Here is a 53649-nt window from a genome sequence, read left to right on the forward strand (position 1 = left end):
AAACCCAGGTAACGTAAACCCCCCGTTTAGCCCAACCTCCCCCCCCCCCAAACTTGGCCCGATGGCACCTCTTGAACCCTCTCCCCTCGCGGGAGAGGGCAGGGTGAGGGGGTTCTCACAACCAGTCCGCTCTCGCCACCCCCTCACCCCAACCCTCTCCCGCGAGGGAGAGGGGGATGAGATAGGTCGGCAATAGCCTTCTCTACTTCTTTTCCTCTTCCGCCTTCGCCCGGCGATCCGCTTTGGCGGTCTCATCCTTGGGTGCCACGACTTTCTTCTCCGGAGGGAACAGGGTCACGTTGACCTTGTTCATGAACTTGTTTTCGCCTTCGGCAAACAGGATCGGCAGATTGTCGGCGCAGGCCGCGTTGATCTCGTCGACGAATTTGCGCTCTTCCTTGCCGAAATCCATCAGCACGAAATTCTTGACCATCGCCTTGATGCCAGGATGACCGACACCCAAACGGATGCGCCAGTAATCGGGGCCGATATGGGCGTCGATCGAGCGGATGCCGTTATGGCCGCCGGCACCGCCGCCGCGCTTTACCTTCACTTTGCCCAGCGGCAGGTCGATCTCGTCATGAATGACGGTGATGTCGCCAGGCTCCAGCTTGTAGAACTGCTGTGCTGCCTGCACGGCGCGGCCGGATTCGTTCATGAAGGTGGTGGGGCAGAGGCAGATCGTCTTTTCGCCGCCGATCGTGCCTTCGGCGATGGCGCCGTGGAACTTCGCCCTGATCGGGCCGAAAGAATAGCGGCGGACGATCTCGTCCACCGCCAGAAAGCCGATATTGTGCCGGTTGTCGGCGTAGCGGGGCCCAGGATTGCCCAATCCAACGATAAGGCGCATCGAGGGCCCCGCTTAAGCCGAGAAACGGTCGGCTGCTTGCTTCTTCTACCTTACTTCTTCTTCGGGGCCGGAGCCGCCTTGGCCGGAGCCGCGGCAGCCGCACCCTTGGCGGGCGCCGCCGCAGCAGCGCCCTTGGCCGGGGCCGCCGCACCGGCAGCCGGAGCCGCCGCGGCGGCAGCCGGAGCCGCTTCCGCTTCGGCCTTCATGCCCGACGGCGCACCGATGGTGACGAGCGTGAAGTCACGCTCGCGCACATTCGGCGTGGCCCCTTCCGGCAGCTTGACGGAGCTGATGTGGATCGAGCCACCGATGTCGAGGCCGGTGAGATCGACTTCGACCATCTGCGGGATGTGATCGGGCGAGCAGATGAATTCGATTTCGTGACGGACCAGGTTCAAGACGCCGCCGCGCTTGATGCCCGGGGCGGCCGCTTCGTTGCGGACCACGACCGGCACGTTGACGTGGATCTTGGTGTCCTTGCTGACGCGCTGGAAATCGACATGCAGGGTGCGGTCGGTGACCACATCGAACTGCACGTCGCGCGGCAGGACGCGATGCTTCTTGCCTGAAATCTCGACATCCAGAAGGGTGGCGAAGAAACCCTTTTTGTGGATATGCCGGTCGATCTCCTTGGGGTCGAGCGAGATCAGGGTCGCTTCCTTCTTGTCACCATAGATAACGGCGGGCACTCGACCGGCACGACGCGTGGCACGGGCGGCCCCCTTCCCGGCGCGGTCGCGAGCTTCCGCGCTGACGGACTGAACTGCGGACATTGCTGTCTCCTATCGTTTCGCAGTTACCGAAAACCCGGACCATCCGGGCTTCGACCGACCGGCCTCCAGGGGTGCCGATCGGATTGCGGTCGCGTAACCCTGTTCAGTCGAACAGGGACGAGACCGATTTCTCCTCACTGATGCGCGCCATGGCTTCGGCAAGAAGCGGCGCGATCGAGAGCTGGCGCACCGTCTGCGACACGCGCACGGCTTCGGTGGCCTGAATTGAATCGGTGATGACGAGGCTCTCCAAGGGCGAGGCGGAAACGCGCGCCACGGCACCGCCGGAGAGAACGCCATGCGTCACATAGGCGGCGACCGACAGGGCGCCCTGTTCCTTCAACGCCACGGCGGCATTGCACAAGGTGCCCGCCGAATCGACGATGTCGTCGACCAGGATGCAGCGCTTGCCCTCGACCTCGCCGATGATGTTCATGACTTCGGAGACGCCGGCGCGCTCGCGGCGCTTGTCGACGATGGCCAGTTCAGCGTCCAGGCGCTTGGCAAAAGCGCGGGCGCGCACCACGCCGCCCACGTCGGGGCTGACGATGCACAGATTATTGCCCGTGCCGAAGCGCTCCTTGATGTCCTTGGTGAGGACGGGGGCGGCAAAAAGATTGTCGGTCGGGATGTCGAAGAAGCCCTGGATCTGGCCGGCATGGAGATCGACCGTGAGAACACGGTCGGCGCCGGCGGTGGTGATGAGGTTGGCCACCAGCTTGGCCGAGATCGGCGTGCGCGGACCGGATTTGCGGTCCTGGCGGGCATAGCCGTAATAGGGAATGACGGCGGTGATGCGGCGCGCGGAACCGCGCTTCAACGCATCGACGGTCACCAGCAGTTCCATCAGATTGTCGTTGGTCGGGAAGGATGTCGGCTGGATGATGAAGACATCCTCGCCGCGGACATTCTCGTTGATTTCGACGAACACTTCCATGTCCGAAAAGCGCCGCACGCTGGCATTGACCAGCGGCAGGTTGAGATAGGCTGAAATCGCTTCCGCCAGGGGCCGGTTGCTGTTGCCGGTAAGGATCTTCATCTTGTGCCCGTCTCTCACGTCCCGAATCTGACCCTTGCCGGACACTTGCACAGGCCGGCTGGCCTACCCATATTCCCTTTCGCTTCAGAGCGTTCCGTCCCGGCCGGCTCGATGGTCGCCTAAGACAAAAAATCCCCTCCCCTAGGCCGCAGGATCGATCGATGCGGGGGGTCGAAAGGCGGGCGGAATGTATCAGCGGGGTACGCCCGGAGTAAAGCGCGGTTTGGACCCTGTGAATAATTTATTATCTATCTGATAAATATGCATTTTATACCAAAATGTTGCGCTGCAGCAGCAGCGCCCGGCCGGGACTCCGCCTAAAGCATCCCGAAAAACATCACCAGAGCCAGGAAGAAGCCCTCCCACCTTCAGGGGGGAGGGTTGGGAGGGGGGCGGTCTCAGTCTCATATCACCGTTGTTTCAATTTTACGCCCGCCAGAACGGCTTCGTCCCCTCCGCCGCGACATCGCTGCGCGAGAGGCCGATGTCACGCAGCTGATCTTCGCTGAGGGCCGCCAAGGCGCGGCGCTGGCGGCTGCGTTCGCGGGCGCCGGCGAGCCAGTCGACGATCCGGGTCAACAGATCCTGCCGGGGTTGGCGGTGCGCGCTGCGTGAGCGCTGCGTCAAGAATGCCATCATTCGATCCCTCCATTGGCAGAAAGGATGCCGTCGCGGGCCACGCCTGTCTTGGGCGATCGCTTCGCTCGCGGCCAAAGCATCTCCTGTTGGCGGCCGACCAACCGGCTCCTATGATTGCGTCATGACACTGGGATCGAACTTGGCAGAAGTTGCTTCCCTGGTCGGCGATCCGGCGCGGGCCAATATGCTGGCGGCGCTGATGGACGGACGCGCATTGACCGCGACGGAGCTTGCCTATGTCGCGGGCATCGGTGCCTCGACCGCCAGCGCCCATCTGGCCAAGCTCGAAACGGCGCATCTCCTTTCCATGGTGAAGCAGGGACGGCATCGCTATTTCCGCCTGGCTTCGCCCTCGGTCAGCCGCATGCTGGAAGGCATCATGACGTTTGCCGCGATCGACGCGCCGCAACGCTATCAGCCGCGCACCACCAACGACATGGCGATGCGACTGGCGCGTACCTGCTACGACCATCTTGCCGGCAGGCTCGGCGTGGCCCTGGCCGATGCGCTGGTGGCGCGCGGACATGTGATCCTTGGCGAGGATGCCGGCGAGCTGACACCCAAGGGGCGGAAGGTGCTGGCCGGGCTCGGCATCGCGGTGGAGGCCGCCAAGCACAGCCGCGTCTTTTGCAGGCCCTGCCTCGATTGGAGCGAAAGGCGACCGCATCTTGCCGGCGCCATCGGCGCGGCACTGGCCAGCCACTGCTTCGGAAAGCACTGGATCGAACATATCCGCGACAGCCGCGCGGTGCGCATCACCCCTGCCGGGGTGCAAGGTCTCCGGGCCGGATTCGGCATCGACCTGTCGTGACATCGCGGGCTTTGTGACCGTTCCGCGCGGGCGCCCGGCCTGAACTTGTGAGCCCGCCTTATCCGCGCTAGAAAGAGGCCCCATTTCGCGGAGGCTGTTTCATGCGCCGATTCCTCGCGGCTCTCGCCCTTATCGTCTCGCTCAATGCCCCGGCGGCGGCGACGGAATATCTCTCCGGCATCAGCGATCTTCCCTTGCCCGACGGGCTGGTCGAGGCGAAGGACAAATCGACCGTGTTCGATTCCGCGGTCGGCAAGGTTGTCACCGCCTATGCCAGCGGTCCCGGGACCGCCGACGCCGTCCACGATTTCTACGAATCCACCTTGCCGCAATTGGGCTGGACCGAGACCGACGAGGGCAATTGGCGCCGCGAGAACGAAACCCTCAAGATCGACGTGCTGGGCCCCGAGGCCGGCCCGGTCACCGCGACCTTCACGCTTTCTTCCGACAATTGAGCGAGACATTGCATCATGGCTACCCCCACGTCGTTTGGCACCATCGAGCTTGAAAAGAAGGGCCGCGTCGGCCTCATCCGCCTCAACCGCCCGCAGGCGCTGAACGCGCTGTGCGACGAACTGGTGCGCGAGCTGGGTGCTGCCTTAGACGAACTCGAAGCCGATGCCGGTATCGGCGCCATCATCCTTACCGGGTCGGAAAAGGCCTTCGCCGCCGGCGCCGACATCAAGGAGATGAAGGATCGCGGCTTCGTCGATGTGCTGGTCAGCGATTTCATCAGCAAGGGCTGGGAACGCGTGGCCCAGTGCCGCAAGCCCGTTATCGCCGCGGTTGCCGGCTTCGCCCTGGGCGGGGGCTGCGAAGTGGCCATGATGTGCGATTTCATCATCGCCGCCGAGAATGCGAAGTTCGGCCAGCCCGAAATCACGCTGGGCATCATTCCAGGCGCCGGCGGCACGCAGCGCCTGACGCGCGCCATCGGCAAGGCCAAGGCGATGGACCTCGTTCTCACAGGCCGCATGATGGATGCGGCCGAAGCCGAGCGCAGCGGCCTGGTGGCGCGCGTGGTAGCACCTGAGAAGCTGCTCGAGGAGGCGTTCGCCGCCGCCGAGAAGATCGCCGGTTTCTCGCTGCCCATTGTCCTGATGGCCAAGGAGAGCGTGGGCCGCGCCTTCGAGACGAGCCTTGCCGAAGGCATCAAGTTCGAGCGCCGCCTGTTCCACGCCGCCTTCGCGACCGAGGATCAGAAGGAAGGCATGAGCGCCTTTGCCGAGAAGCGGAAGCCCAGCTTCAAGCATCGCTGAAGATCAGATCGCTTCGGTGATACCCTCGATCGCCGGCGGCATTCGCCGAAGCCCGTAACGACCCGCCGCTGCTATCGCGGCGGCCATGAAATCGACCTGCGTATCAACGGCCGAATTCGCGCCAAGCCCGTGTTCGACCTCCTTCCCGATGCCGGAACGGAGGAAATACCTCCCGCCAAGGAATATTCCGGCCACCACCGCGGATAATAAATTCAATGAATACAATCAATTAACTTCTTCAGCGCGACCGGATGTCGCCTTTCTTCTTGCGTCTTTCCTTAGATTTTCTATCTTAGCGCGGTCATTCTGCTTCGTACTGCCGACCTGCTACGCCCTCCGGGTGCCCAGATCGCGTCATATCGAGACACAGTCTGATGCGTTGCCCATCGGGGGTGGCGCCACCCAACTATGTTTACGGAGGACAGAAATGCCCGTCGGCACTGTCAAATGGTTCAACAGCACCAAGGGTTACGGTTTCATTCAGCCGGAAGCCGGCGGCCCGGACGTGTTCGTCCACATCTCGGCCGTGGAGCGTGCTGGTCTCGGCACCCTCAACGATGGCCAGAAGGTCTCGTACGAAGAGCAGCGCGATCCCAAGCGCGGCAAGACTTCGGCTGAGAACCTCAAGGCCGTCTAAGCATCTATGAGCGCCGCTTCCGCGCGGCGCTGATGGAGATGGGGCACCAGGCAACTGGTGCCCCATTGCTTTTTGCAGGAAATTCCTTCGCGAGTAAGCCAGGCCGCCTCGGGCCCCGCACGCGCGCTCGATCAGATATTTTGGAGTTCACCATGGCGCGCAAGAAACCCGTCGTCGATGCCGGCTTCGTCCTATTCGACGTGATCTACGAAGACGGCCGCTTGACCTCGAACCGCAAGGTGCCCGCTGCCGACCTCGGTGGCCTCGACGGCGACGAACCGGCCAAGACGTTCATTGAGCAGCAGGACCGCAAGATTGCCGAAATGTCCGGCCAATCGCGCGGCAAGATCAAAACCATCAAGCGCTCGCCGGGGCAGTAAGGCGGCGGCGGGTAGCCCTTCCTACCTCCCCCCTGACGGGGCTATCGCATGTGGCGTTCTTTTTTGGTCGTCATCCCCGGGCCCCGCCGGGGAGGTCGGGAGGGAGCGCAAGTGACGGCTCTACCCGCCCACCACCTGCTCGATCGCCCCGAAGATCGACGCGCCTTTTTCATCCAGCATCTCGATGCGCACGCGGTCGCCTTTCTTCAGGAAGGCCGTTACCGCCTGGCCGCCGGTGATCTGTTCCACCATGCGCCGTTCGGCGATGCAGGAATAGCCGCGCCCGCCCTGCGCTGTCCAGGTGCCGGGTCCGCCATCGGGTCCGCGATTGGAAACCGTGCCGGAACCGACGATCGTGCCGGCCCCGAGCGCCCGGGTCTTCGCGGCATGGGCGATGAGGGTGGGAAAGTCGAACGTCATGTCGATACCCGCATCCGGGCAACCGAACAATTCGTCGTTCAAGCTCGTGCGCAAAGCCCCCGACAGCTTGCACCCGTTCCACGCGGTGCCCAGTTCGTCCGGCGTCACGGCGATTGGGGAGAAGCTCGAGGCCGGTTTCGACTGGAAGAAGCCGAAGCCCTTGGCAAGTTCGTCCGGGATGAGTCCGCGCAAGGAAATGTCGTTCACCAGCATGACGAGGCGGATGCGTGTCGCCGCCGTGGCGGCATCCGTCCCCAGGGCCACATCGTCCGTCACCACGGCGATCTCGGCTTCGAAATCGCAGCCCCATTCCGGATCCTTGAGCGGGATCGGGTCATGCGGGGCCAGGAACGAATCCGACCCGCCCTGATACATCAGCGGATCGGTCCAGAAACTGGCCGGCAGTTCGGCGCCGCGCGCTTTTCGCACCAGGGCGACATGATTGACATAGGCAGACCCGTCCGCCCATTGATAGGCGCGCGGCAAGGGCGACAGGCAATCCCTGGGATCGAACGCGATCCCCGGCGACTGCCCCGCATTCAACTTCGCCGAAATGTCGGAGAGGACCGGTTCCGCCCGCGCCCAATCGTCGAGAGCGGCTTGCAGGGTGGGGAATCGTGGGACCGGCACCGCACGGCCGAGGGTGCCGTCGACCACATGCAGCGCGCCGTCGCGGCGCCCGTTCTTCAGGCTGGCGAGTTTCATTTCGCCGAACTGCCGTCATGCAGCCATTGGGCATGTTTGGGCGCGCGCTTTGTCTTCGACCATTCCTCCAGCATCGGCCATTTCACCGCATCGAGCCGGCGCTTCATCTCCGTCGTCTGCGTCTCGTAAGCAAGCTCGATGCGGTGGCCGTTGGGATCGAAGAAATAGATCGAGTGGAACAAGGTATGATCGACCGGGCCGATCACCTTGATGCCGGCCGCGGCAAGGCTCTCCTTGGCAGCCAGGAGTTCCGCTTCGCTGCCGACCTTCAGCGCCAGGTGCTGCACCCAGGCGGGCGTGCTGCGGTCGCGGTCCATTTCCGCCTTGGTAGGCAGTTCGAAGAAAGCGAGGACATTGCCGCCGCCGGCATCGAGGAAAACATGCATATAGGGGTCAGGTTCCTTGGTCGACGGCACCTCGTCCTCGGCAATGGCCAGGATGAAATCCATCCCCAGATGCTTGCCGTACCATTCCACCGTTTCCCTGGCGTCGCGACAGCGATAGGCGACATGGTGGACGCCACCCAGTTTGAATCCGGTCATGCCATTCACCTCAATTCCGCCCAACGACTTTACGTTCGATCTGCTCGCGTTCGATCGAGCGGAAGAGGGCGGCGAAATTGCCTTCGCCGAAGCCCTCCTCGCGCTTTCGCTGGATGATCTCGAAGAAGACCGGGCCCAGCAGCGTGGTGGTGAAAATCTGGATGAGGATGCGCGGGGCCTCGTTGCCGGTACTGCCGTCGATGAGCAGGCCACGCGCCTTCAGGGCCGCGACATCCTCGCCATGCCCGGGCAGGCGTTCTTCCAGCATGTCGTAATAGGCACCCGGCGGCGCCTTCATGAAGGGCACTCCGTTGGCGCGCAGCCGGTCGACGGTGGCATAGATGTCGTCGGTCGAGAGCGCTATGTGCTGGATGCCTTCGCCGTTGAAGCGCATCAGGAATTCCTCGATCTGGCCGGTCTCTTTCGAGGCTTCCTCGTTGAGCGGGATGCGGATGCGGCCGTCGGGCGCCGCCATCGCCTTGGAATGAAGGCCGGTATATTCGCCCTTGATGTCGAAATAGCGCGCCTCGCGGAAATTGAAGAGGCGCTCGTAATAGCCGGCCCAGAAGGCCATGCGGCCCTTATAGACATTGTGGGTGAGATGATCGATCTCGGTGAGGCCGAGGCCCACCGGCTGGCGCTCCTCCGTCACATAGCGGAAGTCGATGTCGTAGATGCTGGCGCCAGGCTGATAGCGGTCGATGAGATAGATCGGCGCCCCGCCGATGCCCTTGATGGCCGGCAGCTTCAACTCCATCGGCCCCGGCTCGATATCGATCGGCTGCGCGCCGCGCGTCAGCAGTTCGGCATAGGCCTGATGCGCATCGGTGACGCGGAAGGCCATGCCGCAGGCGGATGGGCCGTGCTCCTCGGCGAAGTAATGCGCCAGGCTGGTCTTTTCCTGGTTGAGGATGAAGTTGATCCGGCCCTGGCGATAGAGCTGCACATCCTTCGAGCGATGCTGCGCCACCGGGGCGAACCCTAAGCTGCGGAAGACCCGGTCGAGCGAGGCGGGGTCGGGGGCGGCGAATTCGACGAACTCGAAACCGTCGAGACCGATCGGGTTGGCGGCATCCAGGGTCATGACCGAAAAGCTCCAGGCAAGGTATCATTGCTGGAATGCTAATGCGTCGCTTTGGCGCGGGCCTAGACAAGTGTCTCACTTGGTGAAACACTTTGCCCATGCAGAAGACGAATCGGAGCCTGGAACGCGGCCTTGCCTTACTGCACCAGCTGACGGCGCGAGGGCCCGCCAGCCTCTCGGCCGTGGCGCGGGCGGCCGGGCTGCCGAAGGCCACCGCCAGCCGCCTGCTGCTGACGCTCGGCGCCGAGGGGTGGATCTATCGCCGCCACAATGACGGGCGCTATGTGGCGACAGTCCCGCAGACGGGCGCCGGAACGACGCCGGACTTGGGTGCGGTCGCCAGGCTGGCGCTGCCGTACCTGCTTTCGCTCAGCCAGGAAACGGGCCTTGCCGCCGATCTCACCTGGCTGGTGGAAGTCGGTGTGCTGGAGGTGATCGAATCGACCCGCGCCCCGCAGGTGGGCGGCGTGGACCCGCAAGTGGCCGGCTTCCGGCCATCGCTGGTCTTCTCCGCGCCCGGCCGCGCCCTGCTGGCGGCCAGCGATGCGGAATCGCGTGCCCGGCATTTGCGGCACGTGGCGCGGATGGATTCGCCGGCCGAACGCCTCGCGGTGACCGGCGGCCAGCTGATGGCCGAACTCGCCGCCACCGCCCGGCGCGGCTATGGCCAGCGCGCGGCGGGCTATTGGCCGCATTCCTCGGACTATGGGCGCGAGCCGATGGATATCGCCATCGTCATCGCCCCGAAGGACCGGCCCCTGGGTTGCCTCAGCCTGGTGTGGCCGGCCGAAGCGCACGATGCCGGCGAAATCGCGGCGGCCCATCTGGGCACAATGCGCGCGGCCGCCCGGAGGATCGGCGCCGCAGTCGCTGGGGCGCGGCGCGCCTCGGCCGCGCAGCTTTAAGCGGCGTAGAGCTTGATCGGTTCGGCGAAACCCTTCAGCGGATAATCCCGGGCGTGGGCACCGGCCAGCTCCGAAGCGGCGCGTTCATAGACGGCTTCGGTCAGCAGAATCTCTCCGGCGGCGGCAGCCGATTGCGCCCGCGAGGCGGTGTTGACGACCGTGCCGATGGCGGTGAGATCGCGGTGCGATCGGCCGAATTCGCCGAAGCTGAGTTCGCCGCAATGAATGCCCACGCCGATCCCAAGCTCGCCACCGGTGAGGCCCAGCGACTCCATCAGGACCGGCCGGCGCGCGGTCCAGCGATCCTGAATGATGCGGGCGGCATGGATCGCCTGTTTCACATGATCGGCGCATTTGATGGGAAAATTGAAGACCGCCATGACGGCGTCGCCGATGGTCTTGTTGAGCAGTCCGTCGCACTCCCAGATCGCGTCGGCGCATTCGTCGTAAAAGGCGTCCAGCAGCCGCGACATACCGTCCGCAGATTGAGATTGCGACAGGTTGGTATAGCCCCTGAGATCGGCGAACAGGATGGTGGCGTCGATGCTGATCTGGCGTTTGCGCATCACCTTCGTGAACATCAGTTCGCAGATCGTGCAGGTGTTGGGGTTCATCCGGCTGGGGCGGATGCCGAAGGCGCGAAACGGCAATGAAAGCATGCCGTGCAGGGGAACCGGCACATGCATCTGCTGCCAGCAGCCTTTGCAGATCTTCGACCGGCTCGACATCCTTGTGCCCCCTCCGGGTCGCCCGAAACGATCATTTCCGGAAACATATTCCAGTCCTGCGCCGGTGGCGAGCAGCTAGACCAAGCGCCGACTCAGCCGCCAGTCCTCTTATCCGCGTCGCGGGCAAGGTCTACCAGCCAGCGCCGCACGATCCGTTCTTCCGCCGGCTTCAGATCCTGTTTCAGCCATTGCTCGTCGCGCTGCACGGGTTTGCGGCAGCGCGCCAGCATATCGCGCCCGGCATCCGTTACGTCGATATGCTGGATGCGGCCATGGACTGCGTGCCTGCGCCGTGTCGCCAGCCCCGCCTTGATGAGGTTGCCGACGATGACGGAGACCGTCTGCGGCGTCAGCAGCGAGAGCCTGGCGAGATCGGCATTCGAGATGCCGGGATAGTTCGCCAGCATGGTCAGCACGACGAATTGCGGATTGGTGATCCCGGCCTCGGCCAGTTCCTGCTCGAAACGGTGGCGATGGGCGACGCCGGCCTGGCGCAGCAGATAGCCGAGATAGCCCCCTTCGCCGCGCTTGCCCTCGCCGGCGTTGGGGACATGCAGCTGGGGCATGGCGGGATCGTCCGGCCGGCGCTTGCGCATGATATCAGGGCTCTTATATGTTGTTCGTGTTCTGATAATATCAGCTTGACCTGAAAGGACCAGCCATGTCGGTCACCCCGCGCCTCAAGCAGGAGGATTTCTACAGGATCGCACCGGCAGCCCGCGACGCGCTGATCGCATTGGGCAAGGCGGTCGATGCCTCGGGCCTGGAAAAGGAGCTCACCGAACTTCTCAAGCTGCGCATTTCGCAGATCAACGGCTGCGCCTTCTGCGTCAACATGCATCTTGGCGTCGCGCGTAAGCTGGGCGTGCCCGGAGCCAAGCTCGACCTGGTCGCGGCCTGGGCGGATGCCGATATCTACACACCGCGCGAGCGGGCGGCGCTGGCCTGGGGCGAGGCGCTGACCGAATTCGCGCATGGCGGCGAGATGGACCGGGCGTTTTTGGCCCTGCAACAGGAATTCAGTCAAGACGAGATTGCATTCCTGACGGCCGCCATTGCCAATATCAATGCCTGGAACCGGATCTCGGTAGGCCTCCGTTTTGCGCCGATTCTCGGCGGTTGAGCGGCCATGCCGACGACCTGAATTTACAATAAACCATTTCCTAACCATCTTGCGTCAGTCTGGCTGCGATCGAGAGCCCGGCCAGCGCGCTGGGGCTCAGGAAAGGTATTGGAATGCAGGCGCAGAACACCCAGCCGCTGCCGCGACTGACACTCAAGAACATGCATGTGATGATCGATCGCAAGACGCATCCGATCGTCAACATGAACATCCAGGACGTGCTCATCGGCGGCATGCCCGATTGGATGGCCGTGGGCCAGCGCGTCGAATTCTCCTTCGTCATCACCCTCAAGGAATGGGAACGCAGCCTGCCGACCTATGGCGTCGTCATCAGGAACGATGCCGCCGGACTCGACATCCGCTACACGCCGCCCACACCCAGCTGGCGCAACATCCTGATGAAGCTGGTATCGGAAGAAGCACGCGGGAACGGCAAGAAATAGCCGGCCGAAACAGGTAATCAGCGCGGCGGCGTTGCCGTCCAGCGCGCGGCGGCGGCGTCATCGCTGTCCTTGGCCTCGACCCAGTTCCTGGTCCTGCCATCGTCTTCCAGCTTCCAGAACGGCGCCTTGGTCTTCAGCCAGTCGATGAGAAAGGCGCAGGCGGCCAGAGCCGCTTCGCGATGCGCCGAGGCTGTCGCCACCAGCACGATACGATCGCCCGGCAGCAATCTGCCGAAGCGGTGGATGACGAGACAGGCATCGAGCGGCCAGCGCCGCGCCGCCTCCTGCGCGATGGCGGTCAGCTGCTTTTCGGTCATGCCCGGATAATGCTCCAGCGTCATGCTGGAATCCGGCCCGCCCATGTCGCGTACCAGGCCGGTAAAACTGGCAACGCCGCCAACCTGTGTGTTGCCGGCACTCAAGGCGGCGAGTTCGGCGCCGATATCGAAATCCTCGCGCTGGATTTTGACCGTGATCATCTCAGCCGCCGGTGACGGGCGGGAAAAGGGCCACCTCATCGCCCGCCTTCACCGGATGATCGGGACCCACATATTCCTGGTTGACCGCGACCTTCACGACTTTCCGTTCCTTGAGTGCCGCGGCGTAATTCCCACCGCGCGACGCCAGCCAGTCGAGCAGGTCGGAAACCGTGGCGACATGCGCCGGCACGGTCACTTGTTCTTCACCGACGCCGATCTTGGCGCGGATCCAGGCGAAATAAAGCAGCTTCATGGCCTTTCATTTAGGCCGCGACAGGCCCCGCGTCCAGCCACAATTCCGCTGTCGCTCAAGACTGGCAAGGGAGCGGTCCAACCGCTAGGCTGGAGGAATTCACGGCCTTGCTCCACGATAATTCGCAAGAGATACGCCCACATGCCCACCGCCAAGCCCATCACCATCTATCACAACCCCAACTGCAGCACCTCGCGCAAGGTGCTGGGCTGGCTCAGGGAAATAGGCCATGCGCCGAAGGTGGTCGAGTATCTGGAAACGCCGCCCGACGCCCCCGCCCTGAAGAGGATACTTGGCGCAATGGGTGCGGAACCCGCCGACATCCTGCGCCGCAAGGGCGACGCCTACGAAGCACTGGGCGATGTCGCCGCGATGAAACCGGATGCGTTGCTGGCAAGGATGGTGGCCGAACCGGTGCTGATCGAACGGCCTATCGTCGTCAACGGCAAGCGTGCCGTCCTGTGCCGGCCTGCCGAGCGCGTCTGGGAGATCGTCGACTAGGCGGCAGCGTAGCTGGTCCCCGGGCAACTGGTTTGCGGCGCGCGGTCCGGGAGCAGGAAGACGCGCCGCGCCAGCGGATCTTCCAGGCGTTCGCGCGAGTAGAAGCGGCAAAGAATGTCGCCGGCAAAGAGATCGCCGTTTCGTGCGGCAAAAGCCGGCCAATCGGAAAGGGATGGATCGGCCGCCATCCGCTCGTTGATCAGCGTCATGAAGGCGACGGTGATCGTCTCGTGATAAAGGCCCTCCTTGCCGATGGAAGCGGCAAAGGTCTTGATCGCGCGGCGCATCGCGCCCAGCGCTTCGGCAAAATCCCCGTGCCGCAGATAGAGAAAGCCCGCGCGGATATGGGCGGCGTGGCTGAAATCGGCCGGCGGCAGCGTGCAATCCTCAAGTGCTGCCAGAAAGTCCTGGTCGTTCATCAGGCGTCTCCTTGTTCCTTGAGGTGGTGGCTCGCCTCTGCCGTCAGGTTCAGGCCGTAGACCTTCTTCAATTCGGCGATCTGCCGGACGGTTTCGGGGTCGAACGGGCATTTTCCCTCGAACACATGCAGCGCCATCCCCTCGATGAGGTCGCCGAGGGTGATGTCTTTCAACTCGGCCACGGCTTTGAGTACCTTCAGCAGCCGCTTTTCCAGCCGCACGCCTGTCTGCACGCGCTCGATGGTCTCCATTATCCTGCCTTTAGTGATTTATATTGGTACTTATGTACCAATATGTTATTTCTGGCAATAACGTTCTTAATAGTTGCACAGCGCAACTAGATATGTAGCATCGAGGTGCGTGGAACAAACAGGGAATTTGATCATGGAGCGCGTGCTTGGCTGCCTGCTATTCGTCGTTGCGATACTCGCCGCATCTATCGGAGGCGTCGTGACGGCCCGTGCCGATCTCCTCGACAAGCATTACGAAGGTGTCTGGCTGATTGAGGCCTTTACGTTCGATGACAACACGGCGTTCAGCCATTGCACGATGAGTGCGAGCTATGACGACGGCGTATCGCTGATCTTCTATCTCGACAACGAGTTCTATTGGGCCATCCGGCTTGTCGGCAAAGGCTGGCGGCTCAAATCGGGCGATGAATACGATGTTCAGGTGACCGTCGATGACGCGAAGCCAACGCGCCTTGTCGCGGAAGTATCCGATACGCGGTGGGTTCATATCGCCGTAGAGGGCAACGACCGCTTGTTCGATCAGCTGCGCGCTGGCCGCATGCTCTATATCGATACCTCTGCCGAGCTTATGTCATTCAATCTCCAGGGGACATCGCGTGGCTTGCTCGCCTTGTTCGATTGCGTCGATCGGCGCGTCCGGACGGCCTCCCAAACCAATCCGTTCGAGCCGTCATCGGCCAGCAAGGATTCGCTCGGTGAAAATTCAGCCAGCACAAGTGAGAATCCCTTCGCACAGGACCATGCGGGGAAGGTCGGCGGTCAGGCGGAGGCCAATGACATCACGGCCAGGCTGCTGCAACGGGCGGGGATCGCCAATTACCAGGTCAAGGATGGGTCGCCGGATCCGCTGGGATATTCGACGATATGGCGCAACGGCAAAGGCGTGGTCGGGGCTTTGCTCGTCGTGACGGAAGGCGGGCGGGAAGACGCCGAAGAATCGATCGGTGCCATGATGAACGGCACGCGTGAGGAGTGCGCGGGAAAATTCGTCAGCAACCTGGATGCCTCTGTGCGGATGCACGGCGCCTATATGCCGCACGCCTATGCCGGCTGCAGCGATGGCGGCAAATCGGTCATGATGTATCTGTCGGCCTTTCAAAGGCGCCAAGGCGGCTACTATGTCTTCTTTACGGCGACGGTGCCCGGTGGGCCGGCCGGCATGGCTGCCGAATTGGACGAGCGGATCCGTGAAGCCGCCTATGCGCTGCAGTGACCGCTAGCGAATGACCAAGCCGCCATCGACATGGATAAGCGGCTGGTGCTTCGGCAAGGGCCGGAAGCGGATCAGGCCGGCATGTTCACCTTGGGCAAGGTCAGCGTCACGATGGTGCCGACATTGGGCGTCGACTGGATGTAGAGCTTGCCGCCATGGAGCTTCACCAGCGATTCGACGATGGGCAGGCCCAGGCCCGTGCCGACCTGCGCGTAAGGACTGCTGGTCGCGACCTGGCCGAAGGGCTGCAGCGCCACCTTGATCTGGTCCGGCGTCATGCCGATGCCCGAATCGGCGACGTCGATGACGATATTGCCCTGCTCCTGATGCGCCGTGATCATCACGGTTCCGCCGGCCAGGGTGAACTTGATCGCGTTGCTGACCAGGTTCATCACCATCTGGCGCAGTCGGCGGCGGTCGGCCACCAGCGACAAGGGTGAACGGCCGAGATCGACCACCAACTGCACGCCGCGCTTTTCCGCCATCGGCGCCATCAGCTGGACCGAGCCCTTGATCAGTTCCTTGAGTTCGATCGGCTCAAGGGTGAGCTGCAATTCGCCCGCTTCGACCTTGGAGAGGTCGAGAATGTCGTTGATGAGTTCCAGGAGATGCCCGCCCGCCTCATGGATGTTGCGTGCATATTCCTGGTAGCGCGTGACTCCATCCGGGCCGAAGACCCGGTCGGCGATCACTTCGGAAAAGCCGAGGATGGCATTGAGGGGCGAGCGCAATTCGTGGCTCATGCGCGCCAGGAAGTCGCTTTTGGCGCGGCTGGCGGTAATCGCCACCTGGCGCTGGCTCTTGAGTTCGCGGTTGAGCTGTGCGGTCGCGGCCGCCTGGATGCGCAGCTGGTCGGTGGCCTGGGCCAACTGGACTTCGCGCTCCTTCTGCACCGAAATGTCGACGATCGAGGCGACCAGGGCGGGCTCGCCGTCGAAAGTGGTGACGCGCCCCGACAGCAGCCCCCAGAAGTGCCGGCCGCCGAAGGTCCTGAACTCGATCTCGTAATTGCCGATGACGCCGTCCTGGCGCAGCCGCTGCATCAGGCCGGCCCGCGCTTCGGGCTTGGCGTAAAGCGATTCGGCGTGCAGTTCCTCGGCAAGGTCGGCCGGGCGTTCGAACAGCTCCCGGGCCGCCTGGTTGGCGTAAAGAATGTCGGTGGTGCCAAGATGCGTGATGACGATCGGCGTCGCCACGACCTCAAGCAGGCTCACCTCGTCCCGCGAAACAGGCTTATTGGGCTGCGACGCACCATGCTGCATACGCAAATCTCGATTGGTGGATCCGGTCAATCGCTTCCATCCCATGGGAGCGGAATCTATGCCGCCACCCACATCAACTTTCCAAACGTTTAACAATACAGGGAATGAGATTGCCAGATCGTAAATAACGGGAGGTAAACAACGCGATCCCATGCGCATACGATAGTGTAACAATCTGAAATAATTATCGTCAGGCTACTTCTCCCTTTCCGTCTGGCCAAGGCGCCCGGCATTCGCTAGGTTGCCGCCGGACCGCGATGAGGGAAGCCGGTCAGCCGCGACAAGCGGCAAATCCGGCGCTGCCCCCGCAACTGTAGGACTGTTGCCCTGACATCTCGTTGGGGTGCCGTGGAGTCGAAAAGGCCACTGGCCGCAAGGCTGGGAAGGTGACTCGCGCGAACCGGTCGAGCCAGGAAACCTTGGCGGTCACATATTTTCGGCAACGACCTCGGTGGGAGGTTTCGCGCCATCATGGCTCGATCCTTGACGATAGGCACCGGCCTAACCGGTCTGATTACCCCGCTTCCCGCCACCACCCTGGTGCTGGGCGGCGCCCGTTCGGGCAAAAGCCGCTATGCCGAGGAAGTGCTGGACCGGCACACGGGGGCCCGCACCTATATCGCCACCGCCGAAATCCGGGATGCCGAAATGGCCGAGCGGGTGAAGCTGCACCAGGCGCGGCGCGATCCCGACTGGCGGCTGGTCGAGGAGCCGCTGGAGCTCCCCAAGGCGATCGTGGCGGAAACAGAGAAGGGCGCGGCGGTTCTGGTCGATTGTCTGACGCTCTGGCTCACCAATGTAATGCTGGCGGAACGCGATGTGGCGGCCGAAAGCGATGCCCTCGAAGCGGCGCTCGGCCAATGCGGCGGTCCGCTCATCCTGGTTGCCAACGAGGTCGGCCTCGGCATTGTGCCGGACAACAAGCTGGCACGCGATTTCCGCGACGCAGCCGGGCGGCTCAACCAGCGCATCGCCGCCCGCGCCGATCATGTGCTGTTCGTCGCGGCGGGCCTGCCGCTGATACTGAAATAACGACGCCGATCCGACGTCCGCCGATTAAGGAACACGCAATGCCCCCCATCGCAGCCAATACCAATGGCAAGCTCGCCGGCAAGATCCCGGCCACCATCGTCACGGGCTTCCTGGGGGCGGGCAAGACCAGCCTCATCCAGCATCTCCTGAAGAATGCCGGCGGCAAGCGCCTCGCCCTCATCATCAACGAATTCGGCGAACTCGGCGTCGATGGCGAAATCGTCAAGGGCTGCAAGATCGAAGGCTGCCCGGACGAGAATATCGTGGAACTCGCCAATGGCTGCATCTGCTGCACCGTGGCCGACGATTTCCTGCCCACCATCAAGGCGCTGCTCGACCGGGCCAACCCGCCCGACCATATCGTCATCGAAACCTCGGGCCTCGCTCTCCCCAAACCGCTGGTGAAGGCGTTCAACTGGCCGGAAATCCGCACCCGCGTCACGGTCGACGGTGTCGTCGCGGTGGTCGACGGTCCGGCGGTCGCCGCCGGCCGCTTTGCCGACAATCCGGACGCGGTCGATGCGCAGCGCAAGATGGATGACGGGCTCGACCATGACAGCCCCTTGGCCGAGCTTTTCGAGGATCAGATCAATTGCGCCGACCTCATCATCGTCAACAAGGCCGACCAGATGTCGGGGGCCGAGCATGAGGCGGCGCAGGGCCATATCATCAAGGAATTGCAGCGCCCCGCAAAGATGATCACGGCGCGCTTCGGCGAGGTCGACCCGCGCGTGCTCTTAGGGTTGGATGCCTCGGCCGAAAGCGATCTCGCCGCCCGTCCCTCGCATCACGAATTGGAGGGCGAGGATCACAATCACGACGATTTCGAAAGCTTCCACATCGATATCGAGGAACTCGCCGCACCCCAGGATCTGCTCGGCAAACTGGCACCCGCGATCGAACGCCATGACATCCTGCGTGTGAAGGGTTTCCTCGCGGTGGCGGGGAAAGACATGCGCCTGGTGCTGCAGGGTGTGGGCAACCGGCTGCAGCATTATTACGACCGGCCCTGGGATGCGGCCGAAGGTCGTCGCGGCCAGATCGTCATCATCGGCCTCAAAGGCCTCGACCGCGCCGCCATCGCTGCGGCGCTGCGTGCATAATGCTTGAATCCGCGTTCTGTCTCGACGACCCCCTCACCCTGACCCTCTCCCGCGAGGGGAGAGGGAACGAGGCGCCGATTGCAAGAACGATCGGTGGCGAAGACTATTGCCGACGTCGCGCCAAGCCCCTCTCCCCTCGCGGGAGAGGGGTTGGGGTGAGGGGGTTGGCGGCAAATCCGGTGAGTGGCTGATGCATCTCCTTGCCGCCAAACCAGGGACGATCAGCGACGGCAATGAGGCCGTCGACCTTGGCCAGACACCGGCCGAGATCGTGGTGCTGAGTGCCGCGGATACAGAGCTTGCCGCATTGGCGGCGGCCCATGCCGCCTTGCCGGAGCCCAAACCCAGTCTGCGCCTCGCCAATCTGCTGCAATTGCAGCATCACATGTCGGTGGACCTCTATCTCGATCAAGTGGTGGCGGGGGCGAAGCTGGTCGTGCTGCGGCTCATCGGCGGCGAGCGTTATTGGCCCTATGGCGTCGAACAGATCGCGGCCGTCACGGTGGCGCGGGGCATCAAATTCGCCTGCCTTTCCGGCGACGACCAGCCGGACACCGAACTTGCCCGCCGTTCGACCTTGCCCGAGGCCGATGCTCATCGCCTGTGGCAGTATCAAGTCCATGGCGGACAGTTGAATGCCGAGGGCTTTCTCAATTTCGCCGCCAGCCTCATCGGCTACGCGACCGTGTGGCAGGAACCGCGCCCGCTCCTGCGCGCCGGCCTCTATTGGCCGGGCGCCCAGATTCTGGGTGTTGGCGATCTGGTGCCGCATTGGCGGGCGGGTGCCCCGGTCGCCGGCATCGTCTTCTACCGCGCGCTGCTGCAGGCGGGCACGCTGGCGCCGATCGACGCGTTGATCCAGGCGCTCGTTGCACGCGGCCTCAATCCGCTGCCTATCTTCGTCAACTCGCTGAAGGAGGCGGTCGCCGCCGACCTCATCCGCACGCTTTATGCCGAGGTGACGCCGGATATCACGCTCAACTGCACCGGCTTTGCCATCTCGCAGCCGGGTGCGGCGGAATTCGCGACACCCTTCGACGGCGCCGATCATCCGGTCCTGCAGGTGGTGCTGTCATCGGAATCGCAAACGCAATGGCAGGCGAGCCTGCGGGGCCTCAGCCCTCGCGATCTTGCCATGCAAGTGGCGCTGCCGGAACTCGACGGCCGTATTCTGGCGCGGGCCATCTCCTGGAAATCGGCGGCGCGCTATGACGAAGCGACGCAATGCACCATCGTGGCGCCTCAGCCGCTTGCCGACCGCGTCGATTTCACCGCCGACCTCGCCGCCAACTGGGTGAAACTGCGCCGCGCGCCGCCGGCGGAACGTCGCGTGGCGCTGGTGCTCGCCAACTATCCCAACCGCGACGGCCGCATCGGCAACGGCGTCGGCCTCGACACGCCGGCCGGGACCATCGAAGTGCTGCGCGCGATGCAGGGCGCCGGCTATGGCATCGACGATATCCCGGCGGACGGCGATGCGCTGATGGCGCGGCTGCTGGCGCGCGACAAAAGTGCGTTCCGCCTGACGCGGCGCGACTATGAAGCCTTCTTCGCGCAGCTGCCCCATTCCATGCAGCAGGCGGTGACCGCGCGCTGGGGCACACCGGCGCGGGATCCGCGGTTCGACGGCGGCGGGTTCGACATTCCCCTGATCTCGCTCGGCAATGTGCTGATCGGCATCCAGCCGGCGCGTGGGTGGAATGTCGATCCGACCAGCTCCTATCACGATCCGGACCTCGTCCCGCCGCATTACTATTTCGCTTTCTATGCATATCTGCGCCGGCAATTCGGCGCACATGTGCTGGTGCATATGGGCAAGCACGGCAATCTTGAATGGCTGCCGGGAAAATCGCTGGCGCTGTCGGCCGACTGCTATCCGGAAGCGATCTTCGGCGCCCTGCCGCATCTCTATCCCTTCATCGTCAACGACCCGGGCGAAGGGGCGCAGGCCAAGCGCCGGGCGCAGGCCGTCATCGTCGATCATATGACGCCGCCGCTGACGCGGGCTGAAAGCTATGGGCCGACACGCGATCTCGAGCGCCTGGTCGATGAATATTTCGAAGCGAGCCAGGTCGATCCCAGGCGCTGCGCCGATCTCAAGCGGCAGATTCTGGATCTTGCCCTGTCGTCGGGCCTCGCCGCCGATTGCGGCGTGCTTGCGCAGGACGATACCGATACCGCCCTGGCCAAGCTCGACAATCATCTCTGTGAACTCAAGGAAGCGCAGATTCGCGACGGCCTCCATATTTTCGGGCGGGCACCCGAAGGGGCCATGCTGGACGAACTGCTGGTGGCGCTGACGCGCCTCCCGCGCGGCAAGGGCGAGGGGCGCGGCGCCTCGCTCATCCGCGCACTCAGCGCCGATCTGGCATTGGGCCTAGATTTCGATCCGCTCAACACCCGGCTCGGAGATGGCTGGACCGGTCCGCGGCCTTTGGCCCTGCAGCAGATCGGCACCGACGCATGGCGCCTCGCCGGCGACACGGTCGAGCGATTGGAGATGCTGGCTCTCGCCTTGGTATCGAAGGTGCGGCAGCCGGATGCCGCCTGGACCCGCACGCGCGACGTGCTGGCCTTCATCGACGAGGATCTGCGCCCGCGCGTCGCCGGCTGCGGTGCCGCGGAAATCGCCGCCATTCTGACGGGTCTCGACGGCCGCTTCGTGAAGCCCGGCCCCTCGGGTGCGCCCACGCGCGGGCGCCTCGATGTGCTGCCCACGGGGCGCAACTTCTTCTCGGTCGATACGCGTTCCGTGCCGACGCCGACCGCGTGGAGCCTGGGCTGGCAATCGGCTTTGCTGGTGCTCGAGCGTCACCGCCAGGAACATGGCGCCTGGCCCAAGGCCATCGTGCTGTCCGCCTGGGGCACGGCCAATATGCGCACCGGCGGCGACGATATTGCCCAGGCGCTGGCCCTGATGGGCGTGAAGCCCGCCTGGGATCCCGGCGGATCCGGCCGCGTCGCCGGCTTCGAGATCATGCCGCTCTCCGTGCTGGGGCGTCCGCGCGTCGATGTCACCTTGCGCGTCTCCGGCTTCTTCCGCGACGCCTTCCCGGCGCAGATCGACCTCTTCGATTCCGCCGCGCGCGATGTGGCGGCGCTCGATGAACCGGACGAATTCAATCCGCTGGCCGCCCGCTTCCGCGGCGATCGTCGGGCGCTGATGGCGGATGGCGTATCGGAGACGGATGCCGTCCGCCGCGCCGGCTACCGCGTCTTCGGCTCCAAGCCCGGCGCCTATGGCGCGGGGCTGCAGGCGCTCATCGACGAAAAAGGCTGGACCGAAACCGGCGATCTCGCGCGCGCCTATCTGGCCTGGGGCGGCTATGCCTATGGGCAAGGCTCGGTGGGCGAGGCGCAGCAGCAGCTTTTTGCCAATCGCCTCTCAAACGTCGAAGCCGTCCTCCACAACCAGGACAATGCCGAACACGACCTCCTCGACAGCGACAATTACTATCAGTTCGAAGGCGGCCTTGCCGCCACCGTCCAGCACTTGACCGGCAAGCGCGCCGTGGTGTGGCACAACGATCATTCGCGCCCCGAAGCGCCCAAGGTGCGGGCGCTGGACGAGGAGATTGCCCGCATCGTCCGCGCCCGCGTGGTCAACCCGAAATGGATCGGCGGCATCATGCGCCATGGCTATAAGGGCGGCTTCGAGATCGCGGCCACGGTCGATTATCTCTTCGCCTTCGCCGCCACCGCCGATTGCGTGGCCGATCATCATTTCGACGCCGTCTTCGCCGCCTATCTCGAAGACGATGCGGTGCGCGATTTTCTCGAACGGCACAATCCGGCGGCCTTGAAGGACATCGCCGACCGGCTGCTGGAAGCACAGACACGCGGCCTGTGGCGGGCCAAATCGAACTCGGCCGGCATGCGCCTCCATGCCTGGGCCAATGGGAGCAAAGCAGCATGACCGATCCTACAGTCCCCGAAGACCTCAACCAGAAAGCCAACGAGAAAGCGGCGCGGCGCAAGGAAGCGCGCGACCGCATGATGGCGGAAAAGACCCGCGAGAAGGGCCTCATCATCGTCCACACCGGCAAGGGCAAAGGCAAATCGACCGCCGCCTTCGGCATGGTCATGCGCTGCATCGGCCACGGAATGAAGGTGGGCGTCGTCCAGTTCATCAAGGGAAAATGGGAAACCGGCGAGCGCACGGTGCTGGAGCGCTTCCCCGACCAGATCGAAATCAAGGCGCTGGGCGAAGGCTTCACCTGGGAGACCCAGGACCGCGCCCGCGACATCGCCTTTGCCCGCGCCGCCTGGGAAGAAGGCAAGCGCATGATGAACGACCCCGGCTTCCAGTTCGTGCTGCTCGACGAGATCAACATTGCGCTGCGCTACGACTATCTGCCGGTCGACGAAGTGCTGGATTTCCTGAAATCGAAGCGCCCCGACCTCCATGTCTGCCTCACCGGCCGCAATGCCAAGGAGGAACTCATCGCCATCGCCGATCTGGTGACCGAGATGGAAATGGTGAAGCACCCCTTCCGCGACGGCGTCAAGGCGCAGGCGGGGATCGAGTTCTGAGCGTGGGGACCCGTCACTTGCAGCCCCCCACCCGCCTCCCCCCTGAAGGTGGGCGGAAAAGAAAGAAAGCCCTCCCACCTTCAGGGGGGAGGGTTGGGTGGGGGGCGTCCGGGTCATGATCCCCGCTCTCATGTTCCAGGGCACCGGTTCCGATGTCGGCAAGTCGCTGATCGTGGCGGGCCTCGCGCGCGCCTTTGCCAATCGGGGCCTCAAGGTGCGCCCGTTCAAGCCGCAGAACATGTCGAACAATGCCGCGGTGACGGCCGATGGCGGCGAGATCGGCCGCGCGCAGGCGCTGCAGGCGCGCGCCGCCCGGGTGCCGCTTTCGGTGCATATGAACCCGGTGCTCCTCAAGCCGCAAAGCGATGTGGGCTCCCAGGTGATCGTCCAGGGGCGGATCTTCGGCAATGCCAAGGCGCAGGACTATCATCGCTTGAAGCCGCAATTGATGGCTTCCGTGCTCGACAGCTATCGCCGCCTGGCGGCGGAGGCCGATCTGGTTCTGGTCGAGGGCGCCGGCTCGCCGGCCGAGATAAATCTGCGCGAAGGCGATATCGCCAATATGGGCTTTGCCGAGGCGGCGGACGTGCCGGTGGTGCTGGTGGGCGACATCGACCGGGGCGGCGTCATCGCCAGCATCTATGGCACGGTGCAATTGCTGCGGCCCGATGAAGCCGCGCGCATCAAGGGCTTTCTCATCAACAAGTTCCGTGGCGACCCGGCGCTCTTCGCGGGCGGCATGCAGCTCATCGCCGGGAAGACGGGGCTGGCACCCTTGGGCCTCGTGCCCTGGTTCGCCGGCGCCGATCGCCTGCCGCCGGAAGATGCGGTGGCCCTCTCCGGTTACAAGGCGAAGGATGCGTCGATCAGGATCGTCGTGCCGCAACTGCCGCGCATCTCCAATTTCGACGATCTCGACCCGCTGCGGGCGGAACCGGACGCGAGTGTCGAGCTCATCCGCCCTGGAACGGCGCTTCCGGGCGATGCCGATCTCGTCCTGCTGCCGGGCTCGAAGGCCACCATCGCCGATCTCAGGGCGCTCTACGAGACCGGCTGGGATATCGACATTCGTGCCCATCGTCGGCGCGGCGGCGCTGTCTTTGGCCTCTGCGGCGGCTATCAGATGCTGGGCAGGCGCGTCGAGGATCCCAGCGGAATCGAAGGACCGGCGGGGGGCATCGACGGTTTGGGATTGCTCGATCTCGTCACGACGCTCACCGACGACAAGGCGCTTGTCGAGGTGAAGGCGCGAGCGCTGGGGCATGACATTGCCGGCTACGAGATGCATGTCGGCATGACGGAAGGTGCCGATTGCGCGCGGCCTTTTCTTGCCATCGGCAACCGGCCCGATGGCGCCATCTCGGCCGACGGGCGGGTCATGGGCTGCTATGTGCACGGCCTCTTTGCAGCCGATTCCTTCCGCCATGCCTTTCTCAACGGTTTGCGTGTGCGCAATGAAAGCGGCGTCGCCTACGAGCAAGGCGTCGAGCAGGCGCTGGATGAACTGGCAGCGCATTTGGAGCGGCATGCGGCCCTGGACCGGATGCTGGAAATCGCCGGGCTATAGCGCGGCAATCGCCAGGACAATCAATCCCAGCACCACGCAGGCGCGCCAATAGAGGCTGAGTGCCGCGCGGATGTCGGCGGCGTTCAATTGCCAGCGCCCGCCATCGTTCATCCAGGGATCGGTGACACGTACGCCGTGATAGCGCCTTGGCCCGGCGATGGCGAAACCCAGGGCTCCCGCCATGGCCGCTTCCGGCCAGCCGGCATTGGGCGATTTGTGGCGGTGCGCATCGCGCCGCACGGCGCGCCAGGCGGCCACCGCATGGGCACCGCGCTGCGCGATGCTGCCGAGGATCAGCAGCAGGGCCGAGAGGCGTGACGCCGGCAGATTGACGAGATCGTCGAATCTCGCGGCGGCGCGGCCGAAATCCAGGTGTCGCGGCGTCTTGTGGCCGATCATGCTGTCCATCGTGTTGACCGCCTTATAGGCCAGCATGCCGGGCAGGCCCAGGGCTAGTCCCCAGAAGATCGGCGCCACGATGCCGTCGGAGAAATTCTCGGCAAGGCTCTCGATCGCGGCGCGCGAAATGCCGGCCGCGTCCAGAACCTCCGGATCGCGTCCGACGATGCGCGCCACCGCAATGCGCCCGCCTTCGGCACCGGACAGTTCCATCGCCTTGGCGACATCGGCGACATGGAGATAGAGACTTTTCTGGGCGATCAAGGCCGACATGAGGAGGCCCAGCCAGAGCGGCCCGTCGGGCAGGCCGAGCAGCAGCGCCTGGATCGCCCAGCCGGACAGGAAGGCCCCCAGCGTGACGCAGAGGCAGACGGCAAGGCCCGCCTGCCGCCGCTTTCCGCCGGTGTCGCTCTCGCGGTTGAACCGGCGGTCGGCCCATGCGATGACAGTACCGATCAGTTGGACCGGATGCGCCACGCGCCGGTAAAGCCAGGCCGGCTCGCCCAGGGCGGCGTCGGCCAGGATGGCGATGGCGAGGGCCGCGGGTTGCAGAAGGTCGGTCATGATCCGGCGATCCTGCGCATTGCACGGATGCCGTCAAGTGCGCTTGCGTCATGAAGGGCCGCATTCGCGCCAGGGTGAAACCGGGAAGAGGCCAGAATGAGCGAGGAGCATTATGGACCAGCATGAAGGTGGCTGCCTGTGCGGTGCGGTTCGCTTCAGCGTCGACGGACCGCCGCGTTCGGTCTTTCACTGCCATTGCTTCTCCTGCCGCCGCCAGACCGGCGGCGCGATCGCCAGCTTCGCGGCCTTTCCCGTGGCGGGCGTCCTGCGCTGGACCAGGGAGCAGCCGGCGAGCTTTGCTTCCTCCCCCGGGGTTACGCGCCGCTTCTGCCCGCATTGCGGCACGCCGCTTTCCTACCAGGCCGAGAAGTACCCGGACGAAATCCATCTCCATATCGGCGTCTTCGACAATGCCGGCGATCTGGTGCCGCAGGCGCATTGGCACACCGGCGAGCAGCTTTCCTGGTTCGATACCAAGGACGATCTGCCGCGCCACCCGGGCGATTGAACGATGACGGCGCGGCATTTCCTGGGAATCGGCCATGAGAGCCGCGCGCAATTCGCCGACCTCCTCGCCTTGATCGAACTGGGCCTGGCGCAGGCCGGCCTGCAGGCCGGCGACATCGCTGGTATCGCCAGCCTCGCGGGCAAGGAACCGGGCGGGCTGGTCGCGGAACTGGGGCGGCACTTCGCCGCACCGGTGCGATATTTCAGCGCCGCCGCCCTGGAAGTGGAAACGCCCCGTCTCAAGAACCCGTCCGAGGCGATCTTTCGGCAGATGGGTTGCCACGGCGTTGCCGAAGCCGCGGCCCTGGCGGCGGCGGGGCCGGCCGCCCACCTCATCCTGCCCAAGATGGCTGGCCGGGGCGGCACCTGCGCCATTGCCCGGCGGGGGCCGTTCGGGAGATAAGGATGTCATGAGCATCGTTCATTTCATCGGCGCCGGTCCCGGCGATCCCGACCTCATCACCGTCAAGGGCAGGCGCCTCATCGAACAGGCGCCGGTCGTCCTCTATGCCGGCTCCCTGGTGCCGAGCGCCATCGTCGAACTGGCGCGGCCGGACGCGCGCGTGATCGATACCGCGCCGTTGCATCTCGACGCGATCGTGGCGGAGATGCAGGCGGCTCATGCCAAGGGCCAGGATGTGGCGCGCGTCCATTCCGGCGACCCTTCCATCTACGGTGCCATTGGCGAGCAGATGCGCAGACTCGATGCGCTGGACATTCCCTACGACATCGTTCCCGGTGTTCCGGCCTTCGCCGCCGCCGCGGCCCTTCTCAAGACCGAGCTGACCCTTCCCGGCATCAGCCAGAGCATCATCCTCACGCGCGTGCAGGGTTCTTCCTCGCCCATGCCGCCGCGCGAGGATCTGGCGACCTTGGGCAAGGCCGGCGCCACCTTGGCCCTGCATCTTTCGGTCAAGAGCATTGCCAGGGTGGTCGCGGAGCTGACGCCGCATTACGGCACCGACTGTCCGGTCGTCGTCGTCTATCGCGCCTCCTGGCCCGACCAGTCGGTCGTCAGCGGGTGCCTCGAGGATATCGAGGGCAAACTTGCCGGCACCGACATCGCGCGCACCGCACTCATCTTCGTCGGGCGCGTCTTCGGCGATTGCCGTTTCAACGACAGCCAGCTCTACAGCGCCAGCCACCAGCATTTCTATCGCCATGAATGAAGGGATGGCGCCTTCCATCTGGCGCCATACCGATTTCCGCCGCCTCATGGCGGCGCTTGCCGTCTCGCAGCTGGGATCGAAACTCGCGCGCGAAGCCCTGCCGCTGACGGCGGTACTGGTGCTGGGTGCCGGGCCCATGGGCATGACCTATCTCGGCATCGCAGCGGCCCTGCCGGCCTTGCTGATGGCGCTCCATGCCGGTGCGTTCCTCGACCGCGTGCGGCGGCGGCCCAGCATGATCGCCGCCGATTTTGCGCGCTTCCTGCTGCTGCTCTCGGTGCCGGTCGCGGCGCTCGCCGGCCATCTCGGCATGGTGCAACTCTGCCTCATCGCCTTCATCGTCTCCAGCCTCACCCTGGCCTTCGACATTGCCGACCAGGCCTATCTGCCGGGGCTGGTCGGGCGTGACGAAATCCTGAAAGCCAACGCCGCCAAGGAAGCGAGCCTCGCCACGACCGAGATTGCGGGCCCGCCCCTGGGCGGCCTGATGGTGCAGGCGTTCGGCGGCCCGCTCACCATCCTCATCGACGCGGTGAGCTATCTTTTCTCAGGCATCTTCCTGCTGCGCATCAAATCGCCCGAACCGCCGCCGGCACCGCGCGCGCAGGTCGGCATCCTCCTTGAAATCCGCGCCGGCCTGCGTCTGATGGCACGCGACGACATTCTGCGGCCGCTATTATGGTCGCGCTTCGCCCGGGCCTTCTTCAGCGGCATGATCGGCCCCTTCTACGTGCTCTATCTGGTGGGCGAACTCAAGCTTTCGCCCGGCATGCTGGGCCTGATCGTCGCGACCGGCGGTGCCGCCAGCCTCGCCGGTGCCGCATTGGCGCCGGCGCTGGCCGCCCGCTTTCCGATCGGTCCGGGATTGATCCTGGCCTTTGCGCTGAAAACATCGGGCCTTGCCTGCGTGCCGCTGGCCGGTCTCTTTTCCGGCGCGTCGCCCATGCTGATGATCGGCCTGCTGATCGCGCAACAGATTCTGGGCGACGGCAGCACCGGCTATTTCGCCGTGGTCGAGCGCACGCTGCGCCAGCGCCGCGTGCCGCCGGAATATCTTGCGCGTACCGGCGCCACCATCCGCCTCATCAATGACGGGTCGATGCCCTTTGCCATTGTCCTTGCCGGTGTGCTCGCGCAGACGCTGGGCCTCAATATCATTCTGTGGATCGCCGTCACCGGCTATGCCTTGGCACCCGTCATTGCTTTCTTCTCCGACGTGCGGAAATTACGCAGCCTTTGATACGGCACCGCCAGCGGCGCGCCGGAATAGCGTCCTGATCGCCGACGAAATGCCTGCCGGCAGGCCGTCGCCGTCATCGGTCCCGTCGATAGTGGAAATCTGCCGCATGGATGATGGAGATCGCGCGGCATGGCGTAATATTCCGATCGCGCCCCATCGCCTCTCCGTCCCGCACCGAACAATCCTTGGGCAACAAGGATTTGCTGGATGACAAGCGTGCTTGGGTCGCGTGGACGATGCGCTGCTATAGCACAGTGCGGCCTGACGATTTGCAAAATACGATGGCGGCCATGCGCGGTGCGGACATGGAAATCGGTCCGGTCGCTTGCCAGTTGCCGATCGTGTCGCGACATCGGTGACAGATCGCAGATGAAAGGAAACGCGAATGAAATATTCATATCTTGTGGGCGCCGGGCTGGCGCTGATGCTATCCGCCTGCGCTGGAACCGCACCGATGGCGCCGACCGCGGCAGATTCCGCAACGAGTGGCCAGCAAAGCGCCGGTCCGCGGGATCCGGTGCTAGCCGCCTTCGAAGAAAACCTGCCGCAAGGCGCCACGGTTGGGTCGGCCTCGGTCCGGCAGTTGAACTCCGCCATCAAACGGACGCTCATCGTTCATCCGGAAATGTCGGGCGATCTTGCAGCGTCTCTCGTCGAAGCGGCGCCGGGCCGCAGGAAGATGATCAAGAAGGCGGTCGCCGCCGCACGCGCCGCCTATGTGCGGCCGACCGGCCGCAGCGGCAAGCGCTGATATCGCAGCTAACCTTGCGTGAATCCGTCTTCGCCGACCAGATTGCCCTTGCGGTCGAAGACCAGCAATTCGATATCGATGCGATTGTCGGATTCACGCAACGCGACCGCGCGCGCCGATTGTGCGATATCGCGGCCGATCGGAATGCCGGCCTTGCCGCACAGTTCCAGCGCTTCCATCGCCGTATTTCCGGCACGGATCGCCTCGGCCAGTTCCGCATCGCCGCCCAAGGCGGTGGCGCGCTCGGCGAGGCGCGCCAGGTCGACCTGGCTGCGGCCGGAATGAAGATCGAGATGGCCTTCCGCAAGCTTGGCCATCTTGGCAAAGCCGCCCGCCAGGGTAAGGCGCGGCAGCGGGTGATGGCGCAGATATTTCAGCACGCCGCCGGCGAAGTCGCCCATGTCGATGAAGGCGAATTCGGGCAGGCCATGGCGCTTCCCGACGGCGGCCTCGGTGGTCGAGCCGGTGCAGGCTGCGGCATGGGAAAGGCCCGCGGCGCGGATGACATCGATGCCGCGATGGATCGAGGCAATCCAGGCGGAGCAGGAAAAGGGATGCACGATGCCGGTCGTGCCCAGGATCGAAATGCCGCCCACGATGCCAAGGCGCGGGTTCCAGGTCGCGCGCGCGATCTCGGCCCCGCCGATGACGCTGATGGTGACCTCGGCATCGGCATGCGTGCCGTGCGCGGCGGCCACTTCCGCCAGAACGCCCTGCATCATGGCGCGGGGGGCGGGGTTGATCGCGGGCTCGCCGGGGGGGATGGGGAGGCCCGCCTTGGTCACCATTCCGACGCCCTCGCCCGCCTTGAAGATCGTCCCGCTGCCGGGCGGCAGGCGGCGGACTCGGGCCCTGATATGGGCGCCATGGGTCACATCCGGGTCGTCACCGGCGTCTTTCACGATGCCAACCTCGGCAAAATCACGCCCGATGGCCGGTTCCAGCAGTGGGAAGACCGGTTTTTCGCCCTTTGGCAGCGTGATGGTGACTGAATCAGCGAATTTACCACCCAAGAGCGCCGAAAAGGCTGCTTTCGTAGCCGCCGTGGCGCAGCAGCCGGTCGTCCAGCCGCGCCTCAGGGGGCCGCTTTCTGTCGTTTTTTTATCGCTCATGACGCTATTTTATGGGCCGATGTCTTTTGCTGGCTAGTGCCGGGCCGATCCTGCGCTAATTTAACGCTCATGAATAAGCTGTTTGCGACATTGCCGGATCTGGAACCGGGCTGGGTCTGGTTGACGGGTGCCGGTCCCGGCGATCCCGGGCTGCTGACCATGCTCGCGGTCAAAGGCCTCGGTTCGGCCGATGTCATCGTCTATGACGCGCTGGTGGACAAGTCGATCCTGGATCTGGCTGGTCCCGGCGCCGTGCTCGAATATGCCGGAAAGCGCGGTGGCAAGCCTTCGGCCAGGCAGCCGGACATTTCGCTGCGCCTGGTGCAGCTGGCGCGTGAAGGCAAGCGCGTGCTGCGTCTCAAGGGCGGCGATCCCTTCGTCTTTGGCCGCGGTGGCGAGGAAGCGCTGACCCTGGTCGATTCCGGCATTCCCTTTCGTATCGTCCCCGGTATCTCCGCCGGCATCGGCGGCCTGGCTTATGCCGGCATCCCGGTCACGCATCGCGACTGCAACTCGGCGGTGGCCTTCGTCACCGGCCACGATGCAACGGGCGAGGTGCCGGATTCCGTCGACTGGGCATCGCTGGCCAAGGGTGCTCCCGTCATCGTCCTCTATATGGCGCTGAAACATATCGAACGCATCGCGCTCCGGCTCGTCGCCGGCGGACGCGGGCCACAGGAGCCGGTCGCGGTCATCGCCAAGGCGACCACATCCGAACAGCGCGTGCTGGAAACGACTTTGTCGCGTGTGGGTCGCGATGTGGCCGAAGCCGGCATCGAGCCGCCGGCCATGGTGGTCATCGGCGAAGTCGTCAAACTGCGCGCGGCGATGGATTGGCTTGGCGCCATCGGCGGCAAGCGCCTGACGCCCGATCCCCTCGGCCAGCGCCAGCGCGGCCAGGTCGGCTGAGACCGCCTTGGCGCGCGGTCTCGTCATCGCCGCCCCCTCCTCGGGCAGCGGCAAGACTCTTGCCACGCTGAGCCTCCTTTCCCTGCTGAAGGCCAAGGGCGTTGCGGTCGCCGGCTGCAAGGCCGGCCCCGATTACATCGATCCGGAATTCCACGCCGCCGCCACCGGGAAGCCTTGCTTCAACCTCGACATCTGGGGCATGCGCGATGCGTCGCTGGGTGCATTGCTGGCGCGCCAGGCATCGCGGGCAGATCTCATCGTCGTCGAAGGTGCGATGGGCCTCTTCGACGGCATCCCCGGCGTCGATGCGCATCGTAACGGTTCCTGCGCCGAGCTGGCCCGGCGCCTCGATCTTCCCATCCTGCTGATTGTCAATGCCAAGGGGCAGGGAGCCACAGCGGGGGCGATCCTCGAAGGCCTTGTTCGGCACGATCCCAAGCTCAAATTCGCCGGCGTGATCTTCAATCAGGTCGGCAGCGCGGTGCACCGCGAGATTCTGGGTGCCGCCGCGCGCAAGGCCGGCATCGCGGTGCTGGGCTATCTGCCGCGCGTCGAGGCGCTCAAAGTGCCGGAGCGGCATCTCGGCCTCGTCCAGGCGCGCGAGCATAAGAGCCTGGAGCGTTTCCTGGCGACGGCGCGCACGAACCTGGCTGGTGCCTTCGATCTCGACGGAATCCTGGCGGCCGCGGGCGAAATTTCCGTGCCTTCGCGCCCGCTGCTGCCATTGCTGCCACCCTTGGGCCAGCGCATTGCCATCGCCGACGACGCGGCCTTCGCCTTCGCCTATCCGTTCCATCTCGAGGCCTGGGCCGAAGCCGGTGCCGAGATCCTGCCTTTCTCGCCGCTGGCCGACGAAGCGCCGCGTGCCGATGCCGATGCCGTCTACCTGCCCGGCGGCTATCCGGAGCTGCATGCCGGAAAGCTCGCCGCCAACACCCAATTCATGGCGGGGCTACGCGATGCCGCGGCTGGCGGTGCCCTCGTCTATGGCGAATGCGGCGGCTATATGACGCTGGGCGCCGGGATTGCCGATGCGGCGGGCACGCGCCACCGGATGGCCGGGCTCCTGCCGGTCGAAACCAGCTTCGCCCAGCGCAAGCTGCATCTGGGCTATCGGCAGGCGAAGCTGCTGGCGGACGCACCTTTCGGCGCCCGGGACGCTGTCTTCCGCGGTCATGAATTTCACTATGCGACGATCCTGGACGAAGGCGATGCGCCGGCCCTCTTTGCCGCCGGCGACGCACGCGGCCGCGACCTGGGGAAGGTGGGCCGGCGCCAGGGCAATGTGATGGGGTCGTTCATGCATCTCATCGACCGCGCCGCCATGGTTAGCGGCGGGTAAACTTTTTCGCATCGCGCAGCGGCTGGCCGTCCTTGGACGGATGGCCGCTATGCAAAGGCGTGCATCGCGCGCCGGCGGGCAATCGCTATGATTGGCGCGGTCGAAGATCCGCACCGAAGCCATCGCCCCTCCCCATGAGCATCGCCCTTCCCGCCGATCGTCCCTGGCACGTGTCCGTCACGCGGCCCGGCCCGGTTCTTTTTGCGCTTCTCTTCACGCTCGATTCCGTCGCGCGGGCGATCATTGCGCCGGTCATTCCGCTGGAAGCGCTGCGCCTTCTGGGCTCGGCGCGCAATGTCAGCGTCGCCGTGACGGTGGTGGGCATTGCCGGCGTCTGCATGGCGCTCATTCTGCCGGGCATCATCCATCGCTGGCGCCCGCGTGCCAGCTACCTGCTGGCGATCGGCATGCTGGGCGTCGCCTCGCTGCTGATGGCCTCGCAAACCATCGCCGGCTTCGGGCTGGGCTGGATGCTGCGCGCCATGGCGGCGGCCGGGCTCCTGGGGCTGCTCAACATCTACATCGCCGGGTTCATCGAAAAACGCGATCTTGCGAAATCCGAACCGCTGCGCACTTTTTTCTCGGCGACCGCCTGGGTCGGCGGCCCCTTTCTCGGCATCCGCTTCTATGAAATATCGCCGCTCCTGCCCTTTGCGGTATCGATCGCGGCGGCGGCAATCCTGTTCGTCTATTTCCGCGCCCTCAACCTGCAGGCGCCCTCGCCGGCCGTAGCCCGGGGCGGCTTCGCGCCCTTGCGCAACATCCGGCGCTATTTCGCGCAGAAGCGCCTGGTCCTCGCCTGGGTACTCAATTTCGGGCGCGAAATGTGGTGGGTGACGCTCTTCACCTACGCGCCGATCTACCTCGTCCAGGCCGGCAAACCCAAGGTCGAGGCCGGCGACCTCATCGCCTCCTGCACGGCGCTGCTGTTCGTCAGCTTGTTTCTAGGCTGGGTCGGCCGGCGGGTCGGCCTGCGGCGCTTCATCAGCATCGGCTTCTTCTGGGTCTCGGCGGCGACTTTCTCCGTGGTCTGGTTCAGCGGCGATCCGGACTTGGCCAGCTGGATGCTGATCGCCTCGGCCGTCGGTGCCGTGTCGCTGGATTCGGTTTGCGTCGTCACTTTCCTGCGTGCCGTGCGCGGCTGGGAACGGCCGCAGATGACCATGGTCTTCAGCATCTACCGCGATGCCGCGGCCCTCATTCCGCCCGCGATCTTCGCTCTATTGCTCAGCTTCTTTCCCTTGCCGGTGGTGTTCCTGGTCAATGCGGCCTTCGCCTTTGGCTGCGGATTGCTGGCGCTGAAGCTGCCGCGCAGCCTGTAGTGCTTTTCAGTCAATTTGGGCAGGTGGCCCGCCGCCTGGATCGTGTATCCTGGCCAAAACGGGCGAAAAAGGGTTGCGTCGTGGGGCAGGGCGAGAACTGGCGGAAGGCAATAAGGAATGGCTGAGACCTTCCCCGATTTCGCACCGACCGACCGGATGATCACGTCGGACCGCATCCGGCGGCTCGTCGCCTATTGGCAGGCCAAATGCGACGGCCGGCCGATACCTCTGCGCGCCGATATCGATCCGTCGGAGATTCGCGACCTGCTGCCCAATCTCCTGCTGGCCGAAATCGAAGAGCCCTTCCGCGTGCGCTATCGCCTGGTCGGCACCAGGGTGGTGGAGTTCAACCGCATCGATTTCACCGGCACCTATCTCGACGACAATCGCTGGGATGCCGCCAGCCGCTATTCGCGGGCCTACCGCGCGGTGGCGGAAACCCGCCTGCCGCATTACGGGCTGGACGCCTGGCCCCTCGCCGGCGCCATGAACGGGCGCAGCGAGATCGTCATGCTGCCTCTGTCGACCGACGGCGTCCGCGTCGATCGCTGCCTGGCGATGGAGGATTTCCTCTTTTCGGCGCACGACCTGCCACGGGACAAGGCACGCTAGAGCTGGTCGATGGCCTTGGCCAGCTTGACGTCCCGGGCGCTGAGACCCTTGCAATCATGTGTCGTCAGGGTGATTTCGACCCGGTTATAGACGTTGGACCATTCCGGATGATGGTCCTGGCTTTCCGCCAGCAAGGCGACGCGGGCCATGAAGCCCCACGCCTCGACGAAATCCTTGAAGCGGAAGGCGCGGCGGATGGCGTCCTTGCCGTCCACCGTCTGCCATTGCGGTAGTTCCGCGAGGGCGGCGTCGCGTTCGGCATCCGTGAGCCTGGCGATCATGACGGTCACTCCTTACCGCACCAGCGGGCCCAGATATTGCGGGATGCTGGCTTCGAGCCGCGCATTGAGATCCTTCATCGCGGCATCCAGCATGTTGAACAGCACGACCTCGCGCTGGTTGAGCGTCATATTCTCCGGCACGGTCTGCGAACGGGTGACGGTCTCGGTGACGGCACCCGATTTTCCCGAAATCGGATTGCCGGCCTCGAGCTTCACCGTGATCGAGAGATCGTAGCGGTCAGATTGTTCGGTCTTCAGCGCCGCATCGATGCCCGACGAGCGCGGCAGCGGCACCCGCACGGCGCGCGCCTCGATGACGGTATAGGTGGCCTGCCCGCGCGTGCCCGCCGCCTTCAGCCGGTCGCGGGCCCAGTTGGCGGCCAGCGTCTCCGGCGGCGCCGGATATTCCGCCGCATTGTCGTCCGGATGATCGGCGGCGCGGTAGGCGCTCTCGATCTCGATCCGCGCCACGTCGAGTCCGATGGGGCTGAGATGCTGGAAGGTGATCTGCGGGAAGGTCTGCCGGTCGGGCGGCGTGTCGCAGGCGGCCAGGAACAGAAGGGCAAGGCAGGCGGCGTAAAAGGGGCGGCGGGCGATCATCGCGCAGTGAACTCGCTTTCAGCTATTCATCTCATCGGAGCGACCCTGACAGGCCCGAAAAAGCCCCGCAAGGGGCGATTCCGGGTCGTGCAATTGCAAATCATTTGCAATTGGAACTGAGCCCAGCTAATCTTCGCTTCACCATTCAAGAAACAAGGATTCCCGCATGGCAGCCAACGACAATCACTGTACCGACCATGCCGAGCCTGCCGCCATCCAGATCGAACAGCTGCCCTTCGCCGCCCAATTCGCCATCTGGGCGGCGCGCGCCTGGGTGACGGCCCTGAAACTCGATCAGCCCTTCAGCGCGGTCAGCCACGGCACGTTCGAGCGCTTCGACCTCGACGAGGCGGAAAACGATCTCGACGCGCTTTTCTCCATCGTCGCCCATTCGGCCAGCCGGCAGATCGATATACGCTGCCTGAAATGCAGCCATGTCAGTCCGGATGAAATGCTGTTCCAGCAGGCCGTGGCGGCGGTGCAGGGGGAGGATTCCCTTGCCGCCTATGAAGCGCTGCGAGCCTGGCTGCCGCCGGCGGCGGCGCGAACCGGCCTGCGCGCGCTCACCAGCTTTGCCAACCGCCTGTCGCAGCGGGAATTGCGCCTCTCCAAGCCGCTGTCGAGCGCCCCGAGATCGCATGCGCATATGCGAGCCGACCTGCCGTCGGTGGCCTTGCACTGATCCCGCTGTGACAGATAAGTCAATTGTCCTAGTGTGTTAGAGATCAATTAACCTTGCGCGAGCAAGGTCCCCGCACCATCATGCCGCATGTCCGTGGCAACAAAAAACAGTGCCGCCATTGCAGGGACGCCCGGCGTCCTTGCGCCGCGCGGCATGGCGGATGCCGGTTCCGGCCCGCGCGCGCACTGGCAGGTGGCGCCGCTGCTCGTCGCCATTCCGCTCGCCATTCTCCTCATCGGCTCGCTTACCTCATACCTCGTCTACGCCGAATTGTTGCGGCGGGCCGATGAAGCCTGGCTCCAGGCCGCCCAGAACCAGACGGAGCGCCTCGACGATGCCTTCGTCGAGACCTTGCGCGCGACGCAGACGCCGCTGCGCGCGATGATGGGCGTGTTCCTCGGGTCGCAGAATGTCACGGCGGAAGAATTCAGCCGCGCCATTGCCGCCCTGGCACCCGACAACATGGCGCCCAGCAGCATCGCCATTGCCTATCTGGCGCCGGATGCGTCCGGCCAGTACGGCATGTCGTTCGGCGCCGGCATGAACCGCTACGGCGCCGTCGGCACGGCGCCGCAGCTTTGGCAGGGTATCGACGCCATCGCGGCACGCGCCGCCGACCGGCCGCAGAATCCGCTGCTCTCGGCCAACCCGCTGTTCAAGGATGCGCTCGGCGAGCGTTTCGGGCTGGCGGTGGCGATGACGGGTGGCAGGAACCCGCCCCTGCTGGTAACGCCGCTCGATCTCGAACAGCTTCTGGCGAGCTTTGCGGCCAGCCACACGCCCTCGGGCCTGCAGCTTCATGTCGCTCACCGCGCCATCGCCCAGGGCGAACTCTACGACGTTGCCTATCTGCCGCTGCCGGGCGATCCCGGCATGGCGCGCCCGGGCCTCGAGCCGGTGCCGTCGATCACCTCGTCGCGCATCTTTGCGGGCGCCGAATGGCAGCTTACCTGGACCGTGGCGCCCGATTTCCTGGGCGGGCCCAACCGCAACCTGGCGCAGGCGCTCCTCATCGGCGGTCTCGCCGCCTCGCTGCTCTGCGCGTTGCTGTTCCTGCTGGCGCGGCACGAGATCAAGCGCGAGCGGGCGCATGCGTCGATCGCCAAGCAGGCGGCCGAAATGTTCCGCCAGCATATGATCGACCTCGCCCAAGCCCGCGACGCGGCGGAACAGGCCAATCGCGCCAAGTCCCAGTTCCTCGCCAATATGAGCCACGAACTGCGCACGCCGTTGAATGCCATCATCGGCTTTTCCGACATGATGAAACTGGGTATCGGCGGCCGGCTCGAGAATGAGAAGCATCTGGAATGCGTCAAGCATATCAGCGACAGCGGCACGCTGCTGTTCAAGCTGATCGACCAATTGTTCGACACGGCGAAGATCGAAAGCGGCCAGATCGAGCTTACCGAAGAGCCGCACGATGCCACCGCCCTGGCGCGCGAAGCGATCGCCCTGGTGCAGCCGATGGCCAAGGCCAGGCATATCCGGCTGGAACTCGATGCCGGGAACGATCTGCCAGCCTGGCTGGTGGATCATCGCAGCGCGCTGCAGATCCTCAACAACCTGCTGACCAATGCCGTGAAATTTTCCGGCCGCGATACCGTCGTCACCACATGTCTGCGGCGTGCGGGCGATGGCGGTCTGGCCATTTCGGTCGCCGATCAAGGTCCCGGCATTGCGCCCGAGATGATGCCGCGCATCTTCGAACGCTTTGCCCGTGGCGAAGCGATGGTGGCGAAGGAAGAGGGACTCGGCCTCGGCCTCTGGATCGTGCGCAACCTGGTCGAAATGCATCGCGGCGAGATCGAGGTCGATAGCGAGGTCGGCCGCGGCACCGTTGTCCATCTCAGATTCCCGCCGCCCGAAGCGCCGCCGCGGCCGTTCGATCCGGCCCTCATTCCAGCGGATTGAAAGCGATCGAACGCGCCATGGAACCCTCTCCCCGAAAAGGGAGAGGGCGGGGTGGGGTTGCCGACATGCGTCGGCGAGGGGTGGGGCGCTCAGTCCCGCCTGGTCACGTCGCCGAGCGCAAAGCGGTATTCGCTGTTGCAGAATTCGCAGGTGACGACGAGCGAACCGTCGATGGCGAGGTCGCCCAATTCCTCCGGCGCCAGCGATTTCAGAACGTTTTCGACCCGGCCGCGCGAGCAGCGGCATTGCGCCTTGAGGTCGTGCCCGGTGAAGACGCGCACGCCATCCTCGTGGAACAGCCGGTAGAGCAGGTCGTTGATGCCGGTTTCCGGTCCCAGCAATTCCCTGTCCTGGGCGCTGGCCATCAGCACCACCGCGCGGCGCCAGGCATCCTCGGCCTCTTCGGTGCCGGCGTCGAATGAATTCTCGTTGCGTCCGTGCCAATCGTGCGGCGATGAGCCGTCGGGCGTCCAGCCGCTGCCCTGGCCGCTGCCCTGGCCGCCGCCCCGTCCGCCGCCCTGGGCCGGCAGGCGCTGCAGCATGATGGCGCCGGCGCGCCAGCCATCGGCGTGATGCTCGACGGCCAGCTTGAATGCCGCCTGCAGCTGTTCGGATTGCTGAAAATAATGATGGATGCAATCGACCAGGCTGGAGCCTTCCAGCTCGACGATGCCTTGATAGCGTTCGGCATGTTCGCCCTGGTCGACCGTGAAGGCAAGATAGCCGCCGCCGGTCAGGCGCATGAGATTGGCCGAACCGGGCGGGATCGCCGCCACCGCCTGCGCGTCGAACTGGGCATAGCCGCGCACATTGCCGGCCGAGGTAACGTCGGCCACCATCAGGCGGACGGCGCCGTTACCCTTGGCCTGCAGGGTGAAGACGCCTTCATATTTCAGCGTCGCCGCCAGGATGGCGGCCAGGGCCATCATCTCGCTGAGGAGGTGCGCCACCGCTTCCGGATATGCGTGCTTGTCGATGATCTCGCTAGCCACCCGGTCGAGGCGCACGAGGCGCCCGCGGACGCCATGTCCCTCGATCTGGAACGGTTGGACGAAATCGCTGACGGGAGGCGTGATGCTGGCCGATTCCATGCCCTTCATATTAGAGCAGGCCGAGGCACCAATAAAGAATCCCCTGCTGGGCATGGAGGCGATTCTCCGCCTCGTCCCACACCACCGATTGCGGCCCGTCGATGACCGCCGCGGTCATCTCGTCGCCGCGATGGGCCGGCAGGCAGTGCATGAAGATGGCGTCGGGCTTGGCCTGTTTCATCAGCGCCTCGTCGACCTGAAAGCGTCGCAGCTGTTCGGTCCGGTCGAAGGCATCGGCGTCGCCCATGGAGACCCAGGTATCCGTGACGACGCAATCGGCGCCCTTCACGGCTTCCTTCGGATTGTCGGAGATCTTCACCTTGCCGCCTTGTTCATGTGCCCAGTTGATGACGTCGCGCGGTGGGGCAAGGTTGGCGGGGCAGGCGATATTGAGCTCGAAATCGAAACGCACGGCGGCATGGATCCAGCTGGTGGCCATGTTGTTGCCGTCGCCCGACCAGGTCACGCGCTTGCCCTGGATGGGGCCGCGATGCTCCTCGAAGGTCATGATATCGGCCATCAGCTGGCAGGGGTGCGTGCGGTCGGTCAAGCCGTTGATGACCGGCACGGTGGCGTATTCCGCCAGCTCCATCAGTTTCTGTTCCTTGGTGGTCCTCACCATGATGCAATCGACATAGCGGGAGAGAACGCGCGCCGTATCGGCCACGGTTTCGCCCCGGCCCAATTGCGAGCTTTCACGTTCCAGCACGACCACTTCGCCGCCCAGCGACTTCATCCCGATTTCGAACGAGACGCGGGTGCGGGTCGAGGGCTTCTCGAAGATCATGGCGAGTTTCTTGCCGGCGAAGGGCTTCTCATTGCCGTTCGGGAAGTTCTTGGCCTTCAAGGATTTCGATACGTCGACGATGCGCCGCAGATCGGCGGCGGACATGACGTCGAGGTCGAGGAAATGCTTGGGTGTCTTGGTCATGATCTGGGCGGTCCCCGTTCAAGAAGCTTTGGCCTGGGCCGCGATGGCGGCCAGCATGTCGATGGCGGAATCCACTTCCGCGGCGGTGACGATGAGTGGCGGCAACAGGCGGATGGTATTGTCGCCGGCACCGACGGTCAGCAGACCGACGCCGCGCAATTTCTCGACCATTTCCGTGTTGACCAGGCCGCTCGCGCATTTGAGGCCGCGCATCAATCCCTTGCCGCGCTTGGCGTCGAATGTGCCGGGAAACCGTCGCAGCAGTTCGTCGATGCGGGTATCGAGATGGGCGCTGACCTTACCGACATGGTCCAGCAGCCCGCCGTCGAGGACGATGTCGAGCACGGCATTGCCGACCGCCATGGCCAGCGGATTGCCGCCGAAGGTGGTGCCGTGACTGCCATGGCCGAACGCGGCGCCGACCTTGTCGGTGGCAAGGCAGGCGCCGAGCGGGAAGCCACCGCCGATCCCCTTGGCGATGGCGGCGATATCCGGCGTGACACCGGCCCATTCATGGGCCAGGAACTTGCCCGTGCGCCCGACACCCGACTGCACTTCGTCGAACATCAGCAGCAGGCCGAATTCGTCGCAGACCTTGCGCAGGCCCTGCAGGAATTCGATGTCGGCGGCGCGCATGCCGCCTTCGCCCTGCACTGGCTCGATAAGGATCGCCGCCGTTTCCGGGCCGACCTTGGCGCGCACCTCATTGAGGTTGTTGAAGGCGCAATGGTCGAAGCCGTCGACGGTCGGTGCATAGCCCTTGAGGTACTTCTCGTTGCCCGCGGCGGCCAATGTCGAGAGGGTGCGGCCGTGGAAGGCGCCCTCGAAGCCGATGACGCGGTAGCGCTTCGGATCGCCGAAATCGTCATGGTACTTGCGGATGAGCTTCAAGCCGCATTCGATCGCCTCGACACCGGAATTGGTGAAGAAGACCTGGTCGGCGAAGGTGGCGGCGGTGAGCCGCTCGGCAAGGCGGATCTGCCCCGGCACCTGATAGAGGTTCGACGTGTGCCACAGCTTCCGCGCTTGCTCGGTCAGTGCCGTCACCAGATGCGGGTGCGAATGGCCCAGGGCCGTCACCGCGATGCCGCTGGCGAAATCCAGGAAACGTCGCCCGTCCGCGGTGAAGAGATAGGCCCCTTCGCCCCGCTCGAAAGCGAGATCGGAACGGGCGTAGGTCTGCATCAGGCTGGACGGTTTCTGGGCGTTCATTTGTGCCTCTGGCGGGTCGAAAAAGGGCCTGAAAGGGCCCGGAAAACGGCGACTATCGGGAGGGGAGCCTCCGCTGTCAACCGCGGGCGGAAAATTGCGCTCACCGGGCCAGCTTCTTGCTCATGTAGATGGTCGTTCCGTTCATAAATTCTTCTTCCCGATCCACGGCATAGCCGAGTTTAAGGTAGAGCGAGACGTTGGCCGCGAAGGCACCGTTCGTCAGCAGGCGAAGCTCGCGGCAGCCGGCGGCGGCGGACTTGCGCTCGGCATGTACCAGGAGCAGCCGGCCGATCCCCCGTCCCTGGGCTTCCGGGATGACGGCGACATTCTCGATCCAGAGATGGTCTTCACGCGGCATGGTTTCGATCAGGCCGACGACCCGGCCGTTTTCGGTGGCGACATCGAATTGATGTTCCAGCAGGGCCAGCCGGTAGTCGGCCTGCATGGGCAGCGGCTTGCGGCCGATTACCGGGACCCATTTGGCGTAGGCGGCATTGACGATGGCGGCGATGGCCGAGGCCTCCTCCGGCACTGCCGGCCGCAGCTCGATGGATGTGTCGCTGTTCATTCGATTGGCTCCGGATAAAACACAAAAAACCCCGCCGACCTCGATGGTGGGCAGGGGACGCTTTGACGAACGAAGCTGGGATCTATCTCCCGCCGGGTCTTTCCGTTCGCGCCAAAAACTCGCCGCTCCGCACCAGGGTGCAGAGTCGACGTCGGCTGGCGGCGGCTGAAAGCGGCGTGAACATGGCCGGGATACTAATAAAGGCCGCCGGCCGTGGTCAAGGCTAGGGTTTCAGGCGGTAGCCGCGCCGGAACCAGGCGAGGGCGAGGGCGAACAGGCTGGCATTGACCGTCAGCAGAACAAGGGCGCCGGTCCAGGGGTCGGCGGAACCGGTGCCGGTCATGGCGAAACGGAATCCGTCGATGACGTAGAAGACCGGGTTGAGGCGCACGAGATGCTGCGCCGTCTCGGGCAGGCTGTCGATCCGGTAGAAGAGACCGGACAGGAAGGACAGCGGCAGCAGCAGAAAGGTATGGACGGCAGCGAAGCTATCCCATTTTTCCGCCCAGATGCCGACCAGGATGCCGATGAGTGCATGCAGCATCGTGCCCATCAGGGCGAAGAAGAGCAGCGCACCGGCATGAAAGAGCGTCAGCTCGGCAAAGATCAGGGTGACGATCGCCACCGCGACCCCCACCATCAGCCCGGCAAGGCACGAACCGCCGAGATAGCCGCAGACCCGCTCGACCGCCGACAGCGGCGCCATGAGCAAATCGGCCATGACGCGCTCATGCTTGTCGAAGATGAAGGAGCCGCAGGCGCATTCGAACGCCTTCTCGCAGGCGACGAAGACGATGAGGCCGGGGGCGATGAAGTTGAGGAGATCAGCATTGCTGCCATCGGTGCCGGTCGTGCGCAGGGCGAGATGAAAGACGGCGAGATAGAGCAGGCTGGAAACGACGGGGCCGAGGATCTGGTAATTGTAATCCTTGAGGCCACGGCTCGCTTCGCGCCGCGTCAGGGTGAAGAGGCCCAGCCAGTTGACGGCCCCGAAACGGCGTCGGCGGAAGATGTCCGGGGCAACGCTCATGCCTTCAACCGGCGGCCGAATTGGAAGCTGAGATAGTTGGCAACCAGCAGGGCGGCATTGACGCCGACCAGGGCGATGGCACCCAGCCACAGCGCTCCGTCCGCATGGCCGATGAGGCCGTAGCGGAAGCCGTCGATCATGTAGAAGAACGGATTGAGATGGGCAAGCAGCCGCCCGAAATCCGGCAGGCGCTCGGTCGAATAGAAGGTGCCGGACAGAAAGGCCAGCGGCGTGATGATGAAATTCGTGACCGCCGCCATATGGTCGAACTTTTCGGCATAGATGCCGGCAACGATGCCAAGCTGCGCCAGCATCAGGCTCGCCATCGCGGCATAGAACAGCATGGCCCAGAGATGGGCGAGATGCAGCGGCACGAAGATGGCGATGGCCGCCGCGGTGGTGGCGCCCACGACGAGGCCGCGCGTGAGGCCGCCCAGCGCCAGGGCCAGGGTGATCTCGAGCGCCGAGAGCGGGGGCATCAGCAGATCGACGATATTGCCCTGGATCTTCGCTATCATCAGCGAGGAGGAGGTGTTGGCGAAGGCGTTCTGCGTCATCGCCATCATGATGAGGCCGGGGGCCAGAAATTCCATGTAGGGAACGCCGCCCACCAGATCGACCGAATGCCCCATCGCCAGGACGAAGACGGCCAGGAACAGCAAGGTCGTCACCATCGGCGCCAGCACGGTCTGGGTCGCCACGGTGAGGAAGCGCCGCACTTCCTTGCGGTAAAGGGTATAGAGGCCGATCCAGTTGACGGCGCCGTAGCGGCGGGGACTGAGGGATTGGGCAGCGAGCGGCGCGGGCATCATGATGGGGCGAAATTACGACCCGGCCAACAGCATTGCAATGGGGCAGGTCTCGCCTGGCGGAACGGAATGCCCACCTTCCCCTGAAGGGGAGAAGGGAAGGGGCATCGTTACTCGATATCGTCGAGCTTGGACTGCAGGCTGTCCCTGGCGCTGGTCATGGTAAAGACCAGGTCGTAATGGCCGAGTTCCGAAGGATCCCAGGCAGCCACGGTGACATTGCCCCGCTGCCAGGTGGGGACATCCATCTTGAAGGCGATGCCGGGGGCGATCTCGACACGGTCGCGCTTGACCACGGAATCGCCCAGCCGCTCGTTGAGGCCGGCCATCAGCTTGTAGCCGTCCTTGGCGCGGACCGGCGTCAGCCGGGCTGCCACCAAAGTGTATTGCGTGCTGCCGGCGGTGATGTCGTTGCCGCCATAGAGCGCGTCCGAAAAGCCGGTATCGTCGTAGCTGGCCGGCGTGACGGCCGCTTCCTCGTCGCCGGCGCTACCGCGCGCGGCCACTTCCATGAAGTCGAAGCGCAGACGCGACTTGACGCCGTTGATCTCGAATTCGACCGGGCGCCACCAGGACAGGTTGGCGGGATCTGGCGCCACGACCCGGCAGGTGAGAACGCCCACACTTTCGTAGCGCGCCTCGTCGCGGGCGACATAGCCCACCATGCGGTTCTTCAAATCCGGATCGTCGCCGCATTTGACCGTGGCGTCCTTGGGCAGATCCTTGAAGGGCAGCTTCATGTTCTTGAACTGGGTGAGGCTGATGCCCAGGCGATAGCCGAGCGAGCCTTCGTCCATCCCGGCCGAAGCCGGCTCCGCCGAAAGAAGAACCGCCCCGGCCGCCAGGCCAAACACCACCGTCGCTACGGTGCAGGTTTTCCCTGCCCCCGTCGTCGCAAAGTGCCGCATATGAGCGTCCCGTCCCGTGTGAGCGAAGCGCCTTAAGTCTTCGGAGATTGAGTCATCGCCTCCGACTCGGCGTCGCCAATGCGGTCAGAATGCCTGGAAAATGCGACAGTTCCGTTGTGAGAAGAATCTCCCAGCTGTGAGATGGCTGTGATGAGATTCGCCGATTTACAACCTATGATTCAGATGGCGTGACAAAGACCGCGCAAGACGGGAAGTGTCTTAAAATCGGTTAAGTATTGTGGCGCGCATGTCTCGTCAGAAGGCTTCGGCCGACATCGCCATCAAGGAGTCCGAACCGGCCATCAAGGTCGTGAAGAGCGAATTCGATTCCGGCAGCAGCCGTGCGAAATAGAAACGCGCCGTCATCACTTTCGCCGCGTAGAAGCCGTCGCTGTCCTCGCCCGACTTGGCAAGCGCGATCTCGACCATGCGGCACCACATATAGCCAAGGGCCACCAAGGCGAAGAGGCGCTGGTAATCGGTGGCGGCGGCACCGGCTTCATTGGGGTTGGCAAGGCCAGCTTGCGCGATCCAGGCCGTCGCTTGCTGCAGCTTGGCGAAGGCCTTGGCCAGCGGCAGAACGAATTCCGCCATCTCGGGCTTCTCGCTTGCCTGCTCGATATAGTCGCTCACCGGATGGAAGAAGCGCCGCGCCAGGCGCCCGGTGCCGGTCGGCAGCTTGCGCCCGACCAGGTCCAGCGCCTGAATGCCGTTGGTGCCTTCATAGATCTGCGTGATGCGTGCATCACGGACCAGCTGCTCCATGCCCCATTCGCGGATATAGCCGTGGCCGCCATAGATCTGCACGCCCAGATTGGCGGCGTTGAAGCCGTGGTCGGTCAGGAACGCCTTGACGATGGGGGTAAGCAAAGCCACCAGATCGTCGGCCTCCTGGCGCTTTTCGGGGTCCGGGTGATGCAGCGAGACGTCGAGCTCGCGCCCCACCCAATAGGAAAGCGCGCGGCAGCCTTCGGTGAAGGCGCGCATGGTCAGCAGCATGCGGCGCACGTCCGGATGCACGATGATCGGGTCGGCGGGCTTCTCCGGGGATTTGGCGCCGGTGAGGGCCCGCATCTGCAAGCGGTCGCGGGCATAGGTTACAGCGCCCTGATAGGCGGCCTCGGCGATGCCCAACCCTTGCATGCCGACCGCGAGGCGTGCCGTGTTCATCATGGTGAACATGGCCGACATGCCCTTGTGCGGCCGGCCGACCAGCCAGGCTTGCGCGCCGTCGAAATTCATGACGCAGGTGGATGACGCCTTGATGCCCATCTTCTTTTCGATCGAGCCGCAGGCGACCGGATTGCGGGCGCCGGGCTTCCCTTCCGCGTCGGGCAGGAATTTCGGGCAGACGAACAGCGAGATGCCACGGATGCCGGCGGGTGCATCGGGCAGGCGCGCCAGCACCAGATGGACGATGTTCTCGGTCAGATCATGTTCGCCCGCCGAGATGAATATCTTGGTGCCGTAAAGCTTGTAGGAACCGTCGGCATTGGCTTCCGCCCGCGTCTTGCAGAGGCCCAGATCCGTGCCGCAATGGGGTTCAGTGAGGCACATCGTACCCGTCCAGGTGCCGTCGACCAGTTTAGGGAGATAGAGCGCCTTCTGCGCGTCGGAGCCATGGGCGTGGATGGCGTTGTAATTGCCGTTGGAAAGCCCCGGATACATGCCGAAGGAAAGATTGGCCGAGCAGATCATCTCCTCGACAGCGAAATTGACCAGCTTGGGCAAGCCCTGCCCGCCATAATCCGGATCGCAGGGTAGACCCGTCCAGCCGGCCTCGATGAATTTGGCGTAGGCCTCCTTGAAGCCCTTGGGCGTGGTGACGGTGCCCTTGTCGAAATGACAGCCTTCCTCGTCGCCAGAATGGTTCAAGGGCTGCAGCTCGTTCTCGCAGAACTTCGCCGCTTCCTCGAGAATGGTGGCGACAAGGTCGGGCGTCGCTTCCACGAAATCCGGAATCTGCTGCGGCAGGTTTTCCAGTTGCAGCACTTCGGTCAGCACGAACTGAATATCGCGCAAGGGGGCTTTATAGGCGGGCATGTTTTCGATCCTCTTCTGCGACAGCCCCCTCTCCCCGACCCTCCCCGACGTTGGGGGGAGGGAGTCCGACCGAGCTCGCGGTGGCGTTCGCGTTCAAGCTGGCTCGAATTTCCTCCCCCCAACGTCGGGGAGGGTTAGGGAGAGGGGGTGTATGCCACAAATCCATCCTCATCAATTCCGCAGCGGCTTGCCGGTGCCCAGCATGTGTTCCATGCGCGCCAAGGTCGGGCCGGTGCGGAGCAGGGTCATGAAGGCTTTCTTCTCCAGCTTCGATATCTGGTCTTCGGCGATCACATCCGTGAAATCCGTCTTGCCGCCGGTCAGCACCTCGGCCAGCGCGTCGGAGACGGTCACGTCATGCGGCAATGCCTTGCCCTGGAGCGCGAAACCCTCGACCGCCAATTGCAGCGCCGTGCGGCCGGTCGGGCCGGGCAGACGCAGTTCGGCGGGTTGCGGCGGCTGGTAGCCGGCGGCCAGCATCGCCAGGGCCTTGGCCTTGGCATCGTGGAGCAGGCGGTCGCGGTTCATGCTGATGCCGTCGCCGGCGCGCAGGAATTTCAGCTCCTTCGCCTCGGCCGCGGATTTCGCCACCTTGGCGAGCGAGATCGCCTCGAAGGCTTGAGCCACCGGCGGCATCGGGCCCTTGGGGTCCTTGGGGCCGGGCTGGTAGCGGAGCAGCATCTCCTTGCAGCCGCCCCAGCCGGGAATGAGGCCGACGCCCACCTCGACCAGGCCCATATAGGTCTCGGCATGGGCCTGGATCGCGGCGCAATGGAGGAGCACCTCGCAGCCGCCGCCCAGCGCCATGCCGCTTGGGGCACCCACCACGGGGAAGGGAGCGAACTTCACCGCCTTGTAGGCCGACTGGCCGGTGCCGATCATGTCGTCGATCATCGGCCACATGGCGATGTTGGCGGCGAAAAGGGCGAGGCCGATATTGGCGCCGACGGAGAAATTCTCGGCTTCGTTATGGATGACTAGCGCCTTCATCTTCTTGGCCACATGGTCGACCGACTGCTTGACCAGGGCCAGGCTGTCGGGGTCGAGCGCATTCATCTTGCTGTGAAATTCGAGGCAGGCGACACCGTCGCCAATGTCCCACAGCGAGGCCGAGCCGTTCTTGAGGATCGGCTTGGCGCCCAGCTTGATGTCGGAGAGCAGCAATACGCCCTCGGGGCGGGCGAGCTTGGTGTAGCTGCCGCTCGGCATCAGATGTTCGATCTGGCCGCCCGCCACGCGGTAGAAGCCGCCGGCCTTCGCCGCCGTGGCAAGGAAGGGCGGCACCGGCATGTTTTCGGCCGCCAGCTTCTCCGCGAACCAGGCGGCACCCATCTGGTCGATCATCTCAAAAGGCCCGCGCTTCCAATTGTAGCCGGTCTTCATGCCTTGATCGATGGCGACCACATCGTCGGCGATCTCCGGCACCAGCGACGCCGCGTAGGAGAGCAGGGCGGAGAGTACGCGCCAGGCATATTGCCCACCTTTGTCCTTATGTTCGACCAGCACCTTCAAGCCGCCCTTGGCGGCGTCGGCGGAGTCGAGGCGCGCGCGATCGCTCGGCGCATACGCACCGGTCTTGAGGTTGATGGATTCCTTGACCTTCCCGCCGCCTTCGGTGTTGAGACGATAGAAGCCACCCTTGCCCTTGCGGCCCGTATAGCCGTCGGCAATCATCTTTTCGAGGAGCGGCCAGGGGCGGCGCAGCTTCATATAGGCATCGTCGGATGCAAGCAGGCTCGCCATGCTTTTGTCGACATGGGGCATCAGATCGAGGCCGACCAGATCGAGCAGGCCAAAGAGACCCGTCTTGGGCGCGCCGATGGGGCGGCCCATGATGGCATCCGCCTCCTCGATCGTGAGGTCGAGGTCGAGCGCCGCAGTCACCGCCGCCTGCATCCAGAAGACACCGATGCGGTTGCCGACGAAACCCGGCGTGTCCTTGGCCTGGACGATGGTCTTGCCCAGCATCCGGTCGCCGAAATCGCCGATGTCCTTGAGCGCCTCGGGCCGCGTCTTCGGCCCGCCGACGATCTCAAGCAGGCGCATATAGCGCGGCGGGTTGAAGAAATGGGTGATGCAGAAGTCGGACTGCACGCTCTCCGGCATGCCCTCGACCAGGGTCTTCAAGGGAATGGTCGAGGTGTTGGAGGACAGGATCGAGCCTTTCTTCCGCTTGCCCTCAAGCTTGTGATAGAGGCTCTGCTTCAGGTCGAGGCGTTCGATGATCGCCTCGACCACCCAATCGACATCGGCCAATGACCCGAGATCGTCCTCGATATTGCCGGGGGTGATGAGCCTTGCCGCCGCCTTCGACATCAGGGGCGCCGGATCGGCCTTCAGCAGTTTCTCGATGGCGCCCTTGGCGATGGCGGAACGGTCCGCTCCCTCCTTGGGCACGATATCAAGCAGCAGCACGGGCACGCCCGCATTGGCGATCTGGGCGGCGATGCCCGCCCCCATCACGCCGGCGCCGATGACGCAGGCTTTTTGGATGGGCATCAGACGGCCTCCAGGATGGTGGCGATGCCCTGGCCGCCGCCGATGCATTGCGTGGCGAGAGCGAATTTCTTGCCCTCGCGCTTCAGCAGCGAGGCGGCCTTGCCCGTGATGCGGGCACCGGTGGCGCCCAGCGGATGGCCGAGCGCGATGGCGCCGCCGTCGAGATTGACCTTCTTCATATCGATCTTGAGATCGCGGATGCAGGCCAGCGACTGCGAGGCGAACGCCTCGTTGAGTTCGATGATGTCGATATCGTCGATGGTGAGCCCGGCGCGTTTCAGCGCCTTCTGCGTCGCCGCGACCGGGCCGATGCCCATGATTTCCGGCGCGCAGCCGGCGACCGACACGGCGCGGATCTTGGCGAGGATGGGAAGCCCGTGCGCCTTGGCATAATCCATCGAGGTGACGAGGCAGGCGGCGGCCCCGTCGGTCAGCGGCGAGGAGGTGCCGGCCGTGACCGAACCGTTGGCGTCGAAGGCGGGCTTCAACCCGGCCAATGCTTCCGCCGTGGTGCCGTCGCGGATGGTGCCGTCTTCGGCGACCATCTCCTTGCCGGCCTGGATCGGCACGATCTCGTCCTTCAGCCTGCCGGCGGCGCGGGCGGCACTGGCCTTCACCTGGCTTTCGACGGCAAAGGCTTCCTGTTCGGCGCGGCTGATCTTGTACTTGTTGGCGACATTCTCCGCCGTGGTGCCCATCGAGATATAGGCGGCCGGCAGGCGCTCGTTGAGCGCCGGGTTCGGCATCGGGTTGAAGCCCAGCATGGGGACGCGCGTCATGCTCTCGATGCCGGCACAGAGGAACGCCTCGCCCGCGCCAAGTGCGATGGCGCCGGCCGCCATATGGATGCCCTGCATGGAGGAGCCGCAGAACCGGTTGACCGTGGCGCCGGCGACCGATTGCGGCAGGTCGGCGATCATGCCGATCAGGCGCGCCACGTTGAAGCCCTGCTCGCCCTCGGGGAACGCGCAGCCCACCAACAGGTCCTCGACATCCTTGGTGTCGATCCCGGTCCTGGCGATAAGGCTTTTCACCACGGCGGCGGCGAGATCGTCGGGGCGTACTTTGACCAGCGCGCCCTTATTGGCGAAATGGAAGGGCGAACGCTGATAGCCCACGATGACGGCGTCTTTCATCACAGTTTCTCCTTATTGGCGGCGCGGGCTTTTTCCTCGTCCACCAGATTCTTCTTCAATATCTTGCCGATGATGCTCTTCGGGAGATCGGCGCGGAAATCGTAGAAACGCGGCTTCTCGATCTTGGAGAGGCGGCTTTCCAGGAACGTATCCATGGCTTCCTGGTTGCAGCTCATCCCATCCTTCAGGACGATGAAGGCCTTGATATTCTGACCGCGATAGGGGTCGTCGATGCCGATCACGGCGCATTCCTTGACCGCGGGGTGCTGGTAGATCGCTTCTTCGATCACACGCGGATAGACCTTGAAGCCGGAGGCGTTGATCATCTCCTTCAGGCGGTCGGTGATGAAGACGAAGCCCTCTTCGTCGATATGGCCGACATCGCCGGTGTGCAGGCAGCCGTTCCTGATGACCTCGTCCGTCGCATTCTGCCGCTTCCAGTAACCCAGCATCACCTGGGGTCCGCGAAAGCAGATCTCGCCTTTTTCACCCGTTCTCATGCGCGTCTCGCCGTCATCGAGGGACACGATCTCGCAGGAGGTGAAGGGGAAGGGCAGGCCGATCGAGCCGGCCTTGCCGCCATCATTCACGGGATTGCAGCAGCAGACCGGTGACGCCTCGGAAAGGCCATAGCCTTCAATGAGGCGGCAGCCGCTTTCCTCCTCGAACTTCTTCCTGACCTCGGCCGGCAAGGGTGCGCCGCCGGAAATGGCAAAGACCAGGGAGGTGAGGTCGAAATCCTTGAACTGCGGAAAATTGAGCAGAGCATTGAACAGGGTCGGCACGCCGACCAATGCGGTCGGGCGCTTGGCATGGATGAGGCGCAACAGGCGCAGCGTGTCGAATTTCGGCTCCAGGATCATGCAGCCGCCGACCGACAGCGTCCAGTTCATGACGCAGGTCATGGCGAAGGCGTGGAACAGCGGCAGCACGCCGATCGTCTTCGATGTCGGCTTGTCGACCGTATAGAACCAGCGCTTCGACTGGATGGCGTTCACATAGACATTGGCGTGGGATAGCATGGCGCCTTTGGGAACGCCCGTCGTGCCGCCGGTATATTGCAGCAATGCCACCGTGACGGCCGGATCGATCTCGACAGGCTGATAGGCGCCGTCATTATGCACCAGATCCTTATAGGCGATGTGCCGGCTGTCGATCCTCATGCGCGCATGGGACGAACGCATGACGAAGGGATAGACCAGGTTCTTCGGGAACGGCAGCTGGTGCGCCATCGGGCAGACGATGACCGATTTCACCCGCGACTTGGCCAGCACTGCGTCGAGCTTGGGCAGCAATTGGGCGACATCGAGCGTCACCATGAAATCGACTTCGGCATCGGCGATCTGCCGCTCGATTTCGGGCTCGGCGTAAAGCGGGTTGAAGTTGACGAGGGTCGCGCCCGCCTTCAACGCACCGTGATAGAAGATGACGAAGTAAGGGCAATTGGGCAGGAACAAGCCCAGCCGCATGCCGGGCTTTAGGCCGATCTGCTGCAGCCCCTTGGCCACCCGGTCGCTCTCGCGCTTCACCTCGGCATAGGTGTAGCGCTTGTCGAGGAAGTCGATGCAGTCATTGTGGGGATGGTGGCCCGCACTGTCGTCGAGCAGCCGGTAGACCGGCTTTGCATCGATGGGGGTCGCGCCGTCCACCTCAAGCGGATAGCTCGCCAGCCAAGGCATCGCCCTCTCCTCGCCCGTGCCGGTTCCCTGCAACGACGTGGCGTTCATGACCCTCCTACCGACCGCGGCGCCGCCTCGTTTCCCCTGACCGGCGCCGGATCAAGCCCAGAACATTAGAGCCGATCTTTAGCCATTAAGGCAAAGGAATGGTTAATGATGGAGATGGCGTGAATGTTCGCGAAATTAAGGCAGAATTATTGCCCTAAAAGACCTTCGTGCGATCATTAGCTTTGCGAGAGCGGGGCTTTTGCGAGAGCGGGACTGGGGTGTCGGCGACGAGTCTCACCCCAACCCAAGCTGCGTCACGACCTTCGCGAAATCGTCGGCGAAGTTGCTGCCTGAACGGAGGACCGGGCTGCCTTGGGGCAGGCGGCTGAAATCGGCGGAATCGAGTTCCTGGCTGGTGAGGACCGCGCAGGGGATCTTTTCGGTGACTGCGACGGCTTTCAAAGCCCGGATGAGGTCGACGCCAGTTAGCCCCTTCATCACCTGCGACGTGATGACCATGTCGGGGCGGAGGCGCAAAGCGGTGGTGAGGCCTTCGATCGGATCGTGCACGGAATTGACACGGTAGCCGCAGGCCATGATCTGCTTGGAGAGGATCTTGGCGACAGCGCGCGCCGGCGTGACCAGCAGGATTTCGACGTTGCGGATCTCGACATCGCCCGGTGAAAAGGTGCGGCTCACCAGCGACGGCAGGCCACGCACCAGATGCGCGATCTCGTCATCGTCGGGCTGGGATTTGCGTTCCAGCAGATGGCCCAGGGCGTCGCAGAAATCCTGTACGTCGCGCTGCGTCTTATCGGTCCAGTCGCCCGAATCGTTGAGATAGCCTTCGAGGCGCTGGGCGACCAATGCCACCGCCGGGAAACCGAAGGATCCGCCGGTGATGCGCAGATTATGCGCATGCTCCAGCAGAGCCGGTGCGTTATCGTCGTCGGCGCCCTTGGCCGCAATCTCATCGAGGAGCCGGTTCATCTCGGCAAGGCGCGTCGTCGCCTCGTCATGGAATTCCAGCTCGGCCTTCTGCGTGAGTTCGTCGATATTGGCACCGGATACTTTCACGGAATCGCTCTTTCCCTGTATTTTATGTATCCGCCCGCGCGACCGGATATCCGCGGGCAGGCGCAGCGGCGCGGCTTCGCGGCCGCACCGAGCGCGGCACAGGATGAGCGCGAGAAAGTTTAAAAATTGTGAATCGCCTTACACGCCTAGGGGCATGTTCCCAGCATCGGGCGTCAGGCCTTTTCGACCGCGACCACGGCGCCATGCATGGCGACGACCTTCACCTTGGTGCCCGCCGCCAGATCTTCGCCCTCGCAGCGCCACACCGTGTCGTCGATGCGGATCTGCCCGCGGCCGTTGACGATGGGCTCGGAAAGCGTGGCGCT

The 53649-nt window shown here is 64.4% G+C and carries 59 protein-coding genes and 1 riboswitch (1 of these 60 only partly in view); of the genes, 27 read left to right on the top strand and 32 right to left on the bottom strand.

Annotated features, from left to right (window positions below):
• Positions 1-202: 202 nt before the first annotated feature.
• The 4 genes from pth to ACE3TY_RS11880 form a co-directional block, all read right to left on the bottom strand.
• Positions 203-850, bottom strand: coding sequence for an aminoacyl-tRNA hydrolase (gene pth, locus ACE3TY_RS11865; protein ID WP_374653249.1), 648 nt, complete (start codon positions 848-850; stop codon positions 203-205).
• Between the two features lie 50 nt (positions 851-900).
• A complete protein-coding gene (locus ACE3TY_RS11870; protein WP_374653250.1) occupies positions 901-1623 on the bottom strand; it encodes a 50S ribosomal protein L25/general stress protein Ctc in 723 nt (240 codons plus the stop codon).
• A gap of 103 nt (positions 1624-1726) precedes the next feature.
• The gene (locus ACE3TY_RS11875; RefSeq protein ID WP_374653251.1) at positions 1727-2662 is read right to left on the bottom strand and encodes a ribose-phosphate pyrophosphokinase; all 936 of its coding nucleotides are present in this window, start codon (positions 2660-2662) and stop codon (positions 1727-1729) included.
• Positions 2663-3088: 426 nt separating this feature from the next.
• Positions 3089-3301 carry a DUF1127 domain-containing protein gene (locus tag ACE3TY_RS11880; protein ID WP_374653252.1) on the bottom strand — a complete coding sequence of 71 codons (213 nt, stop codon included), beginning with the start codon at positions 3299-3301 and terminating at the stop codon, positions 3089-3091.
• 139 nt (positions 3302-3440) lie between these two features.
• Here ACE3TY_RS11880 and ACE3TY_RS11885 point away from each other — a divergent pair, with 139 nt between their 5' ends.
• The 3 genes from ACE3TY_RS11885 to ACE3TY_RS11895 all read left to right on the top strand — a co-directional run bounded on the left by ACE3TY_RS11885 (position 3441) and on the right by ACE3TY_RS11895 (position 5371).
• Entirely contained in the window at positions 3441-4112 is a 672-nt protein-coding gene (locus ACE3TY_RS11885; RefSeq protein WP_374653253.1) for an ArsR/SmtB family transcription factor, read from the top strand.
• A gap of 101 nt (positions 4113-4213) precedes the next feature.
• Positions 4214-4567, top strand: a complete 354-nt coding sequence (locus ACE3TY_RS11890) for a hypothetical protein (RefSeq protein WP_374653254.1) — start codon at positions 4214-4216, stop codon at positions 4565-4567.
• A gap of 15 nt (positions 4568-4582) precedes the next feature.
• On the top strand, positions 4583-5371 hold the full coding sequence (locus ACE3TY_RS11895) for an enoyl-CoA hydratase (protein ID WP_374653255.1): 789 nt from the start codon (positions 4583-4585) through the stop codon (positions 5369-5371).
• 3 nt (positions 5372-5374) lie between these two features.
• On the opposite strand, the gene ACE3TY_RS11900 is transcribed toward ACE3TY_RS11895, so the two are convergent.
• Complete coding sequence (locus ACE3TY_RS11900) at positions 5375-5596, bottom strand: hypothetical protein (protein WP_374653256.1); 222 nt, start codon at positions 5594-5596, stop codon at positions 5375-5377.
• Between the two features lie 202 nt (positions 5597-5798).
• On the opposite strand from ACE3TY_RS11900, the gene ACE3TY_RS11905 reads away from it, so the two are divergent.
• Both ACE3TY_RS11905 and ACE3TY_RS11910 read left to right on the top strand, forming a co-directional pair.
• Complete coding sequence (locus ACE3TY_RS11905) at positions 5799-6008, top strand: cold-shock protein (RefSeq protein ID WP_374310432.1); 210 nt, start codon at positions 5799-5801, stop codon at positions 6006-6008.
• 152 nt (positions 6009-6160) lie between these two features.
• Entirely contained in the window at positions 6161-6388 is a 228-nt protein-coding gene (locus ACE3TY_RS11910) for a hypothetical protein (RefSeq protein ID WP_374653257.1), read from the top strand.
• Between the two features lie 120 nt (positions 6389-6508).
• Here ACE3TY_RS11910 and ACE3TY_RS11915 read toward each other — a convergent pair whose 3' ends face one another.
• The 3 genes from ACE3TY_RS11915 to hppD are packed head-to-tail and all read right to left on the bottom strand — an operon-like array spanning position 6509 to position 9139.
• Entirely contained in the window at positions 6509-7513 is a 1005-nt protein-coding gene (locus tag ACE3TY_RS11915) for a fumarylacetoacetate hydrolase family protein (protein ID WP_374653258.1), read from the bottom strand.
• The gene (locus tag ACE3TY_RS11920) at positions 7510-8055 is read right to left on the bottom strand and encodes a VOC family protein (protein ID WP_374653259.1); all 546 of its coding nucleotides are present in this window, start codon (positions 8053-8055) and stop codon (positions 7510-7512) included. The genes ACE3TY_RS11915 and ACE3TY_RS11920 overlap by 4 nt, the downstream gene beginning before the upstream one ends.
• 10 nt (positions 8056-8065) lie before the next feature.
• Positions 8066-9139 (bottom strand): 4-hydroxyphenylpyruvate dioxygenase, encoded by a 1074-nt coding sequence (gene hppD, locus ACE3TY_RS11925; RefSeq protein ID WP_374653260.1) that lies wholly within the window; start codon positions 9137-9139, stop codon positions 8066-8068.
• A gap of 98 nt (positions 9140-9237) precedes the next feature.
• Here hppD and ACE3TY_RS11930 point away from each other — a divergent pair, with 98 nt between their 5' ends.
• Positions 9238-10044: a helix-turn-helix domain-containing protein gene (locus tag ACE3TY_RS11930; RefSeq protein ID WP_374653261.1), complete on the top strand. Its 807-nt coding sequence runs from the start codon at positions 9238-9240 to the stop codon at positions 10042-10044.
• Here ACE3TY_RS11930 and ACE3TY_RS11935 read toward each other — a convergent pair.
• Both ACE3TY_RS11935 and ACE3TY_RS11940 read right to left on the bottom strand, forming a co-directional pair.
• The gene (locus ACE3TY_RS11935; protein WP_374653262.1) at positions 10041-10772 is read right to left on the bottom strand and encodes an adenylate/guanylate cyclase domain-containing protein; all 732 of its coding nucleotides are present in this window, start codon (positions 10770-10772) and stop codon (positions 10041-10043) included. The genes ACE3TY_RS11930 and ACE3TY_RS11935 overlap by 4 nt on opposite strands.
• Before the next feature lie 92 nt (positions 10773-10864).
• Positions 10865-11368, bottom strand: a complete 504-nt coding sequence (locus ACE3TY_RS11940; RefSeq protein ID WP_374653263.1) for a MarR family winged helix-turn-helix transcriptional regulator — start codon at positions 11366-11368, stop codon at positions 10865-10867.
• A gap of 65 nt (positions 11369-11433) precedes the next feature.
• On the opposite strand from ACE3TY_RS11940, the gene ACE3TY_RS11945 reads away from it, so the two are divergent.
• The gene (locus tag ACE3TY_RS11945) at positions 11434-11895 is read left to right on the top strand and encodes a carboxymuconolactone decarboxylase family protein (protein WP_374653264.1); all 462 of its coding nucleotides are present in this window, start codon (positions 11434-11436) and stop codon (positions 11893-11895) included.
• 113 nt (positions 11896-12008) lie between these two features.
• Positions 12009-12338, top strand: a complete 330-nt coding sequence (locus ACE3TY_RS11950; RefSeq protein WP_374653265.1) for a hypothetical protein — start codon at positions 12009-12011, stop codon at positions 12336-12338.
• A gap of 17 nt (positions 12339-12355) precedes the next feature.
• On the opposite strand, the gene ACE3TY_RS11955 is transcribed toward ACE3TY_RS11950, so the two are convergent.
• Both ACE3TY_RS11955 and moaD read right to left on the bottom strand, forming a co-directional pair.
• Positions 12356-12817, bottom strand: a complete 462-nt coding sequence (locus ACE3TY_RS11955) for a molybdenum cofactor biosynthesis protein MoaE (protein ID WP_374653266.1) — start codon at positions 12815-12817, stop codon at positions 12356-12358.
• Between the two features lies 1 nt (position 12818).
• Positions 12819-13070 carry a molybdopterin converting factor subunit 1 gene (moaD, locus tag ACE3TY_RS11960; protein WP_374653267.1) on the bottom strand — a complete coding sequence of 84 codons (252 nt, stop codon included), beginning with the start codon at positions 13068-13070 and terminating at the stop codon, positions 12819-12821.
• A 141-nt stretch (positions 13071-13211) separates the two neighbouring features.
• Between moaD and arsC the strand changes: the two genes are divergently transcribed.
• Positions 13212-13571 (top strand): arsenate reductase (glutaredoxin), encoded by a 360-nt coding sequence (arsC, locus tag ACE3TY_RS11965; RefSeq protein ID WP_374653268.1) that lies wholly within the window; start codon positions 13212-13214, stop codon positions 13569-13571.
• On the opposite strand, the gene ACE3TY_RS11970 is transcribed toward arsC, so the two are convergent.
• Both ACE3TY_RS11970 and ACE3TY_RS11975 read right to left on the bottom strand, forming a co-directional pair.
• The gene (locus ACE3TY_RS11970) at positions 13568-13990 is read right to left on the bottom strand and encodes a hypothetical protein (protein ID WP_374653269.1); all 423 of its coding nucleotides are present in this window, start codon (positions 13988-13990) and stop codon (positions 13568-13570) included. The two genes, arsC and ACE3TY_RS11970, sit on opposite strands and share 4 nt — an antisense overlap.
• On the bottom strand, positions 13990-14241 hold the full coding sequence (locus ACE3TY_RS11975; RefSeq protein WP_374653270.1) for a hypothetical protein: 252 nt from the start codon (positions 14239-14241) through the stop codon (positions 13990-13992). The genes ACE3TY_RS11970 and ACE3TY_RS11975 overlap by 1 nt, the downstream gene beginning before the upstream one ends.
• Before the next feature lie 133 nt (positions 14242-14374).
• On the opposite strand from ACE3TY_RS11975, the gene ACE3TY_RS11980 reads away from it, so the two are divergent.
• Entirely contained in the window at positions 14375-15454 is a 1080-nt protein-coding gene (locus ACE3TY_RS11980) for a hypothetical protein (protein ID WP_374653271.1), read from the top strand.
• A 71-nt stretch (positions 15455-15525) separates the two neighbouring features.
• Here the strand turns inward: ACE3TY_RS11980 and ACE3TY_RS11985 are convergent, their stop codons facing one another.
• On the bottom strand, positions 15526-16716 hold the full coding sequence (locus tag ACE3TY_RS11985; RefSeq protein ID WP_374653272.1) for a PAS domain-containing sensor histidine kinase: 1191 nt from the start codon (positions 16714-16716) through the stop codon (positions 15526-15528).
• 211 nt (positions 16717-16927) lie between these two features.
• Positions 16928-17157, top strand: a riboswitch (cobalamin riboswitch).
• A 30-nt stretch (positions 17158-17187) separates the two neighbouring features.
• On the opposite strand from ACE3TY_RS11985, the gene cobU reads away from it, so the two are divergent.
• From cobU to ACE3TY_RS12010, 5 genes are all read left to right on the top strand, one after another.
• The gene (gene cobU, locus ACE3TY_RS11990; RefSeq protein ID WP_374653273.1) at positions 17188-17748 is read left to right on the top strand and encodes a bifunctional adenosylcobinamide kinase/adenosylcobinamide-phosphate guanylyltransferase; all 561 of its coding nucleotides are present in this window, start codon (positions 17188-17190) and stop codon (positions 17746-17748) included.
• Positions 17749-17786: 38 nt separating this feature from the next.
• Positions 17787-18851, top strand: a complete 1065-nt coding sequence (gene cobW / locus ACE3TY_RS11995; RefSeq protein WP_374653274.1) for a cobalamin biosynthesis protein CobW — start codon at positions 17787-17789, stop codon at positions 18849-18851.
• Positions 18852-19041: 190 nt separating this feature from the next.
• The gene (gene cobN / locus ACE3TY_RS12000; RefSeq protein ID WP_374653275.1) at positions 19042-22767 is read left to right on the top strand and encodes a cobaltochelatase subunit CobN; all 3726 of its coding nucleotides are present in this window, start codon (positions 19042-19044) and stop codon (positions 22765-22767) included.
• A complete protein-coding gene (cobO, locus tag ACE3TY_RS12005; protein WP_374653276.1) occupies positions 22764-23384 on the top strand; it encodes a cob(I)yrinic acid a,c-diamide adenosyltransferase in 621 nt (206 codons plus the stop codon). The genes cobN and cobO overlap by 4 nt, the downstream gene beginning before the upstream one ends.
• Before the next feature lie 115 nt (positions 23385-23499).
• Positions 23500-24951 (top strand): cobyric acid synthase, encoded by a 1452-nt coding sequence (locus ACE3TY_RS12010; protein WP_374653277.1) that lies wholly within the window; start codon positions 23500-23502, stop codon positions 24949-24951.
• Here the strand turns inward: ACE3TY_RS12010 and cbiB are convergent.
• Positions 24946-25914 carry an adenosylcobinamide-phosphate synthase CbiB gene (gene cbiB, locus ACE3TY_RS12015; protein WP_374653278.1) on the bottom strand — a complete coding sequence of 323 codons (969 nt, stop codon included), beginning with the start codon at positions 25912-25914 and terminating at the stop codon, positions 24946-24948. The two genes, ACE3TY_RS12010 and cbiB, sit on opposite strands and share 6 nt — an antisense overlap.
• Positions 25915-26026: 112 nt before the next feature.
• Between cbiB and ACE3TY_RS12020 the strand changes: the two genes are divergently transcribed.
• From ACE3TY_RS12020 to ACE3TY_RS12045, 6 genes are all read left to right on the top strand, one after another.
• Complete coding sequence (locus ACE3TY_RS12020) at positions 26027-26422, top strand: GFA family protein (protein ID WP_374653279.1); 396 nt, start codon at positions 26027-26029, stop codon at positions 26420-26422.
• 3 nt (positions 26423-26425) lie between these two features.
• Entirely contained in the window at positions 26426-26824 is a 399-nt protein-coding gene (locus ACE3TY_RS12025) for a cobalamin biosynthesis protein (protein ID WP_374653280.1), read from the top strand.
• Positions 26825-26831: 7 nt separating this feature from the next.
• A complete protein-coding gene (gene cobM / locus ACE3TY_RS12030) occupies positions 26832-27590 on the top strand; it encodes a precorrin-4 C(11)-methyltransferase (protein WP_374653281.1) in 759 nt (252 codons plus the stop codon).
• A 4-nt stretch (positions 27591-27594) separates the two neighbouring features.
• Positions 27595-28830, top strand: coding sequence for an MFS transporter (locus ACE3TY_RS12035; protein ID WP_374653282.1), 1236 nt, complete (start codon positions 27595-27597; stop codon positions 28828-28830).
• Positions 28831-28940: 110 nt separating this feature from the next.
• A complete protein-coding gene (locus ACE3TY_RS12040; RefSeq protein ID WP_374653283.1) occupies positions 28941-29189 on the top strand; it encodes a hypothetical protein in 249 nt (82 codons plus the stop codon).
• 26 nt (positions 29190-29215) lie between these two features.
• Positions 29216-29581: a hypothetical protein gene (locus ACE3TY_RS12045; RefSeq protein ID WP_374653284.1), complete on the top strand. Its 366-nt coding sequence runs from the start codon at positions 29216-29218 to the stop codon at positions 29579-29581.
• A gap of 8 nt (positions 29582-29589) precedes the next feature.
• Here ACE3TY_RS12045 and ACE3TY_RS12050 read toward each other — a convergent pair whose 3' ends face one another.
• Entirely contained in the window at positions 29590-30693 is a 1104-nt protein-coding gene (locus ACE3TY_RS12050; protein ID WP_374653285.1) for a cobalt-precorrin-5B (C(1))-methyltransferase, read from the bottom strand.
• Between the two features lie 69 nt (positions 30694-30762).
• Here ACE3TY_RS12050 and cobA point away from each other — a divergent pair, with 69 nt between their 5' ends.
• The 4 genes from cobA to ACE3TY_RS12070 all read left to right on the top strand — a co-directional run bounded on the left by cobA (position 30763) and on the right by ACE3TY_RS12070 (position 34878).
• Positions 30763-31602, top strand: coding sequence for a uroporphyrinogen-III C-methyltransferase (gene cobA, locus ACE3TY_RS12055; protein WP_374653286.1), 840 nt, complete (start codon positions 30763-30765; stop codon positions 31600-31602).
• A 7-nt stretch (positions 31603-31609) separates the two neighbouring features.
• Positions 31610-32944: a cobyrinate a,c-diamide synthase gene (locus ACE3TY_RS12060; protein ID WP_374653287.1), complete on the top strand. Its 1335-nt coding sequence runs from the start codon at positions 31610-31612 to the stop codon at positions 32942-32944.
• Positions 32945-33078: 134 nt separating this feature from the next.
• Complete coding sequence (locus ACE3TY_RS12065) at positions 33079-34266, top strand: MFS transporter (protein ID WP_374653288.1); 1188 nt, start codon at positions 33079-33081, stop codon at positions 34264-34266.
• Between the two features lie 117 nt (positions 34267-34383).
• Positions 34384-34878, top strand: coding sequence for a PAS domain-containing protein (locus tag ACE3TY_RS12070; RefSeq protein WP_374653289.1), 495 nt, complete (start codon positions 34384-34386; stop codon positions 34876-34878).
• On the opposite strand, the gene ACE3TY_RS12075 is transcribed toward ACE3TY_RS12070, so the two are convergent.
• The gene (locus ACE3TY_RS12075) at positions 34875-35159 is read right to left on the bottom strand and encodes a 4a-hydroxytetrahydrobiopterin dehydratase (RefSeq protein ID WP_374653290.1); all 285 of its coding nucleotides are present in this window, start codon (positions 35157-35159) and stop codon (positions 34875-34877) included. The two genes, ACE3TY_RS12070 and ACE3TY_RS12075, sit on opposite strands and share 4 nt — an antisense overlap.
• A 12-nt stretch (positions 35160-35171) precedes the next feature.
• Entirely contained in the window at positions 35172-35759 is a 588-nt protein-coding gene (locus ACE3TY_RS12080; protein ID WP_374653291.1) for a hypothetical protein, read from the bottom strand.
• Positions 35760-35925: 166 nt separating this feature from the next.
• Between ACE3TY_RS12080 and ACE3TY_RS12085 the strand changes: the two genes are divergently transcribed.
• On the top strand, positions 35926-36441 hold the full coding sequence (locus ACE3TY_RS12085) for a hypothetical protein (protein ID WP_374653292.1): 516 nt from the start codon (positions 35926-35928) through the stop codon (positions 36439-36441).
• Between the two features lie 93 nt (positions 36442-36534).
• Positions 36535-38352, top strand: coding sequence for a sensor histidine kinase (locus ACE3TY_RS12090; protein ID WP_374653293.1), 1818 nt, complete (start codon positions 36535-36537; stop codon positions 38350-38352).
• An 89-nt stretch (positions 38353-38441) separates the two neighbouring features.
• Here ACE3TY_RS12090 and ACE3TY_RS12095 read toward each other — a convergent pair whose 3' ends face one another.
• The 13 genes from ACE3TY_RS12095 to ACE3TY_RS12155 all read right to left on the bottom strand — a co-directional run.
• Positions 38442-39443: an Hsp33 family molecular chaperone HslO gene (locus ACE3TY_RS12095; RefSeq protein WP_374653294.1), complete on the bottom strand. Its 1002-nt coding sequence runs from the start codon at positions 39441-39443 to the stop codon at positions 38442-38444.
• A 10-nt stretch (positions 39444-39453) separates the two neighbouring features.
• Positions 39454-40374 carry an ornithine carbamoyltransferase gene (argF, locus tag ACE3TY_RS12100; RefSeq protein WP_374653295.1) on the bottom strand — a complete coding sequence of 307 codons (921 nt, stop codon included), beginning with the start codon at positions 40372-40374 and terminating at the stop codon, positions 39454-39456.
• 18 nt (positions 40375-40392) lie between these two features.
• Complete coding sequence (locus tag ACE3TY_RS12105; protein ID WP_374653296.1) at positions 40393-41586, bottom strand: aspartate aminotransferase family protein; 1194 nt, start codon at positions 41584-41586, stop codon at positions 40393-40395.
• Between the two features lie 100 nt (positions 41587-41686).
• A complete protein-coding gene (locus ACE3TY_RS12110; RefSeq protein WP_374653297.1) occupies positions 41687-42154 on the bottom strand; it encodes a GNAT family N-acetyltransferase in 468 nt (155 codons plus the stop codon).
• A 223-nt stretch (positions 42155-42377) separates the two neighbouring features.
• On the bottom strand, positions 42378-43184 hold the full coding sequence (locus ACE3TY_RS12115) for an ABC transporter permease (RefSeq protein WP_374653298.1): 807 nt from the start codon (positions 43182-43184) through the stop codon (positions 42378-42380).
• Complete coding sequence (locus tag ACE3TY_RS12120; protein ID WP_374653299.1) at positions 43181-43996, bottom strand: ABC transporter permease; 816 nt, start codon at positions 43994-43996, stop codon at positions 43181-43183. Before ACE3TY_RS12120 ends, ACE3TY_RS12115 begins: the two co-directional genes overlap by 4 nt.
• 107 nt (positions 43997-44103) lie before the next feature.
• On the bottom strand, positions 44104-44901 hold the full coding sequence (locus ACE3TY_RS12125) for a hypothetical protein (protein ID WP_374653300.1): 798 nt from the start codon (positions 44899-44901) through the stop codon (positions 44104-44106).
• A gap of 255 nt (positions 44902-45156) precedes the next feature.
• Positions 45157-46944, bottom strand: coding sequence for an acyl-CoA dehydrogenase C-terminal domain-containing protein (locus ACE3TY_RS12130; RefSeq protein WP_374653301.1), 1788 nt, complete (start codon positions 46942-46944; stop codon positions 45157-45159).
• A 171-nt stretch (positions 46945-47115) separates the two neighbouring features.
• The gene (locus ACE3TY_RS12135) at positions 47116-49443 is read right to left on the bottom strand and encodes a 3-hydroxyacyl-CoA dehydrogenase NAD-binding domain-containing protein (RefSeq protein ID WP_374653302.1); all 2328 of its coding nucleotides are present in this window, start codon (positions 49441-49443) and stop codon (positions 47116-47118) included.
• On the bottom strand, positions 49443-50579 hold the full coding sequence (locus ACE3TY_RS12140; protein WP_374653303.1) for an acetyl-CoA C-acyltransferase: 1137 nt from the start codon (positions 50577-50579) through the stop codon (positions 49443-49445). The genes ACE3TY_RS12135 and ACE3TY_RS12140 overlap by 1 nt, the downstream gene beginning before the upstream one ends.
• On the bottom strand, positions 50579-52306 hold the full coding sequence (locus ACE3TY_RS12145) for a long-chain fatty acid--CoA ligase (protein WP_374653304.1): 1728 nt from the start codon (positions 52304-52306) through the stop codon (positions 50579-50581). The genes ACE3TY_RS12140 and ACE3TY_RS12145 overlap by 1 nt, the downstream gene beginning before the upstream one ends.
• 234 nt (positions 52307-52540) lie before the next feature.
• Complete coding sequence (locus ACE3TY_RS12150; RefSeq protein WP_374653305.1) at positions 52541-53323, bottom strand: Hpt domain-containing protein; 783 nt, start codon at positions 53321-53323, stop codon at positions 52541-52543.
• Positions 53324-53496: 173 nt separating this feature from the next.
• A protein-coding gene (locus ACE3TY_RS12155; protein WP_374653306.1) for an NfeD family protein crosses the window boundary here: on the bottom strand, positions 53497-53649 show its end. Its footprint extends 300 nt past the window's final position; 153 of the gene's 453 nt are visible here — the last part of the coding sequence; its start codon lies off the right edge, out of view; it ends in the stop codon at positions 53497-53499.

It is taken from the genome of Dongia sp. (assembly GCF_041918875.1).
Taxonomy (GTDB): Bacteria; Pseudomonadota; Alphaproteobacteria; order Dongiales; family Dongiaceae; genus Dongia.

Bases quoted from the DNA above. Each gene is read 5' to 3' on its own strand.
- ACE3TY_RS11970 (WP_374653269.1), bottom strand. From the start codon at position 13,990: ATGAACGACCAGGACTTTCTGGCAGCACTTGAGGATTGCACGCTGCCG.
- cobO (WP_374653276.1), top strand. From the start codon at position 22,764: ATGACCGATCCTACAGTCCCCGAAGACCTCAACCAGAAAGCCAACGAG.
- ACE3TY_RS12040 (WP_374653283.1), top strand. From the start codon at position 28,941: ATGATGGAGATCGCGCGGCATGGCGTAATATTCCGATCGCGCCCCATC.
- ACE3TY_RS11945 (WP_374653264.1), top strand. From the start codon at position 11,434: ATGTCGGTCACCCCGCGCCTCAAGCAGGAGGATTTCTACAGGATCGCA.
- ACE3TY_RS11915 (WP_374653258.1), bottom strand. From the start codon at position 7,513: ATGAAACTCGCCAGCCTGAAGAACGGGCGCCGCGACGGCGCGCTGCAT.
- ACE3TY_RS11940 (WP_374653263.1), bottom strand. From the start codon at position 11,368: ATGCGCAAGCGCCGGCCGGACGATCCCGCCATGCCCCAGCTGCATGTC.
- cobM (WP_374653281.1), top strand. From the start codon at position 26,832: ATGAGCATCGTTCATTTCATCGGCGCCGGTCCCGGCGATCCCGACCTC.
- ACE3TY_RS12110 (WP_374653297.1), bottom strand. From the start codon at position 42,154: ATGAACAGCGACACATCCATCGAGCTGCGGCCGGCAGTGCCGGAGGAG.
- arsC (WP_374653268.1), top strand. From the start codon at position 13,212: ATGCCCACCGCCAAGCCCATCACCATCTATCACAACCCCAACTGCAGC.
- ACE3TY_RS12070 (WP_374653289.1), top strand. From the start codon at position 34,384: ATGGCTGAGACCTTCCCCGATTTCGCACCGACCGACCGGATGATCACG.
- ACE3TY_RS11895 (WP_374653255.1), top strand. From the start codon at position 4,583: ATGGCTACCCCCACGTCGTTTGGCACCATCGAGCTTGAAAAGAAGGGC.
- ACE3TY_RS12105 (WP_374653296.1), bottom strand. From the start codon at position 41,586: ATGAACGCCCAGAAACCGTCCAGCCTGATGCAGACCTACGCCCGTTCC.
- ACE3TY_RS12020 (WP_374653279.1), top strand. From the start codon at position 26,027: ATGGACCAGCATGAAGGTGGCTGCCTGTGCGGTGCGGTTCGCTTCAGC.
- ACE3TY_RS11935 (WP_374653262.1), bottom strand. From the start codon at position 10,772: ATGTCGAGCCGGTCGAAGATCTGCAAAGGCTGCTGGCAGCAGATGCAT.
- cobN (WP_374653275.1), top strand. From the start codon at position 19,042: ATGCATCTCCTTGCCGCCAAACCAGGGACGATCAGCGACGGCAATGAG.
- ACE3TY_RS12065 (WP_374653288.1), top strand. From the start codon at position 33,079: ATGAGCATCGCCCTTCCCGCCGATCGTCCCTGGCACGTGTCCGTCACG.
- ACE3TY_RS11950 (WP_374653265.1), top strand. From the start codon at position 12,009: ATGCAGGCGCAGAACACCCAGCCGCTGCCGCGACTGACACTCAAGAAC.
- ACE3TY_RS12140 (WP_374653303.1), bottom strand. From the start codon at position 50,579: ATGAAAGACGCCGTCATCGTGGGCTATCAGCGTTCGCCCTTCCATTTC.
- ACE3TY_RS12115 (WP_374653298.1), bottom strand. From the start codon at position 43,184: ATGAGCGTTGCCCCGGACATCTTCCGCCGACGCCGTTTCGGGGCCGTC.
- ACE3TY_RS11955 (WP_374653266.1), bottom strand. From the start codon at position 12,817: ATGATCACGGTCAAAATCCAGCGCGAGGATTTCGATATCGGCGCCGAA.
- ACE3TY_RS11980 (WP_374653271.1), top strand. From the start codon at position 14,375: ATGGAGCGCGTGCTTGGCTGCCTGCTATTCGTCGTTGCGATACTCGCC.
- ACE3TY_RS11880 (WP_374653252.1), bottom strand. From the start codon at position 3,301: ATGATGGCATTCTTGACGCAGCGCTCACGCAGCGCGCACCGCCAACCC.
- ACE3TY_RS12045 (WP_374653284.1), top strand. From the start codon at position 29,216: ATGAAATATTCATATCTTGTGGGCGCCGGGCTGGCGCTGATGCTATCC.
- moaD (WP_374653267.1), bottom strand. From the start codon at position 13,070: ATGAAGCTGCTTTATTTCGCCTGGATCCGCGCCAAGATCGGCGTCGGT.
- ACE3TY_RS12130 (WP_374653301.1), bottom strand. From the start codon at position 46,944: ATGCCCGCCTATAAAGCCCCCTTGCGCGATATTCAGTTCGTGCTGACC.
- ACE3TY_RS12035 (WP_374653282.1), top strand. From the start codon at position 27,595: ATGGCGCCTTCCATCTGGCGCCATACCGATTTCCGCCGCCTCATGGCG.
- ACE3TY_RS11905 (WP_374310432.1), top strand. From the start codon at position 5,799: ATGCCCGTCGGCACTGTCAAATGGTTCAACAGCACCAAGGGTTACGGT.
- ACE3TY_RS12125 (WP_374653300.1), bottom strand. From the start codon at position 44,901: ATGCGGCACTTTGCGACGACGGGGGCAGGGAAAACCTGCACCGTAGCG.
- ACE3TY_RS11890 (WP_374653254.1), top strand. From the start codon at position 4,214: ATGCGCCGATTCCTCGCGGCTCTCGCCCTTATCGTCTCGCTCAATGCC.
- ACE3TY_RS12010 (WP_374653277.1), top strand. From the start codon at position 23,500: ATGATCCCCGCTCTCATGTTCCAGGGCACCGGTTCCGATGTCGGCAAG.
- ACE3TY_RS11910 (WP_374653257.1), top strand. From the start codon at position 6,161: ATGGCGCGCAAGAAACCCGTCGTCGATGCCGGCTTCGTCCTATTCGAC.
- ACE3TY_RS12050 (WP_374653285.1), bottom strand. From the start codon at position 30,693: ATGAGCGATAAAAAAACGACAGAAAGCGGCCCCCTGAGGCGCGGCTGG.
- ACE3TY_RS12095 (WP_374653294.1), bottom strand. From the start codon at position 39,443: ATGGAATCGGCCAGCATCACGCCTCCCGTCAGCGATTTCGTCCAACCG.
- cobA (WP_374653286.1), top strand. From the start codon at position 30,763: ATGAATAAGCTGTTTGCGACATTGCCGGATCTGGAACCGGGCTGGGTC.
- ACE3TY_RS12025 (WP_374653280.1), top strand. From the start codon at position 26,426: ATGACGGCGCGGCATTTCCTGGGAATCGGCCATGAGAGCCGCGCGCAA.
- ACE3TY_RS12145 (WP_374653304.1), bottom strand. From the start codon at position 52,306: ATGAACGCCACGTCGTTGCAGGGAACCGGCACGGGCGAGGAGAGGGCG.
- ACE3TY_RS11930 (WP_374653261.1), top strand. From the start codon at position 9,238: ATGCAGAAGACGAATCGGAGCCTGGAACGCGGCCTTGCCTTACTGCAC.
- ACE3TY_RS12085 (WP_374653292.1), top strand. From the start codon at position 35,926: ATGGCAGCCAACGACAATCACTGTACCGACCATGCCGAGCCTGCCGCC.
- ACE3TY_RS11870 (WP_374653250.1), bottom strand. From the start codon at position 1,623: ATGTCCGCAGTTCAGTCCGTCAGCGCGGAAGCTCGCGACCGCGCCGGG.
- hppD (WP_374653260.1), bottom strand. From the start codon at position 9,139: ATGACCCTGGATGCCGCCAACCCGATCGGTCTCGACGGTTTCGAGTTC.
- cobW (WP_374653274.1), top strand. From the start codon at position 17,787: ATGCCCCCCATCGCAGCCAATACCAATGGCAAGCTCGCCGGCAAGATC.
- cobU (WP_374653273.1), top strand. From the start codon at position 17,188: ATGGCTCGATCCTTGACGATAGGCACCGGCCTAACCGGTCTGATTACC.
- ACE3TY_RS12075 (WP_374653290.1), bottom strand. From the start codon at position 35,159: ATGATCGCCAGGCTCACGGATGCCGAACGCGACGCCGCCCTCGCGGAA.
- ACE3TY_RS11920 (WP_374653259.1), bottom strand. From the start codon at position 8,055: ATGACCGGATTCAAACTGGGTGGCGTCCACCATGTCGCCTATCGCTGT.
- ACE3TY_RS12080 (WP_374653291.1), bottom strand. From the start codon at position 35,759: ATGATCGCCCGCCGCCCCTTTTACGCCGCCTGCCTTGCCCTTCTGTTC.
- ACE3TY_RS11985 (WP_374653272.1), bottom strand. From the start codon at position 16,716: ATGCAGCATGGTGCGTCGCAGCCCAATAAGCCTGTTTCGCGGGACGAG.
- argF (WP_374653295.1), bottom strand. From the start codon at position 40,374: ATGACCAAGACACCCAAGCATTTCCTCGACCTCGACGTCATGTCCGCC.
- ACE3TY_RS12135 (WP_374653302.1), bottom strand. From the start codon at position 49,443: ATGCCCATCCAAAAAGCCTGCGTCATCGGCGCCGGCGTGATGGGGGCG.
- ACE3TY_RS11975 (WP_374653270.1), bottom strand. From the start codon at position 14,241: ATGGAGACCATCGAGCGCGTGCAGACAGGCGTGCGGCTGGAAAAGCGG.
- ACE3TY_RS12120 (WP_374653299.1), bottom strand. From the start codon at position 43,996: ATGATGCCCGCGCCGCTCGCTGCCCAATCCCTCAGTCCCCGCCGCTAC.
- cbiB (WP_374653278.1), bottom strand. From the start codon at position 25,914: ATGACCGACCTTCTGCAACCCGCGGCCCTCGCCATCGCCATCCTGGCC.
- ACE3TY_RS11875 (WP_374653251.1), bottom strand. From the start codon at position 2,662: ATGAAGATCCTTACCGGCAACAGCAACCGGCCCCTGGCGGAAGCGATT.
- pth (WP_374653249.1), bottom strand. From the start codon at position 850: ATGCGCCTTATCGTTGGATTGGGCAATCCTGGGCCCCGCTACGCCGAC.